Source organism: Dechloromonas sp. H13 (genome assembly GCF_009469615.1).
Lineage (GTDB): Bacteria > Pseudomonadota > Gammaproteobacteria > Burkholderiales > Rhodocyclaceae > Azonexus.
This window is the reverse complement of sequence record NZ_SSXX01000007.1, coordinates 110,385-164,940: the sequence shown is the minus strand read 5'-3', so window position 1 is coordinate 164,940 and position 54,556 is coordinate 110,385. Positions and strand designations below refer to the sequence as shown.

The window sequence follows — 54,556 nt, the reverse complement described above, 5'->3', positions numbered from 1 at the left end:
CCCTGCAGGTAAAGCAGTTCCCCCGCTTCCAGCCGAAAGCCGAGGCCTGCGAACAGGCGGCGCTCGCCGCGCACGCATTCCAGATTGTCAGCTTCGAGCATCAGGGGAAAAAACCGAAAGAAATCAGCGGCAAATTATGAACGCGCAAGTGTACCGGCAGATTGACGATCATCAAACAAATCGGCACAAGAAAAACGGGGGCCGCAGCCCCCGTCATGTTCGCCATGCCGGGCGCGGGTTACCAGTAACGCACCTTGCCGGTATCGACGTGCACGAAGCGGTCGCGCGGATAGAAGCCGACGCCGCCGCCGTTCAGCGATTTGGCGGCATCGCGCAGGTCGGACAGCGGGATGCCGGGAATGCGGACGTCGATCGCCTTGCCCTGCATGTGCAGGCTGTTGCGGGCGACGCCGCCGCCGCGGCTGTTGCGCAGGTGCGAATTGGTCGCCGCGCAGCGGTAGCCGGAAATGACCTGGAAGGGCTGGTCGCAGCCGAGTTCCTGGCGCGTCCTGAACAGCAGGTCGAACAGTTGCGGGTCGATGTGGCCGACCTCGCCCGAGTAGTGGTCGCGCAGGAAACGGTTGAGGGTGGTCAGCGCCTCGGGGATGTAGTGATGGCCGACAGCGAAGACGACCGAGACGCGTTCGCCGGTATGCGTGTGATCGAAATCGAGCTCGCGGGCGCCGGGCAGCGAGGCGAGGGCCGGCTTGGCGAGCGGCAGGACGGCGCCGGCGACGGCCAGGCGGGCCGCACGGCTGAGAAACAGGCGGCGCGAGTGCTTATGCGTATTGGGCATTGCTTGGTCTACCGAAAGCTAATTATTTGATTCTGCGCCTAACTTTTCCCGATGGGAAGTCTGGATGGCCAGCGTTTTCTGGCGCAGTGCGGCGTCGAGCTCTTTGTCATACCCGTATAGATCGGGGAAGAAATGAACCCGTCCGTCGATGACGGCGGCGGTAACGTAGGCAATCACCACCGGGAAAGGTTCCCGCAGGCGCAGGGTCGCCGAGCGGCCCCGGGTCATCGCCTGGACGATGCGTTCTTCGGTCCACTCGGGTTCGTCGGCGAGGACGAATTTCGCCAGGACGAGCGGTTCCTCGACGCGGATGCAGCCGTGGCTGAAGTCGCGCCGGTCCTTTTTGAACAGCTGCGGCGTCGGCGTGTGGTGCAGGTAGATGTTGTCCGGGTTGGGAAAGACGAACTTGATGTCGCCGAGGGCGTTGCGGGCGCTAGGCCGCTGCCGGATGCGCATCTGGCCGCGCTGGACGGCGTCGAGGTGGGCCTCGGAGAAGCCGCCGACAACGCGCCCGTCGCTGCCAACGAATTCGAAGCCCTGCTGGTCGAAATAGCCGGGTTCGCGGCGCAGCCGGGGCAGGGTTTCGCCGCGCGCGATCGAGGGCGGCACGTTCCAGTAGGGGCTGAACTCGACGTACTGCATTTCTGCCTCGAAGAGCGGCGTGCGCGTCTTTCGGGCATTGCCGACGATGACGTTCATCGCCGCCGCGAGCTCGACGCGGCCGTTACGCACTTCGTAGGCGCGCAGCCGGAATTCGGGCACGTTGACGACGATGGTGCGCGGTGCCTGCACCGGCGGCGCCGAGCGCAGCCGTTCGAGCGCCAGTTCGAGCTGGCGGGCGCGGGCTTCCGGGGCGACGCTGAGCTGCTCGAAGGTGCCCTTGCCGATGACGCCGTCCGGCGTCAGCCCGTGGCGCGCCTGGAACGACTTGATGCCGTCGACCAGCGCGCCCTCGTAACGCGCTGGCGGCACGCTGCCGGCGGGGAGGTCGTTGAGGACCGTCAGGCGCTCGCTGAGCAGCCGTAGGCCGGCGTAGGCTTGCCCGGGCGTCAGCTTGCCTTCCGGGCGCGGCAACGGTGGTAGCTCGGTCTGCCAGGCCGGGTGGCCGGCCAGTTCGCGGTAGCGGGCGAGCGCCGCGCGCAGTTCGGCCTCCTGAGGCAGGGCCGCGGCGCTGGCGGTTGCCGCTTCCGCCGGCACCTCCGCGGCGCTGTTCGCCAGACAGCCGCCGGCGATCGTCAGTCCGCTGACGAGGCAGATGGCCGGCAGGAGCCGCCCAAGCAGGCGGCGGATCGGGGTCGGGCGAGTAGGCGACGGAGTAGGCATGGTTTCACGGAAGATGGCTTCATCGTCATTATGTACTATCGTTAACCTGTTCGGACGGGCCAGGCGCCGTGTGGTGGAAGCGGCGCGCGGCGCGCCGCTTGCGATGGGAAGGGTGATGCACGAAATGTCACTGGCCGAGGGCATTCTCCAGCTGGTCGAGGAGACGGCCAGGCGCGAAAACGCGCAGCGTGTGAAGACGGTCGTCGTGGAGATCGGGGAACTATCGGCGGTCGAGCCGGCGGCCCTCGAGTTCTGCTTCGCCGCGGTTGCCGCCGAAGGCGCGGCGCGTGGCGCGCGACTGGTGATCGTCGATGTGCCGGGCAGTGGAACATGCCTCACCTGCGGCCTGATGCAGCCAATGGATGCGCTGTTCGGCGTCTGCACGGCGTGCGGCAGCCACCGCCTGCAGCCGACGGGCGGTAGCGAGATGCGGGTCAGGGAAATCGAAATCGAATAGGAGTCGGGCGATGTGCACGGTTTGCGGTTGCGGCGAGGGCGAAACGAGGATCGAGGGTGCGGCGCATGCGCACGAACATGGGCATGCGGGCGGCGCGGCGCACGGCCACAGCCATCCGTACCGGCCGCATCGCCATGAGCACCACCATGAACACGGGATCGGCGGAGATCTCGATTTCGGCGCCGGCCCGGCCCGCGCGCATGCGCCGGGCCTCAGCCAGTCGCGCATGGTGCAGATCGAGCAGGACATTCTGGCCAGGAACGACGGCTATGCCGCGGAAAACCGCCGCTTCTTCGACGAGCGCGGCATCCTCGCACTCAATCTCGTGTCCAGTCCCGGTTCCGGCAAGACGGCGCTGCTCGTGAAGACCATCGAGGCGCTCAAGGACAAGGTGGCGATCAGCGTCGTCGAGGGCGACCAGCAGACCTCCAACGACGCCGAGCGCATCCGCGCCACCGGCGTCGCCGCCCTGCAGATCAACACCGGCAAGGGCTGCCACCTCGACGGCCACATGGTCGGCCACGCGCTGGAACGCCTGCGGCCGGCCGACGCCTCGCTGTTCCTGATCGAGAACGTCGGCAACCTCGTCTGCCCGGCCGCCTTCGACCTTGGCGAACACCACAAGGTCGCCATCCTGTCGGTGACCGAGGGCGAGGACAAGCCGCTCAAGTACCCGGACATGTTTCGCGCCGCCGACGTGTTGTTACTCAACAAGTGCGACCTGCTGCCCTACCTCGTGTTCGATGTGGAGCAGGCCGAGGCCAACGCCCGTCGCGTCAATCCGGGGCTGACCATCTTCCGTGTTTCGGCGACCAGCGGCGAGGGTTTGCCGGCCTGGCTGGCGTGGATCGAGGCCGGGCTGGTGGCACAGGGGGCGAAGCGCACCGAATCGGTTGACGCGCTCAAGGCCCGCATCACCGAACTGGAGCGGCAACTGGCCGCGAAATAGGCCTGATTTCGTCATGCTGCCGCCATCGCCAAGGAAAAACCTGTTTGCCGGCGGCGCGGTTGTGACTGCCTTGCCGGGGTTGTTGCTGTTCAGCTGGCTGGCGGGGTTGCTCTTGTGTGGAATTGTCGCTGTGGTCGCGGATCGCCTGGCCGCTTGGTCGGCACCGAATTTTTCCCGCGCAGGCTGTTTCCCCTCAATGTTCGTGGGGGCTGGCATCGCCTGGCTGACGCTGCTGAATGGCATGGCGGCGATGGCTTTGCTCGGCGTGCTGGTGCTGCCGTTCATGAAAAGCGCCGACTGGCTCTGGGCGTACTGGCTGTTTGCTCCCTTCCTCAATCCGGTCGGCGCTTTCATGGGGGCTGCGTTTGCGACTTTGCCTTGTTTTGCGATCGGGAGCATTGTTGGTCTGGTTGCTCGCGTGAAGGAAGCGGGGCGTTGAGCGGCCGGCAGATCCGCATCCGCGGCCTCGTTCAGGGCGTCGGCTTCCGTCCCTACGTCTGGCGGCTGGCCAGCGAACTGGGGCTCGTCGGCTGGGTGCGCAACGACGGCGCCGGGGTGACGGTTGCGGTCGACGGCGAAAAAGTGCCCGAATTCATCGCCCGCCTGGCGCCGGAGGCGCCGCGGCTGGCGCGCATCGATGCCGTCGAGGCCGAGCCCGCCGACGTCGCCGGCCCCGGTTTCGCCATCCTCGACAGCGCGGCCGGCGACGTGCGCACCGCCATCGGCCCCGATGCCGCCATCTGCCCCGACTGCGTCGCCGACCTCTGCGACCCGGCCGGCCGCCGCTGGCGCTATGCCTTCACCACCTGCACGCACTGCGGTCCGCGCTACACCGTCAGCCGGCGCATTCCCTACGACCGGGCGCACACCAGCCTGGCCGCCTTTCCGCTCTGCCCGGCGTGCGCGGCCGAATACACGGCGCCTGCCGACCGCCGCTTTCATGCCGAAACCACCTGCTGCCCGGCCTGCGGCCCGCAATTGCGCCTGCTCGACGCGACCGGCGAGGTGCTGGCCAGTGATCCTTTGGCGGCAACCCTGTCCCTGCTGCGCGCCGGGAAGATCGTCGCGCTCAAGGGGCTGGGGGGCTTCCATCTCGCCTGCGACGCGCGCAATGCCGGGGCCGTGGCCGAACTGCGCCGGCGCAAGCAGCGCGAGGAAAAGCCGTTCGCCGTGATGGCGCTGAACGCCGCCTCGCTGCGCGACCATGCGCGCATCGGCACGGCCGAGGCGAGTCTGCTGGGCGGTATCGCCGCGCCCGTCGTCCTCTGTCCCAAGGGCGCGCGCGAGTTGCCCGGCATCGCCCCCGGCCTCGCCTGGCTCGGCGCCATGCTGCCGGCGACGCCGCTCCACCTGCTGCTCTGGCACGAAGCGGCCGGGCGCCCGGCCGGCACCGCCTGGCGCGCCGCGCCGAACGCGTTGCTGCTGGTGATGACCAGCGCCAACCCGCACGGCGAGCCGCTGGTCACTGGCAACGACGAGGCGCAAGCACGGCTGGCGGGCATCGCCGACGCTTTCCTGGTGCACGACCGCGACATCGTCGTCCGCTGCGACGATTCCGTGGTGCGTCCCGGCGCCGCCGGGCCGGCCTTCGTGCGCCGCGCGCGCGGCTACGTGCCGGTGCCGATCCCGCTGGCCGGCGACGGGCCGACCGTGCTGGCGCTCGGCGGCTACCTGAAGAACACGGTGTGCGTGCTCAAGGGCCGCCAGGCCTACCTGTCGCAGCATGTCGGCGGCCTCGACAACGCCGCGGCCATCGCCTTTCTCGAAGAGACGGTCGCCCACCTGCTGGCCATCCTCGACGTGCGGCCCGATCTGATCGCCCACGACCTGCATCCGGATTTCCCATCGACCCGACTTGCGCAGCGACTTGCCGGCGAGCTGCGGGTTCCGGCCTTCGCCATCGCGCATCATCATGCGCATGTTGCGGCGATCGGCGCTGAATATGCACTCAACGCGCCGTTGATCGGGCTGGCTCTCGACGGCGTCGGTCTCGGCCCGGACGGCGGCCTGTGGGGCGGCGAATTGCTGCGCGTGGCCGGGGCGCAGTGCCGGCGGCTGGGGCATGTCCAGCCGCTGCGGCTGCCCGGCGGCGACCGCGCGGCGCGTGAACCGTGGCGGATGGCGGTGGCGGCGCTGCACCACGTCGGGCTCGCCTACCGGATTGGCGCCTGGCTGAAGCAGAACTATCCGGAACGCGACGCCGGCCCGTTGCTGACCATGCTCGCCCGCGACCTGCGCTGTCCGCCGACCTCTAGCCTCGGCCGCTGGTTCGACGCGGCGGCCGGCATCCTCGGCCTGCGTGCCGAAGCGCGCTACGAGGGGCAGGCGGCGATGGAACTGGAAGGCCTGGCGGCGGCGCGCGGTCCGGTGCCGCCATTGGACGGCGGCTGGGCGCTGCGCGACGGGGTGCTCGATTTTTCGCCGTTGCTGCCGGCGCTGCTTGCGTGCGACGATGCGCCTGATGGCGCCGCGCTGTTCCATGCCACGCTGGCCGCCGGGCTGGCAGAATGGGCACTGGCTGCGGTCGACCGCGCAAAAGGGGCGAAAATCGCCGTCGGCGGTGGGTGTGCGATGAACGCCGTGCTGATGGCGGCACTGCGCCGCCATCTGGACAACGCCGGCGTGATGCTGCTCGAAGCGCGCCAGGCGCCGCCCAACGACGGCGGCCTGGCGCTCGGCCAGGGCTGGGTGGCGCGACAGATGTTCGAGGAGATGGAAGATGTGTCTGGCAATTCCCGCGCAGGTGGTTGAGTTGCGCGAAGGCGATAACGCGGTGGTCGATCTGGCCGGCGTGCGCAAGGAAATCTCGCTGGCCCTGGTCGACGGCGTGGCGATCGGCGACTACGTAATCGTTCATGTCGGCTACGCGCTGAACAAGCTCGACCCCGACGAGGCGGCGCGGACGCTCGCGCTGTTCGCCGAACTCGGCGGCTCGGCCGGCGATTCGCCGCTGCATTGATGAAATACATCGACGAATTCCGCGACGGCACGGTGGCGCGGAAACTGGCCGCCGCCATCAGCGGCGAGGCCGACCCGGGGCGCCGCTACCGTTTCATGGAATTCTGCGGCGGCCACACGCACGCCATTTCGCGCTACGGCATCGCCGACCTGCTGCCGGAAAACGTCCAGATGATCCACGGCCCCGGCTGCCCGGTGTGCGTCCTGCCGATCGGCCGTATCGATCAGGCGATCCGCCTGGCGCTGGACCATGGCGTGATTCTGTGCACCTACGGCGATTGCCTGCGCGTGCCGGCTTCGGACGGCCGGTCGCTGCTGAAAGCGAAGGCGCAGGGTGGCGACATCCGCATGATCTACTCGTGCGCCGACGCCGTGGCGCTGGCAGAGCGGCATCCGGAACGGCAGGTCGTCTTTTTCGCCATCGGCTTCGAGACGACGACGCCGCCGACGGCGGTCGCTATCAAGCAGGCCGCCGCCCGCGGGTTGAGCAACTTTTCGGTGCTCTGCTGCCATGTGCTGACGCCGCCGGCGATCGCCAGCATCATGGAAGGCATCGACGCGCAGTTGCAGCTCGATGGCTTCGTCGGCCCGGCTCATGTGTCGACCGTCATCGGTAGCCGTCCCTACGAGCCGTTCGCCGCGCATTACCGCAAGCCGGTGGTGATCGCCGGCTTCGAGCCGCTAGATGTGCTGCAGGCGATCCGCATGCTGGTCCGCCAGGTCAACGACGGTCGCGCCGAGGTCGAAAACGAGTTCGTGCGGGCGGTCGACCGCGACGGCAATCGCAAGGCGCAGGCGCTGGTGGCGGAAGTCTTCGAACTGCGCGAGGAATTCGAATGGCGCGGGCTGGGCGTCCTGCCGAATTCGGCGCTGCGGATTCGCGGCGAATTTGCCCGGTTCGACGCCGAACGGCGCTTTATCGTCGCTTATCGCGCGGTGGCCGACCACAAGGGCTGCGACTGCGGCGAAATCTTGCGCGGCATCAAGCGGCCGCCGGAATGCAAGCTGTTCGGCACCGTCTGCACGCCGGAGAATCCGGTCGGTTCGTGCATGGTGTCCTCCGAAGGCGCCTGCGCCGCCCATTACACCTACGGGCGCTACAGGGATGTCTGAGCTGCGCAAGAAGGGCTACGTGCGGCCGCTCGACATCAGGCATGGTCGCGTCGACATGGCGCATGGCGCCGGCGGCCGGGCGATGGCGCAGCTGATCGACGAACTATTCGCCCGCCATCTCGGCAACGAATGGCTGGCCCGCGGCGACGACGGCGCCGTGCTGCCGCCGCCCGGCGCCGGGCGGCTGGTGATGGCCACCGACAGCCATGTGGTGTCGCCGCTGTTCTTTCCCGGCGGCGACATCGGCTGCCTGGCGGTGCACGGCACGATCAACGACGTGGCGGTGATGGGCGCGCGACCGCTCTGGCTGTCGGCGGCATTCATCCTCGAGGAGGGCTTTCCGCTCGCCGATCTGGCGCGCATCGTCACCAGCATGGCGGCGGCGGCGCAGGCGGCCGGCGTGCCCATCGTCACCGGCGACACCAAGGTGGTCGAGTGCGGCAAGGGCGACGGCGTCTTCATCACGACCACCGGTGTCGGGGTGGTATCCGAGGGTTGCGAGTTGTCGGGATGTCGGGCGCGGCCCGGCGACGCCATTCTGGTTTCCGGCACCCTCGGCGATCACGGCATGGCGATCATGGCCGGGCGCGAAAGCCTCGGCTTCGCGGCGCCCATCGTGTCCGACACGGCCGCCCTGCACGGGCTGGTCGCCACCTTGCTGGACAGCGCGGTCGACCTGCGGGTATTGCGCGATCCGACGCGCGGCGGCATGGCGACGACGCTCAACGAGATCGCCGCGCAATCCGGTGTCGGCATGCTGTTGCAGGAAACGGCGCTGCCGGTCAGTCCGGCGGTCGCCGCCGCCTGCGAATTTCTCGGAATCGACCCGCTTTATGTCGCCAACGAGGGCAAACTGGTGGCGATCTGCGCGCAAGAGGATGCGCAAGCCCTGCTCGCCACGATGCGCCGCCACCCGCTGGGCGCGCAGGCCGCGATCATCGGCGCGGTGCACGAAGACCCGCACCATTTCGTGCAGATGACCACCGTCTTTGGCGGCCGGCGCGTTGTCGACTGGCTGTCCGGCGACCAGCTGCCGCGCATCTGCTGACCGGGTTTTCCGGCGCCGTCAGTTGCGCAGCGCGATCACCACCGTCTGCACCTCGTCGAGTTCGGCCAGCACGACGGCGCGCGCATCGGCCATGTCGTCCGCCTTGAGGACCCGGAAAAGCTCCCGCCTGCCGTTCAGGTAGCGCACGGCGGCCGTGAATTCCGGAGGCGCCACGGCGCCTTCCGGCGGCCTGCGCGAGGCGGCCTGCTTGCGTTGGTGTTGCATCGATTTCCCCCGATTGCCTGAATTCTTTGGCAGCATCCTAACCAAGAGTCGGCGCCGGCAAAATATGGCCAAGGTTATACATTTATGCGCATTGAGAGGTCGGGCGGTGGCATGCCCCGCCGGTTCTCGCTCGAGAAATTTCGTGCAAGCAAAAAAAACCCGATCGGTATGCAAGAATTCATTCCCGTCGTTTCCCCGAGGTCGCCATGGACCGTTTCACCATCTCTCTCGATGCCTCGCTGGCCGCCCAGTTCGACCAGCTGATCACCGCCCGCGGCTACAGCAATCGCTCGGAGGCCGTGCGCGACCTGATCCGCGGCGCCATTGAGGGCGACCGCCAGCGGGCGGCACCGACCGGCCACTGCGTCGCCAACCTTTCCTACGTCTACAATCACCACGAGCGGGAACTGGCCGAGCGCATCACCAGCCGCCAGCACGAACACCACGACCTGACGGTGGCCGCCATGCACGCCCATCTCGACCACGAGAACTGTCTGGAATCGGTGGTCCTGCGCGGGCCGACGGCGGCGGTGCGGCGTTTCGCCGAAGGCCTGATGGCGGAATCCGGGGTACGCCACGGCCAGCTCAACGTGATCGCCCTCGAGCCGGAACATCGGCACACCCACGGCGACAGCGATGCGCCGCACATTCACTATCGCCCGGCCCGCTGAACACGCATTTGCGCAAAGTTGCGTATGGACATGCCAACGGTCTTGCTGCATCCTTGCCGTAAGATCAACTTGAAATTGTTCATAAGCATTCCGTGGAATCGCTCCCGGCCGACTGGCTGTCGCTCCTGCTATTGACCCTGGTGCTCGGCATGAAGCATGGCTTCGACGCCGACCATCTGGCCACCATCGACGGCCTGACCCGCTACAATAGCCGTCGCAATCCGGGCCTCGCCCGTTATTGCGGCACCCTCTTCTCGCTCGGCCATGGCGCCGTGGTGATGGCGATCGCGCTCGGCGTTTCCGTCGTCGCCGGGCAATGGGAAGTGCCGGCGTGGTTCGGTACGCTGGGGGCGCTGGTGTCGATCGCCTTTCTCCTCGCCCTGGGCAGCCTCAACCTGGCCGCCGTGCTGCGGGCGGCGCCCGATCAGATGGTCCGGCCGGTCGGCCTCAAGGGCCGCCTGCTCGGTCGCCTGGGGCAAGTCTCGCACCCGGCGCTGGTCGCGCTGGTTGGCGCCCTCTTCGCCCTGTCGTTCGACACCTTGTCGCAGGCGGCCTTCTTCGCCCTCACCGCGACCCGCTTCGGCGGCTGGCAGCACGCGCTGGCGCTCGCCCTGCTGTTCATGCTCGGCATGCTGCTGACCGACGGCATCAACGGCCTGTGGATCGCCCGCCTGATCGCACGGGCCGACCAGGTGGCGCTGGTCGCCTCGCGCGTCATGGGGTTGGTGGTCGCCGGTATCAGCCTGCTGGTCGCCGCCTTCGGGCTGGCGAAGATGTTGTCGCCGGCGATCGACGCCTGGAGCGAAGGCAAGGAACTGGTTTTCGGATTTGTCCTGATCGGCATGATCGCGCTCAGTTTCGTCGCGGCGGTCCGTCTGGCCCGGCGCTCCGTGCCGGCTTGACTATTGGGAGGGGGCCAAACGGCCTTTTTTTGACAATGCATGTAAGAAAAATATTAATTATTTCCTATTTGTCCTTGCTCGCCGGACCGCTTGCGGCGGAGGAAATCGCCACGCTCTCGGCCGTCGAGGTGCGCGCCCGGGTGGAAAATCTGGAGGGCCTGGCGGTCTCCGGCAGCGAAGGCGTGGTTTCCGGCCAGCGGCTGGCCGCCGTGCCGCTCCAGCGGCCGGCCGAAGCGTTGGAGATGGTGCCCGGGCTGATCGTCACCCAGCATGCCGGCGACGGCAAGGCCAACCAGTATTTTCTGCGCGGCTTCAATCTCGACCACGGGACCGACTTCGCGACCTGGGTCGCCGGTGTTCCCGTCAACATGCCGACGCATGCGCACGGGCAGGGCTATACCGACCTCAATTTCCTTATTCCCGAACTGGTCGACCGCATCAGGTTCCGCAAGGGGCCGTATTTTGCCGACGAGGGCGATTTCTCGTCGGTCGGCGTCGCCCGCATCGACTACCTGCGCCGGATGGATGGCACGCTGGCGTTGCTGACCGCCGGCCAGAACGGCTACGCGCGCGCCCTGCTGGCCGGATCGCCCGAAGTTGGCGCCGGCAACCTGCTCTACGCGCTTGAAGTCTTCCACAACGACGGCCCCTGGGAGGTGCCGGAGGATTACCGCAAGCTGAACGGCGTCCTGCGCTATAGCCAGGGCACGCGCGAGGATGGCTTCGCGCTGACCGGCATGGCTTACCGCGGCAAATGGACGTCGACCGACCAGGTGGCCAGGCGCGCCATCGACAGCGGCCTGGTCGGCCGCTATGGCTCGCTGGACGACACGACCGGCGGCGACACCTTTCGCTACAGCCTGTCCGCCGAATGGGCGCGGCGCGGCGAGAACAGCCAGACGACTGCCAGCGCCTGGTGGCTGCGTTCCGGCCTCGACCTGTGGTCCAACTTCCAGTACTGCCTGAACGACTACGCGGCGACCGGCGCCTGCGACACCGGCGACCAGTTCAAGCAGGGTGAGCGGCGCCAGGCCGGCGGCTTCTCGGCGGCGCAGACCTTCTTCGACCGCTGGGGCGGCTTCGAGGTGGCCAACGCTTTCGGCGTCGATGGGCGCGTCGACCGCATCGATCCGGTCGGGCTCTACAACACCGTGCGCCGCGCGACGTGGAACACCGTGCGCGAAGACCGCGTCACCCAGCGCAGCCTGTCCTTGTGGGCGCAGAACGAAACGCGCTGGAGCGAATGGTTCCGCTCGCAGGTCGGCGTGCGCGGGGATGCCTACGATTTCACGGTCGACGCCAGTCTGGACGCCAATTCCGGCAAGGCTAGCGACCAGATGGTGACGCCCAAGCTGGCGTTGATTTTCGGTCCATGGCGGCGCACCGAGTTCTATCTCAACTACGGCCAGGGCTTCCATTCCAACGATGCGCGCGGCACCACCATCCGTGTCGACCCGACCGACGGGACGACCCCGGTCAGCCAGGTTTCGCCGCTGGTGCGGACGACCGGCTACGAGGCCGGCCTGCGCAGCGAGCCTCTGCCCGGCTGGCAGACCACGCTGGCCCTCTGGCAACTCGAGTCGGACTCGGAGTTGCTGTTCGTCGGCGACGCCGGAACCACCGAGCCGTCGCGCCCGTCGCGCCGCTACGGGGTCGAGTGGACCAATTTCTACGCTGCGAACAGCTGGCTGGCCTTCGATGCCGACCTTGCCTGGTCGCATGCCCGCTTCAGCGAGTCGGCGCCGGAGGGCGACTACATTCCCGGCGCCGTGGTGACGACGGCCAATATCGGCGTCACCGTCGATCAGCTCGGCCCCTGGTTCGGCGCCTTGCGCCTGCGCTATTTCGGTCCGCGGCCGCTGGTCGAGGACAACTCGGTGCGTTCGCAGGGGTCGGCGCTGACCAACCTGCGCGTCGGCTACCGTTTCGACCCGCGCACCCAGATTGCGCTGGAGGTCTTCAACCTGTTCGACCAGCAGGTCAACGACATCGAATACTGGTACGACTCGCAACTGGCAGGCGAGGCGTCGGCGGTTTTCGACCGCCACGTCCACCCGGCGGAGCCGCGGACGTTCCGGCTGACGCTTTCGCACCGCTTCTGATCGGTAATCCATAATTACGCTTTCAGCGAATCGACCTTTGGAGTAACCTACAGGGTTTTCCCAATCGCAGAAAATCAGAGGAGATTCCGTGGAAAAGGATCTGCGCGAAGCCGCACTCGAATACCATCGCTGGCCCACGCCGGGCAAGATTTCCGTTCGCCCGACCAAGGGCCTGACCAACCAGCGCGATCTGGCGCTGGCCTATTCGCCCGGCGTCGCCGCTGCCTGCGACCTGATCGTCGAGGATCCCGCCTCTGCCGCCGAAATGACCTCGCGCGCCAATCTGGTCGGCGTCGTCACCAACGGAACCGCGGTGCTCGGCTTGGGCAACATCGGTCCGCTCGCCGCCAAGCCGGTCATGGAGGGCAAGGGCTGCCTGTTCAAGAAATTCGCCGGTATCGACGTCTTCGACATCGAACTGGCCGAGAACGACCCCGACAAGCTGATCGACATGATCGCCGCCATGGAGCCGACGCTCGGCGGCATCAACCTTGAGGACATCAAGGCGCCGGAGTGCTTCTACATCGAGCAGAAGCTCAAGGAGCGGATGAGCATTCCGGTCTTCCACGATGACCAGCACGGTACCGCCATCATTTCCGCCGCCGCCATGCTCAACGGCCTGAAGATCGTCGGCAAGAAGGTCGACGAGATCAAGGTCGTCTGTTCCGGTGCCGGCGCCGCCGCGATTTCCTGCCTGAATCTGTGGTGCGACCTCGGCGTCAAGCGCGAGAACATCACCGTCTGCGATTCCAAGGGCGTCATCTACGTCGGTCGCCCCGGCGGTATGGACGAAACCAAGGCGCGCTACGCCCAGAACACCGAAGCGCGCACCCTGGGCGACGCCATGGTCGGCGCCGATGTCTTCCTCGGCCTGTCGACCGCCGGCGTGCTAAAGCAGGACATGGTCAAGACCATGGCCGCCAAGCCGATGATCTTCGCGCTCGCCAACCCGACGCCGGAAATCATGCCGGAGCTGGTCAAGGAAGTCTGCCCGGAGGCGATCATCGCCACCGGCCGTTCCGACTACGTGAACCAGGTCAACAACGTGCTGTGCTTCCCCTTCATCTTCCGCGGCGCGCTCGATGTCGGCGCCACGCGCATCACCGAGGAGATGAAGATGGCGTCGGTGCGCGCCATCGCCGAACTGGCCGAAGCCGAAGTGACCGATGAAGTGGCGATGGCCTACCCGGGCCACGTGCTGTCCTTCGGCCCGGAATACCTGATCCCGAAGCCCTTCGACCCGCGCCTGATCGTCAAGATCGCGCCGGCCGTCGCGCAGGCGGCGATCGATTCCGGCGTCGCCACGCGGCCGATCACCGACTGGGATGCCTACCGCGCCAAGCTGTCCGAATTCATCTACCACACCGGCATCGGCATGCGCGCCATTTTCCAGGCCGCCCGCCAGGCCAAGGGCAAGCGCATCATCTACGCGGAAGGCGAGGAAGAGCGCGTGTTGCGTGCAGTTCAGGTCGTGATCGAGGAAAAATTCGCCCGGCCGATCCTCATCGGCCGTCCGGAAATCATCGAACGCCGTCTTGAAAAAGCCAAGCTGCGGATCAAGCCCGGCGTCGATTTCGACATCGTCAATCCGGAGCACGACGAGCGTTACCGTGAATGCTGGCAGGCCTACCACAAGCTGATGGTGCGGCGCGGCGTCACGCCGGGCATCGCCAAGGACGCCCTGCGCCGCAAGCCGACCGTGATCGGCGCCATGCTGCTCAAGCTCGGCTACGCCGACGGCCTGATCTGCGGCATGACCGGCCAGTTCAGCCACCACCTGGGCGTGATCAACAACATCATCGGCAAGCGTACCGGCGTGAATACGCTGGCGGCGATGAACTACCTGATGCTGCCGGGCCGTTCGCTGTTCATATGCGATACGCACGTCAACGAGAACCCGGATGCCCAGGAAATCGCCGAAATGACGCTGATGGCGGCCGAGCAGGTCAAGCGCTTCGGCCTGCAGCCGAAGGTCGCCCTCCTGTCGCACTCGAATTTCGGCTCCAGCAATTCCGAATCGGCGCGCAAGATGGGCGTCGCTGCCGGCCTGATCGGCGCGATGTCCGCCGGCGAGCTTGAAGTGGACGGCGAGATGCATGGCGACTCGGCGCTCGACGAGGGCATCCGCCGCGAAGCCAACCCGGATTCACCGCTCAAGGGCGAGGCCAACCTGCTGATCATGCCCAACATCGACGCCGCCAACATCTCCTACAACCTGATCAAGATGACCGGCGGCGAAGGCGTCACCATCGGTCCCGTCCTGCTCGGCGTGGCCCGCCCGGTGCACGTGCTGACCGCGACCGCCACGGTGCGCCGCCTGGTCAACATGACGGCGCTGGCCGTCGTGGAGTCGATGGAGCGCTGATTTTCACGCGACAAAAAGGCGCGGGAGGGCAACCTCACCGCGCCTTTTTCATTTTCGGCCATTTTTCGTAGTCGACCGCAGCTGTTACTCGGCGAGTGCGGCGAGCAGCTTCCCGTGGATGCCGCCGAAGCCGCCATTGCTCATGACCAGGATGTGGTCGCCCGGCCGCGCCGCGATGACGACCTGATCGACCAGCCGGCCGAGATCCTCCTCGACCACGGCGCGCTCGCCCATCGGCGCCAGCGCCGCGCGCGCATCCCAGCCGAGATTCCCCGCGTAGCAGAAAGCGGCATCGACCTCGCGCAGGCTGTCCGGCAACTGGCTCTTCATCGTCCCGAGCTTCATCGTGTTCGAGCGTGGTTCGAGCACGGCGAGAATCCGGGCGCCGCCGACCTTGCGCCGCAGCCCGGCAACGGTGGTGGCGATCGCCGTCGGATGGTGGGCGAAGTCGTCGTAGACCGTGACGCCGCGCACCTCGCCGCGCACCTCCATGCGCCGCTTCACGTTCACGAAGCGCGACAGCGCATCCAGCCCCTGGACGAGCGGCACCCCGACGTGGCGGGCGGCGAGCAGTGCGGCACAGGCGTTGGCGCGGTTGTGTTCGCCGGAAAGCTGCCACACGGTACGGCCGATCCTGCCTTCCGGGCCGCGCAGGAGTAGTTCGCCGCGGGCATCGTCGCCGGTCACGCGGTAGCCGGCCGGATCGTTGAAACGCTCGACCGGCGTCCAGCAGCCGCGCTGCAGCACGCGCTCGAGGCTGGCTTCGGCGGCGTTCGCGACGATCAGCCCGGAAGCCGGCAGGGTGCGCACAAGGTGGTGAAACTGCGTCTCGATGGCTGCAAGATCGGCGAAAATGTCAGCGTGATCGAATTCGAGGTTGTTGAGGACGACGGTCCGCGGCTTGTAATGCACGAACTTGGACCGCTTGTCGCAAAAGGCGGTGTCGTACTCGTCGGCTTCGATGACGAAGAACGGGGTGTCGCCCAGGCGGGCCGAGACGCCGAAATTGAGCGGCACGCCGCCGATCAGGAAGCCGGGTGCCATGCCGGCTTCCTCGAGAATCCAGGCCAGCATCGACGCGGTCGTCGTTTTGCCGTGCGTGCCGGCGACACCGAGAACCCAGCGCCCCTGCAGTACGTTTTCCGCCAGCCATTGCGGGCCCGACACATAGGGCAGGCCCTGGTCGAGAATGGCTTCGAGCAGCGGGTTGCCGCGCGAAATGGCGTTGCCGACGACGAAGACGTCGGGCTTCAGGGCCAGCTGATCAACCTCGAAGCCTTCGATCAGCTCGACGCCGGCGTCGCGCAGTTGGTCGCTCATCGGCGGATAGACGTTGGCATCGCAGCCGGTTACCCGATGGCCGGCGGCGACCGCCAACTGGGCGACGCCGCCCATGAACGTCCCGCAGATGCCGAGAATATGAATGTGCATGTCACAGAGACCCGTTAGAATGGGGGCGATTCTACCCTGATCGAGCCACCATGCCCCATCATGAACGGCCCCGAAACGGCCCCTCCACCCGGGCCAGCATCGCCAGTGCCGCCGCCCGCCTGATGGCGGAGGATGGCATTACCGACTTTCACCATGCCAAGCGCAAGGCGGCCCGCCAGCTTGGCCTGCCCGAGCGCACCGCCTTCCCGGACAATGCGGAAATCGAGGCCGAGCTGCGCGCCTATCGCAGCCTCTACCAGGAAGAAGGGCACGCCGAGCTGATCCTGGCCATGCGCCGGACGGCACTCGAACTGCTCGAGTTGCTGGCCGGTTTTTCGCCCTATCTCGCCGGTTCGGTGCTCGACGGCACGGCGGGCGAGCATTCGCACATCGACATCCTGCTGTTCGCCGACAGTGCCAAGGAAGTCGAGATCTTCTTGCTCAACCGGGGCATCGCCTTCGAGCACGTCGAGCCACGCAACGAGCGTGCCGAAGCGGTGCTGGTGATGGAAACCGATACCGCCGACGCCAATCTGGTCATCTTTCCGCCGCAAATGGAGCGTGTGGTCCTCAAGCACCGCGACGGGCGCCCGCGCGAACGTATCCGCGCCGATGCGCTGCGTGCGTTGATTTCCGAGTAAGGCTGGACAAAATGCTGCGATTTACGGCAAACTTGCAGCCATGAAGAAGGAAAAAACCGCTTCCGGGCAGGTCGAAAAACCCCGTATCCTGGTCTTGCACGGGCCCAATCTGAACCTGCTTGGCACCCGCGAACCGGAGCATTACGGCAAGCTCACGCTGGCCGACATCAACCTGGCGCTGGCCGGCATGGCCGACAATGCCGGGGTCGACCTCGAGGCGTTCCAGAGCAACCACGAAGGGGCGTTGATCGAGCGCATCCATGCCGCGCGCGACCAAGGCGTGCGCGCCATCATCATCAACCCGGCGGCCTACACGCATACCAGTGTGGCGCTGCGTGATGCGCTGGCAGCGGTGAGCATTCCGTTCGTCGAGGTGCACCTGTCGAACGTCCATGCCCGCGAGCCGTTCCGGCACCATTCCTATTTTTCCGACCTGGCCGTCGGGGTGATCTGCGGCCTCGGTCACGAGGGCTACCTGCTGGCCCTTGAGTATCTGCTCAACAAGCTCAACATCGAATAATCCCGGCAATTCGCCGGCCTTTTGCGTCGATTCGGCGCAAGACAGAAGGGAGTCTCCATGGATCTGCGCAAACTCAAGAAGCTCATCGACCTCGTTCAGGAATCCGGCATTTCCGAACTGGAAGTCACCGAAGGCGAGGAAAAGGTTCGCATCGCCAAGCACTACGGCGCGGTCGCCGCGGCACCGGTGCAGTATGCGCTGCCGCCGGCGATGCCGGTGGCGGGGGGCGCCCAGGCCGCTCCTTCGGCGGTCAGCCTGGACGACGAGGACGATCTGCCGGAAGGGCACGTCGTCAAGGCGCCGATGGTCGGCACCTTCTACCGCTCGCCTTCGCCGGGCGCCGAGGCCTTCGTGCAGATCGGCCAGGCCGTCAAGGAAGGCGACACCCTGTGCATCATCGAGGCGATGAAGCTGCTGAACGAAATCGAGGCCGACGCTTCCGGCGTGGTCAAGGCCATCCTGCTCGACAACGGCGAGCCGGTCGAATTCGGCGAACCGCTGTTCGTGATCGGCTGATCGCGCCATGTTCGGCAAAATCCTCATCGCCAACCGTGGCGAAATCGCCCTGCGCGTGCAGCGCGCCTGCCGCGAGTTGGGCATCAAGACCGTCGTCGTGCATTCCGAGGCCGACCGCGAAGCCAAGTACGTCAAGCTGGCCGACGAGTCGGTCTGCATCGGCCCGGCCTCCTCAGCGCTGAGCTACCTGAACGTGCCGGCCATCATTTCGGCGGCCGAAGTGACCGATTCCGAGGCGATCCATCCGGGCTACGGCTTCCTGTCGGAAAATGCCGACTTCGCCGAGCGTGTCGAAACCTCCGGCTTCGCGTTCATCGGCCCGAAGGCCGAGACCATCCGTTTGATGGGCGACAAGGTGTCGGCCAAGAACGCCATGAAGGCGGCGCAGGTGCCCTGCGTTCCGGGTTCCGACGGCGAACTGCCGGAAGACCCGAAGGAAATCGTCAAGATCGCCCGCGCCGTCGGTTACCCGGTGATCATCAAGGCGGCGGGCGGCGGCGGCGGGCGCGGCATGCGCGTCGTCCATACCGAAGCGGCGCTGGTTAACGCGGTGCAGATGACGCGCCAGGAGGCCGGCAGCTTCTTCGGCAATCCTGCGGTCTACATGGAAAAATACCTGGAAAATCCGCGTCACGTGGAAATCCAGGTGCTGGCCGACCAGCATGGCGGTGCGATCTACCTCGGCGAGCGCGACTGCTCGATGCAGCGCCGCCACCAGAAGGTTATCGAGGAGGCGCCGGCGCCGCACATCCCGGCCCGCCTGATCGGCCGCATCGGCGAACGCTGCGCCGACGCCTGCCGCAAGATCGGCTACCGTGGCGCCGGCACCTTCGAGTTCCTTTACGAAAACGGCGAGTTCTACTTCATCGAGATGAACACGCGCGTCCAGGTCGAGCACCCGGTCACCGAGGCAATTACCGGTGTCGATATCGTCCAGGAACAGATCCGTGTCGCCTACGGCCACAAGCTGCGCTATCGGCAAAAGGACGTCACGTTCCGCGGCCATGCCATCGAATGCCGCATCAACGCCGAAGATCCCTTCACGTTCGTTCCCTCTCCCGGCAAGATCGGCTTCTATCACCCGCCGGGCGGCCCCGGCATCCGCGTCGATTCGCACATCTACCAGGGCTATACCGTGCCGCCACATTACGACTCGATGGTGGCCAAGGTCATCGCCTACGGCGACACTCGCGAGCAGGCCATTCGCCGCATGCGCATCGCGCTGTCGGAAATGAGCATCGAGGGCATCAAGACCAACATCCCGCTGCATCAGGAACTGATGCAGGACGCGCGCTTCATCGAGGGCGGTACCAGCATTCACTATCTGGAACAGAAACTCGCCGAAAAGGGCGAAGTCAAGAAGTAGGCGATGGGCTGGCAGAGCGTCAGTTTTCTCACCGATGCGTCGCACGCCGAGCCGATGTGCGATGTCCTCCTCGAAGCCGGCGCGCTGTCCGCCAGCATCGAGGATGCCGACGCCGGGACGGCCGCCGAGAAGCCGCAGTTCGGCGAGCCGGGCTCGGTCAATGCGCCGGGCTGGGCACATTCGCGAATCGTTGCCCTGTTCGAGCCGGATGCCGACGTCGCGGCGCTGCTGGCGCAGGCGAGCGCCGCCATCGGTCTGCCCGGCGTGCCGGCGTGGACCGTCGAAGAGGTGGCGGAACAAAACTGGGTGCAGCTGACCCAGTCGCAGTTCGATCCGATCCGCGTTTCCGAACACTTGTGGATCGTCCCGTCGTGGCACGAATTGCCGGACCCGGCTGCCATCAACCTGATCCTCGATCCAGGCATGGCCTTCGGCACCGGGTCGCATCCGACCACCCGCCTGTGTCTGGAATGGCTTGAGCGCAACGTCCATGACGGCTGCAGCCTGCTCGACTACGGTTGCGGTTCCGGCATCCTGGCCATTGCCGCCGCCCGTCTCGGCGCCGGCAGTGTCGCCGGGGTCGATATCGACCCGCAGGCGGTCGCGGCGGCGCGGGCCAACGCCGAACGCAACGGAGTGAATGCGCTGTTCGCCGATTCGGCGCAGCCGGTCGCCGGCGAGTACGACCTCGTCGTCGCCAACATCCTGGCCAACCCGCTGCGCGTGCTGGCGCCGGCCATCTGCGCCCACGTCCGTTCCGGCGGCCGGCTGGCGCTCTCCGGCATCCTGCGCGAGCAGGCCGACGAAATCATCGCGATCTACGCGCAGTGGCTGCCGCTGCAGGTAGCCGGCGTGCGCGAGGACTGGGTATGCCTGGCCGGCGTCAAATCCTGATGCGCACCCGCTGCCCGGCCTGCAGCACGGTTTTCCGTGTGACGTCCGAGCAATTGCGGGCGAAGGCCGGCAAGGTGCGCTGCGGTTACTGCAAGTCGGTCTTCAACGCCTTCGACGGGCTGGTCGACGACACGCCGGCAGCGCCGCTGCCGGCGCCCGAGGAAATTCGGGAAGCGACCGGATCGCCGGCGGCGGGAACGGGCGATGTTGTCAGTGCGGGTGTAGCAGCGGTAACCGAGGCACCGTCGATACCAGCGTCGAACGCGGTGGTCGAGGATCATCCCGCCGAACCCGAACCCGAACCCGAACCCGAACCCGAACCCGAACCCGAACCCGAACCCGAACCCGAACCCGAACCCGAGCCCGAACCCGAACCCGAGCCCGAGCCCGAGCCCGAGCCCGAGCCCGAGCCCGAGCCCGAGCCCGAGCCCGAGCCCGAGCCCGAGCCAGAGCCCGAGCCAGAGCCAGAGCCAGAGCCAGAGCCAGAGCTAGGCCCGGAACCGGAACCGCAAGACGAGCCCGCAAGCGCCTTCTCAGCCAGTGGTGAAGCCGAGGCCGGCGAAATCGAAGTGCTGCATATCGCCGAGTCTGAGGGCGAGGCCGCTGCCCGCGACGCCATCGCCCCGGAGGCAATGGAAATCGCCCTTTCCGGGCCGTCGACCGCAGCAGGCGCCGAGCAGCCCGAACCCTTCATCGCCGATGAGGCGCCCGAAGTCTACGCCGAGCCGACGGACGCAGCGCGCGAAGCCGGTCTCGTGGCGGTGCGCGACCTGACCGAAACGCCCGGCTACAACCGCTGGGCGGCCGGCGCCCTGGCCGGAGGAACCGGCGCCGGCTTCGACGGCGAGCCGGTGCGGCGGGTCACCTGGCCTTTCGTCGTCGCCGCGCTGCTGCTGGCTGGCGTCCTGGCGGCACAACTCGCGTATCACTTCCGCACCGAGCTGGTCAGGCACGTGCCGGCGGCCGCCGACGTCTTCGCATCACTGGAGATCGACCTGCCGCTCCCGGCGCAGAGCGAACTGGTCAGCATCGAGGCGTCCGACCTGCAGGCGGACAATGCCCGCGGCCTGTTCGTCCTCCAGGCCACCCTGCGCAACCGTGCCGCCTACGACCAGGCCTGGCCGGCGCTGGAACTGACGCTGATCGACGCCCAGGATACGGTGGTCGCACGCCGTGTTCTGCAGGCTGCCGATTACCTGCCGGCGGACAGCGACCTCGCCGCCTTCCCGGCCAATGCCGAAACTCCCGTCCGCCTGTGGATCGATGCCAAGGGCCTGGGGGCTGCCGGCTACCGGCTCTACATCTTCTACCCCTGATTGCCTGTCCTATGTCCACCCTGATCTGCGGTTCGCTCGCCTTCGACAACATCATGGTCTTCCCCGACCGCTTCAAGAACCACATCCTGCCCGAGCAGATCCACATCCTGAACGTCGCCTTCCTGGTGCCTGAAATGCGCCGCGAATATGGCGGCTGCGCCGGCAACATCGCCTACAACCTGATGCTGCTCGGCGGCGAACCGCTGATCATGGCGACCGTCGGCGACGACGCGGCGCCCTACCTCGAGCGCCTCGACCGCCTCGGCCTGCCGCGCACGCACGTGCGCCACGTGCCGGGCAGCTTCACCGCCCAGGCCTTCATCACCACCGACCTCGACGACAACCAGATAACGGCCTTCCATCCCGGCGCCATGAGCTTCTCGCACCTGAACAAGGTCGAACACGCCAGGACGGCCAGGCTCGGCATCGTCGCCCCGGACGGGCACGAAGGCATGATGCAGCACGCCCGCGATTTCGCGGCGGCCGGCGTGCCGTTCATCTTCGACCCGGGCCAGGGGCTGCCGATGTTCAACGGTGACGAACTGCTCGATTTCATGGCGCTGGCTGATTTCGCCTGCTTCAACGACTACGAGGCGAAGCTGCTGAGCGACCGCACCGGCCGCAGCCTGGAGCAACTCGCCGGCGCCGTGCAGGCGCTGATCGTCACGCGCGGCGGCGAGGGCTCGACGATCTTCGCCGGCGGCCAGCGTATCGACATCCCCTGCGTGGCGGCCGAGCAGCTGGTCGACCCCACCGGCTGCGGCGACGCCTACCGCGCCGGCCTGCTCTACGGCATCGCCAATGGCCTAGACTGGTCGACGACCGGCCGGCTGGCGGCGGTGATGGGGGCAATCAAGATCGCCCATCGCGGCGGCCAGAGCCATGCGCCGAGCCGCGAGGAAATCGCCGGCATCTATCGGCGGGCCTTCGGCGAGATGCCCTGGTAGGCCGAACTTCTGAAACGCTGCAGTCATCTTCGGGCAACGCGGGCGTAACAACGGTCATCCACACTGTTCTCCATGGATACGCAAGGAGAACAGCATGGAACATATCCGCAATGAAGCGGGCCGCAGCCGCCCGCAGCGCCATAGTCTGTCCGTCGGCTTCGCCCACGGGCAAAGCGAGATTCTCGACGCCCAGCGCCTGCGTTACCGGGTCTTCGCCGGCGAAATGGGCGCCAACCTGCCGAGCCGGACGCCCGGTGTCGACCACGACATCTACGACCCGTACTGCAGGCACCTCGTCGTGCGCGACACGCAAAGCGGCGAGGTGGTCGGCACCTACCGCATCCTGCCGCCGGAACATGCCCGCCAGATCGGCTATTACTCGGAAAACGAGTTCGACCTGACCCGCCTGCAGCACCTGCGTCCGCGGCTGGTCGAGATCGGCCGCTCCTGCGTGCACCCGGATTACCGCACCGGGGCGACGATTACCCTGCTGTGGTCCGGGCTGGCCCAGTACATGAGCGAGCAGGGCTACGACTACCTGATGGGCTGCGCCTCGATCAGCATGGCCGACGGCGGGCACGCCGCGGCCAGCTTGTATAATCGTCTGGCGGGACACCTCGGGCCGCAGGAGTACCGCGTTTTCCCGCGCTGTCCCTTGCCGCTGGCCGCCCTGCAGCAGGACCGGCCGACGGTGACGCCGCCGCTGATCAAGGGGTACCTGCGGGCGGGCGCCTGGATTTGCGGCGAGCCGGCCTGGGATCCCGATTTCAATACCGCCGACCTGCCCATCCTCATGCCGATGGCCCGGGTTGCCAGCCGTTATGCCAAGCATTACCTGGGACAAGCAGACTGAACGAAACGCCTCTCATCCTCCGTCTTTTTCGTATCTGCCGACTGGGCCTGCTGCTGGCCGGCGGGGCCGTCGTCACCTTCGTCGCCTTTCCCCTGCTCGGCGATGCGGCGCGGCTGCGGCTCAAGGCCGGCTGGTCGCGGATCGTGCTCGGGACGCTGGGGATCAAGCTGGAGGCCGACCTGACCCATGTCGCGCCGGGCGTCCTGCTGGTTGCCAACCATGTTTCCTGGATCGACATTCTGGTCATCAACGCGGCGCTGCCGGCAGCCTTCGTCGCCAAGGAGGAGGTCCGCCGCTGGCCGCTGATCGGCTGGCTGGCGGCGCAGAACGATACCGTCTTCCTGCGTCGTGGCAGCCGCGGCCACGCGCGGATCATCAACGCCCTGATCGCCGAAACCCTGGGACGGGGCAAGCATGTCGCCGTCTTTCCGGAAGGTACGACGACCGACGGCTGCAGCCTGCTGCATTTTCACGCGGCCCTGCTGCAGCCGGCGCTGGCCGCCGGCCGGCCGGTGCTGCCGGCGGCGATTTCCTACTGGGAGCCGGACGGCCGGCGCAGCCTGGCGCCGCGCTACGACGGGGACATCTCGCTCGGGCAATGCACGCGCGCCATCCTGGGTCGCCGGCGCCTGATCGCCAGGCTGGTGACGACCCCGCTGCGCGGCCTGAACGGCGAGGAGCGGCGCCAGGTCGCGGCCGAGGCGCGCGAAGCTATCGCTTTGGCCGCCGAGCTTCCAATGGCGAGCAATCCACCTGAAACACCCGCCGGTCTTCCAGACGCAATGCCGTCAGGTGGCCACCCCACAGGCAGCCGGAATCCAGCGCCAGCAGATTCGGCGTGATCTGCAGGCCGAGCGCCGACCAATGGCCGGTGACGAGGATCGATCCGGCGCTCTTCCGGTTGGGCACCGCGAACCAGGGCAGGTGGCCGGGCGGGGCATTGGCCAGTTCGCCCTTGGTCTTCAGTTCCATGACGCCGTCAGGGGTGCAGAAGCGCATCCGGGTCATGGCATTGACGATGACGCGCAGGCGCGGCCAGCCCTTGAGCTTGTCCGACCAGGCCGCCGGTTCACTGCCCCACAGGTTCATGACGAATTCGCTGTACCCGGGGCCTTGCAGCTCGGCTTCGACCTCGCGCGCCAGCTTGCGGGCGCGGCTGGCTGTCCATTGCGGCAACAGGCCGGCGTGCACCAGGCAGTAGTCGCCTTCGGTGTGGCAGAGCGGCTGCCGGCGCAGCCAGTCCAGCAGTTCGCCGCAATCCCCGGCGTCGAGGATGGGCTGAAGGGTGTCGTCCTTGCCGCGGAACTTGGCGCCGCCCTCGGCCACCATCAGCAGGTACAGGTCGTGGTTGCCGAGAACCGTCAGGGCAGCCGGGCCGAGCGACTTGATCAGGCGCAGCGTTTCCAGCGACTGCGGCCCGCGATTGACCAGGTCGCCGACCAGCCACAGGCTGTCGTGCACCGGATCGAAGGCGCACTGGTCGAGCAGCCGGCGCAGCGAGTCGTAGCAGCCCTGGATGTCGCCGATCGCATAGGTGGCCATGGCACAAGGTCTCGTCAGGCCGGTGACGGGGGGTGCTGCGTGGGATGCAGTATGCGGCGCGCGGTCATTGCTGCGGTCGACACCGGAAAAGTGCCGAAAATCACTCGACCGTCACCGATTTCGCGAGGTTGCGCGGCTTGTCGACGTCGGTGCCCTTGACCAGCGCCGCGTGATACGACAGCAGTTGCAGGGGAATCACGTGCAGGATCGGCGACAGTTCGCCGTAATGCTCGGGCAGGCGCAGGATGTGCACGCCGGCCGAGGCGCCGATTTCCGAGTCGGCGTCGGCGAACACGTACAACTCGCCGCCGCGCGCCTGGACTTCCTTGAGGTTGGACTTCAGCTTGTCGAGCAACTGGTCATTGGGGGCGACCGAGATCACCGGCATGTTGGCATCGACCAGCGCCAGCGGACCGTGCTTGAGTTCGCCGGCCGGATAGGCTTCGGCGTGGATGTAGGAGATTTCCTTGAGCTTCAGCGCCCCTTCCAGGGCGATCGGGTAGTGCCGGCCGCGCCCGAGGAACAGCGCATGGTGCTTGTCGGCGAAGCGCTGGGCCCAGGCCTCGATCTCCCTTTCGAGCCCGAGCACCTTGTTGACCGCCACCGGCAGGTGGCGCAGCTGTTCGATGTAGGCGGTTTCTTCCTGGGCGCCGAGCTGGTGCCGCACCTTGGCCATCACCAGCGTCAGCAGGAACAGCGCGGCGAGCTGGGTGGTGAAGGCCTTGGTCGAGGCGACGCCGATTTCCGGGCCGGCACGGGTGATGAAGCGCAGCGCGCATTCGCGGACGATGGCGGATTCCGGTACGTTGCAGATGGCCAGGGTTTTCATCTGGCCGAGGCTCTTGGCGTGGCGCAAGGCGGCCAGCGTGTCGGCGGTTTCGCCGGATTGCGAGATGGCGACGATCAGCTGGCGCGGGTTGGCGACCGAGGTGCGGTAGCGGTATTCACTGGCGATTTCGACCGTGCACGGCACGCCGGCGATGGCTTCGAGCCAGTAGCGGGCGGTATAGCCGGAATGGCTGCTGGTGCCGCAGGCGAGGATGAGGACGGAATCGACGTCGGCGAGCAGGCTGGCGGCTTCGGCACCGAAGATGCCGGGCTGGATGCTCTTGCTGCCGCCGACGATTTCCAGCGTGTTGGCCAGCGCCTCGGGCTGTTCGAAGATTTCCTTCTGCATGTAGTGCTGGAAGTTGCCGAGTTCGACGGCGGCAGCGGAAAGCTGCGAGACATGGACCGGGCGCTCGACCGGGGTGCCGTCGAGTCGGGTAATGCGGACGCCGGTTGCGGTCAACTCGGCGATGTCGCCGTTTTCCAGATAGACCATGTTGCGGGTGACCTGGAGCAGGGCCGAGGCGTCGGAGGCGGCGTAGTTGCCGCTGTCGGAAACGCCGAGCAGCAGCGGCGAGCCTTCGCGGGCGACGACGACCTTGCCCGGCTGCCGGTGATCGACGACAGCGATGGCGTAGGCGCCGACCAGGCGCTGGCAGGCAAGTCGGACGGCGGCGAACAGGTCGGGCTCGCTCTTCAGGGTGGCTTCGACGAGGTGGGCGATGCTCTCGGTGTCGGTGTCGGAGGTGAACACGTAGCCCTGGGCGGTCAGTTCGCTGCGCAGGCTTTCATAGTTCTCGATGATGCCGTTGTGGACGACGGCGATCGAGCCGGAGACGTGCGGATGGGCGTTGCGCTCCGAAGGCACGCCGTGGGTGGCCCAGCGGGTGTGGGCGATGCCGGTGACGGCCTGGGTGCTGGCCGCGGCGGCTTCGAGTTCGGCGACGCGGCCGACGGAACGCACGCGTTCGACGCACCCGTCGCCGACGACGGCCAACCCGGCCGAGTCGTAGCCGCGGTATTCGAGACGCTTGAGGCCCTCGACGAGGACGGGAACAATGTTATTGCCGGCGCTTGCCGCAACGATGCCGCACATGAGGAGAGCTCCTTAAATCTTGTAATAATCGCGATACCAGGCGATGAAGCGGCTGACGCCTTCCTGGACGGGCGTGGCCGGCGCGAAACCGACCCAGTCGTCGAGCAGCGCGGTGTCGGCGTAGGTCGCCGGCACATCGCCATCCTGCAACGGTAGCAGGCGTTTTTCCGCCTTCATGCCGAGCGCGCTTTCGATGGCGCCGATGAAATCGAGCAGTTGCACCGGGTTGTTGTTGCCGATGTTGAAGACGCGGTAAGGCACGTTGCTGGTCGCCGGATCGGCGGAAATCGGGTCGTATTCGGTGTTGACCGCGGCATTGCGGTCCATGACGCGGATCACCCCTTCGACGATGTCGTCGATGTAGGTGAAGTCGCGCCGCATGTTGCCATGGTTGAACACGTCGATCGGCCGGCCTTCAAGGATGGCCTTGGTGAACAGGAAGAGCGCCATGTCCGGGCGGCCCCACGGGCCGTAGACGGTGAAGAAGCGCAGGCCGGTCGTCGGCAGGCCGTAGAGGTGGCTGTAGGTGTGCGCCATCAGCTCGTTAGCCTTCTTGGTCGCCGCGTAGAGGCTGACCGGGTGGTCGACGCTGTCATGCTCGGAGAACGGCATCCTGGTGTTGCCGCCATAGACGCTGGAACTGGAGGCGTAGACCAGATGCGCCACCTTGTTGTGGCGGCAGCCTTCGAGGATGTTGATGAAGCCGACGAGGTTGCTGTCGACGTAGGCGTGCGGGTTCTGCAGCGAGTAGCGGACGCCGGCCTGGGCGGCGAGGTGGATCACCTTGTCGAATTTCTCGGTGGCGAACAGCCGTTCCATGCCGGCCCGGTCGGCGACGTCCAGCTTGACGAAGCGGAAGTTCGGATGGCCGGTCAGGCGCGCCAGGCGGCTCTCCTTGAGGCTGACCTCGTAATAGTCGTTGAGATTGTCGAGGCCGACCACGGTATCGCCGCGCGCCAGCAGGCGCAGCGTGGTGGTCATGCCGATGAAGCCGGCAGCGCCGGTGACGAGAATTTTCACGGGTCAGGTCTCTTGCAGGAAAGTCCGGATTTTACCGCAGCGCAGCATCGGAATTCTGGCGCTCCAGCATTTTGGAATATTTCATGAAGCTGTTGAAACAGCCGATGGCGATGTGGATCAGTCCCGGCAGGCCGTCGCGGAAGCCCTGCCGGATGAAGTAGAACTTGACGAAACGGACCACCGGGCTGAAGGCGATGCGCGCGAAGCTCGCCCGCTTGCCGGCGGCCAGTGCCATCTCGGCGGCCAGCGTCGTATAGCGGTTCTGCTTGGTCAGGTAGGCGGCCAGTGATTCGGCCGAGTCGTGCAGCAGGTCGCCGCGCAATTCGCCGACGCTGCCTTCCGTCTCGACCTTTTCATGCACCGCGTCGTCCGACCAGCGGGCCTGGCGGCGGTCGAACAGGCGCAGGCTCCAGTCCGGATAGCCCTCGCCGTGCCGCAGGTAGCGGCCGAGAAAGCGGTTGCGGCGGGGAAAGCGGAACGCTGCGGTCGACGGGTTTTTCAGGGCATTTTCGATGGTGGCCTGCAGTTCCGGCGTCACCCGCTCGTCGGCGTCGAGGCAGAGCACCCAGTCATTGCGCGCCGCATTGACCGCGAATTGCTTCTGGCGCCCGAAACCGAGCCATTCCTGCTGCAGCACCCGCGCCCCGCAGCGCACGGCCAGCGCCGGCGTGCCATCCGAGCTGCCGGAATCGACAACGACGATTTCGTCGGCGAAGCGCGCGCTCTGCAGGCAGGCCTCCAGCTGCGCGGCCGCGTTGAGCGTGATGACGACGACGGAGAGCGGCTGGCGCGTGGCGGGCATCTATAATTGCGGCTTCGAAAAGTCGTCATTTTATCTGCCGATGCGCATCCTGCTCGTGAAAACTTCCTCGCTCGGTGACGTAATTCACAACCTGCCGGTGGTCGGCGACATCCGCCGGCATTTTCCCGAGGCGACGATCGACTGGTGCGTCGAGGAGGGTTTCGCCGCCATTCCGCGCCTGCATCCGGCGGTCGACGAGGTTATCCCGGTCGCCGTCCGGCGCTGGCGCAAGGCGCTGTTCGCGGCACGGACCTGGCGGGAATTCGCCACCTTCCGGACGCAGATGCAGCGCAACGCCTACGATGCAATCATCGACACCCAGGGCTTGCTGAAGAGCGCCCTGATCGCCCGTCGCGCGCGCGGGCCGGTTTCCGGCTACGCCGCCGATTCGGCGCGCGAACCGCTGGCGGCCCGTCTTTACCATCGCCGCTTCAGCGTGCCGAGCGGCGAACACGCGGTGCGCCGCAATCGCCAGCTGGCCGCCGCCGCCCTCGGCTACGCCGTCACCGGCGATGCGGATTACGGCATTGCGGCGCCCGCCGCGTCGTTCGCCTGGCTCCCGGCGCGTCCGTACGTGGTTTTCCTGACGGCGACCAGCCGCGACGACAAGCTGTGGCCGGAGGCGCACTGGATCACGCTCGGCCGGCAGCTGCAGGCGCTCGGTTATGGCGTGGTGCTGCCCGCCGGCAATGCCGTGGAGCGCGAGCGCGCCGCCCGGCTGGCGGCCGCGATCGGCGATTCCGTCGCCGCCCCGCCCCTGGCGATCGGCGAGCTTGCCGCGCTGCTGGCCGGCGCGCGGGCGGTGGTCGGCGTCGATACCGGTCTGAGCCACCTCGCGGTGGCGCTGGCGACGCCGACCGTGGCCCTCTATGTCGCCACCGACCCCGGCCTGACCGGCGTTCTCGGCAGCGGCTTCCACCGCAACCTGGGCGGCAGGGGGCAGATGCCGGCGCCCGCCGCGGTGCTCGCCGAACTGCAACCGGTCCTCGCCTGATGGCCCGCCTGCTCTACAGTCTCGTCCTCTATCTGGCGACGCCGCTGATCCTGCTGCGCCTGCTCTGGCGGGCGCGCAGGCAGCCGGAGTATCTGCGCCACCTCGGCGAGCGCTGGGGGTTCTATCGGACGCCGGCGCCGGCGCCGGTCATCTGGGTGCACGCCGTGTCGGTCGGCGAGACGCGCGCTGCCCAGCCGCTGATCGACGCCCTGCAGGCGGCGTGGCCGGCGCACCGCATCGTGCTCACCGCCATGACGCCGACCGGCCGCGCCGCCGGCGCCGAGGTCTATGGCGAGCGCGTCGTTCAGGCCTATTTGCCTTATGACTACCCGGCTGCGGTCGACCGCTTTTTTCGGCACTTTTCCCCGCAGTTCGGCGTGCTGATGGAAACCGAAATCTGGCCCAACCTGCTGGCCGGCGCCAGGGCCCGGAGGGTGCCGGTGCTCCTCGCCAACGCCCGCCTGTCGGCGCGCTCGGCGCGCGGCTACGGCCGCCTAGCGGCGCTGGCGCGGCCGGCCTTCGCCGCCCTGCGCGCCGTCGCCGCGCAGACGCCCGGCGACGGCGAGCGGATCGCCGCGCTGGGAGCGGGCCGCGTCGAGGTTTGCGGCAACCTCAAGTTCGACGTCACGCCCGATCCGGAGAAGATCGCCCTCGGCCGGACCTGGCGGGAAGCGCTCGGCGGGCGCCCGGTCTGGCTGGCCGCCAGCACGCGCGAGGGCGAGGAGGAGTTGGTGATTGCCGCCTGGCGCCGGGTCGCCGTGCCGGGGGCGCTGCTGGTGCTGGTGCCGCGCCATCCGCAGCGCTTCGGCGAGGTGGCGGCGCTGCTGGCGCGCGAGGGCATCGCTTTCGTCCGGCGCAGCGCCGGCCTGCCGGGACCGGAAACGCAGGTCTGGCTGGGCGACAGCATGGGTGAAATGGCGGCCTATTACAGTGTCGCCGACCTCGCCTTCATCGGCGGCAGCCTGTTGCCGCTCGGCGGACAGAACCTGATCGAGGCCGCGGCCTGCGGTTGCCCGACGCTGGTCGGGCCGCACACCTTCAATTTCCTGCAGGCGACGGCCGATGCCATCGCCGCCGGCGCGGCGCGACGGGTGGCCGATGTGGCGGAACTGGCGGCGGCCGTCGAGGGCACGCTGGGAGATGCTGCGGAGCTGAGGAAAATGCGGGTCGCCGCCCTGGACTTCGCCGATGCCCATCGCGGCGCCACCGCGCGGACGGTGGCGCTGATCCGCGCGGCGCTTACTGCGTAGCGGCGGGGTCGAGCAGGGCGTTGGCTTCCAGCACGTCGTCCTCGCTCAGGGTGCCGACCGCCGCCTTCAGCCTGAACTGCGACATCAGGGTGTCGAGGACGGCCTTCGCCAGGTCGCGGCGGGTCACGTAAACCTGGTTGTCGGCGTTGAGCACGTCGATGTTGATGCGCACGCCGACTTCGAAGCCCAGGCGGTTGGATTCGAGCGACGACTGCGACGAGATCAGCGCGGCCCTGAGGGCGCGTACCTGCGCTAGCCCGTTGGTGGCGCCGAGGTAATGCTGGCGGGCGGATAGCGCCGAGTTGCGGCGGATCTGCTCGAGCGTCGATTCGGCGGCGGCACGATTGGCGCTCGCCTCGCTCTGGCGGGAGACGACCAGGCCGCCCTGGAAAATCGGCAGGTTGAGCTGGACGCCGACATTCTGGAAGTCAGTTTCGAGCATGCCGGCGGCTGTTGACGCGAAGGCCGTCGACGATCCCTTGTTGGCGACCAGGTCGATCGTCGGGTAGTGCCCGGCGCGCTGGCGGTCGACTTCGCGGCTGGCGATTTCCACCGCCGCGGTCTGGATCTGGACGTTGATGTTGTCCTTCTCGGCGGCGGCAACCCATTGCTTCATGTCGGCCGGTTGCGGCTGCGGGATTTCCGCATTCCGGCGCAGCGGCGCGAGCGCGCCTGGCTCCCGGCCGATGATCGCCTGCAGGGTGCGCTGCCTGACTTCGAGGTCGCTCTCGGCGGCAATTTCCTGCGCCGTCGCCAGGTCGAAACGGGCCTGTGCTTCCTGGGCATCGACGATGGTCGACGTGCCGACCTCGAAATTGCGCTTGGCGGATTCGAGCTGCTGCTCGATGGACAGCTTGTTGGCGCGCACCGCCTTGAGGTTTTCGTTGGCGTAGAGCACGTCGAAATAACCCTGGGCGACACGCAGGATCAAATCCTGCCCGGCCTGGACGAAGCTGGCCTCGGCCTGGGCGACCTGAAACTTCGACTGGTCGTAGGCGATCCAGTTCTGCCAGCGGAACAGGGGCTGGCTCAAGGTCACGGTATAGCCGTTGCTGTTGAAACGCGGATTGTAGGTGGTGCCGCCGTTGCGCAGATAGAGGTCGTTATCGTTCCACGTGGTATTGGCGCCTACCGACAGCGTCGGCAGGAGGCCGGCGCGCGCCTGCGGGGTCTTCTCGCGCCCGGCGTCGAGCGTCGCGCGAGCGGCCGCATAGGCGGCATCGTTTTCCCGCGCCTCGCGGTAGATCTGCATCAGGTCCGCCGCCCATAGCGGGGAGGCGAACAGGGAGGTGGCCAGCAACGGAACGAATCTTTTCATGGGATGCTCAATAGCGCGGCAGGTTGGGGTCGACTTCGCAGGCCCAGGCGTCGATGCCGCCCTGGAGGTTGAAGAGGGTTGCATAGCCCTGGCGCTCGAGGAACATCGCGACCTGCATGCTGCGCCCGCCATGATGACAGATGGCAATGATCTCGTCATTCTTGCTGAGCTCGGACAGGCGCATCGGCACGGTGTGCATCGGCATGTGGAGCGAGCCTGGCAGGCTGCACAGCGTGAATTCCCATGGCTCGCGGACATCCAGCAGGACGGGCTTGCGGCGGCTGTCGTCGGACAGCCAGTCGGCCAGTTGTCGCGGGCGGATCTGCTGCATCAGAACGAGAATCCGGGTTTCGACTCGCCGCCGTCGAGGGGCGGAACGACGGTTTCGAACAGGTTGATCGTGTTGTAGACGCCCTCGGTGCTGCAGGTGATCAACTGGGCTTCCATGACCGGCGCTTCGCCGACGATGACGGCCAGGCGGCCGCCGACGCGCAGCTGCTTGAGGAGGGCGGCCGGCAGGACGGGGAGCGAGCCGGAAACGACGATGGCGTCGTAGGGTCCGCGCTGCGACCAACCGTTGGCGCCATTGCCGACTTCGACCGTGACGTTGGCGATGCCGGCGCGTTCCAGGTTCTGGCGGGCGAACTCGGCCAGTTCGGGACGCGACTCGACGGTGACCACATGCTCGGCGCGGGCGGCCAGCAGGGCGGCCATGTAGCCGCTGCCGGTGCCGATCTCCAGCACCTTGTCGCTCTTCCTGATGCCGAGTTCCTGCAACAACCGGGCCTCAACGCGCGGGGCCAGCATGACCTGGCCGCTGCCGATGGGGATTTCCATGTCGGCGAATGCCAGGTTGCGGTAGGCGGCAGGCACGAAGTCCTCGCGCTTGACGACGAAAAGCAGGTCGAGAACCTGCGGATCCAGAACCTCCCAGGGACGGATCTGCTGCTCGATCATGTTGAAGCGTGCTTGCTCGATGTTCATTTGGGTCTCCGCAGGCTTAATATTAGCATGAGCTAATATATTCGTTCCGACAAATCAAAATTATACCCGAGGATGCTGCAGGCCTTGGCGCAGGATATCCATGTGGATTGCCAGGTATTGCCGCGGGTCGGCCTGCTTGCTCTGGCAGGAGCCCATCGAGAAACGCCAGATCAGCAGCATCAGCAGCGGCGCGATGATGACTTCTATGGTCGTCTCGATATCCATGCGCCGAAACTCGCCGCTGGCCATGCCGCGCTCCAGCGCCGCGCCGACCAGCGCCCGGCCGCGGCGGATCACGTTTTCGTAGTAGAACTGCGCAATTTCCGGGAAGTTGCGTGCTTCGGCGATCATCAGCTTGGGAATTCCGGCGAAATCGGTTTCGCCGATCCGCGCCCACCAGTTTTCGAGCAGGCGCTCCAGGAGGTCGAAGGCGCTGCCTGCGTGGCGGGCGGCAATCGCTTCCGCCTCGGCGACCACCGGGATGATGCCCTCCTGGATCACTGCCTTGAACAGCGCTTCCTTGCTGTCGAAATAGAGATAGAGCGTGCCTTTCGAGACGCCGGCGCGCAGCGCCACCTCTTCCAGTCGGGTGGCGGCGAAGCCCTTTTCGACGAACAGTCCGAGCGCCGCGGCTGTCAGTTCCGACGGGCGTGCTTCCTTGCGGCGTTTTCTGGGCGGTGCTTCGCAGATCATGGGCGGCATGCTTAATGACTTTTCAGTCAGTAAATTACCACCGCGACGGAACGAGGGTCAACGTCCGTCGCCGGTCGCCCCGTCCGCGGCGCCGGCTGGCCGCCGGAATTCGGCCGTTCCGCCAGGTCGACCGCGCCGCCTTGCGTTTTTCCTGTCCTTCCAGTAACTTGCAGCCACTTGTTAGGGGTGTCCGCCGGCCGGCGGGCTGAGAAATACCCTTCGAACCTGACCGGGTCATGCCGTCGTAGGGAAACGAACTTTGTCGCTCCTTGCACGTCTCACCCCGATGCACCCATGCTTGGAGCCACAATGAACGCCAAAGATACCTTCCTCGCCGCCAACGCCCACGTCGACGAGGCGGCAGTCCAGCCGCTGCCCAATTCCCGCAAGATCTACGTTCAAGGTTCGCGGCCGGACCTCCGGGTGCCGATGCGCGAGGTCGCCCAGGCCGACACGCCGACCGCTTTCGGCGGCGAGCAGAATCCGCCGATCTACGTTTATGACTGTTCCGGTCCCTATTCCGATCCGGCGGCGCGCATCGACATCCGTTCCGGCCTGCCGGCGTTGCGTGCCCAATGGATCGCCGAGCGCGGCGATACCGAGCAACTGGCTGACCTGAGTTCCGAATTCGGCCGCAAGCGCGCCGCCGACCCGGCGCTCGACGAGTTGCGCTTCCCCGGCCTGCACCGCAAGCCGCTGCGCGCCAAGGCCGGCCGGAACGTCTCGCAGATGCACTACGCCCGCCAGGGCATCATCACGCCGGAGATGGAGTTCGTGGCGATCCGCGAGAATAACAATCGCCGCGCCTACCTCGAATCGCTGCGGTCGACCGGTCCGCAAGGCGAAAAACTGGCCAAGCTGCTCGGCCGCCAGCACCCGGGCCAGCATTTCGGCGCCAGCCTGCCGGAGGAAATCACGCCGGAGTTCGTGCGCGACGAGATCGCCCGCGGCCGCGCCATCATCCCCAACAACATCAACCACCCGGAAAGCGAACCGATGATCATCGGTCGCAATTTCCTGGTCAAGATCAACGCCAACATCGGCAATTCGGCGCTCGGTTCCAGCATCCAGGAGGAGGTCGAGAAGATGACGTGGTCGATCCGCTGGGGCGGTGACACGGTGATGGATTTGTCCACCGGCAAGAACATCCACGAGACGCGCGAGTGGATCATCCGCAACTCGCCGGTGCCGATCGGCACGGTGCCGATCTACCAGGCGCTGGAAAAGGTCAATGGCAAGGCTGAAGACCTGACCTGGGAAATCTTCCGCGACACGCTGATCGAACAGGCCGAGCAGGGCGTCGACTACTTCACCATCCACGCCGGCGTGCTGCTCCGCTACGTGCCGCTGACCGCCAACCGGATGACCGGTATCGTCAGCCGCGGCGGCTCGATCATGGCCAAGTGGTGCCTGGCGCACCACAAGGAAAGCTTCCTCTACACCCACTTCGAGGAAATCTGCGAAATCATGAAGGCCTACGACGTCGCCTTCAGCCTCGGCGATGGCCTGCGTCCCGGCTCGATCTACGACGCCAACGACGAAGCCCAACTCGGCGAACTCAAGACCCTCGGCGAACTGACCCAGATCGCCTGGAAGCACGACGTGCAGGTGATGATCGAAGGCCCCGGCCATGTGCCCATGCACATGATCAAGGAGAACATGGATCTCCAACTCGAGTATTGCGACGAGGCCCCGTTCTACACCCTTGGCCCGCTGACCACCGACATCGCGCCGGGCTACGACCACATCACCAGCGGCATCGGCGCCGCGATGATCGGCTGGTACGGCACCGCCATGCTCTGCTACGTGACGCCCAAGGAACACCTCGGCCTGCCCGACAAGGACGACGTCAAGGAAGGCATCATCACCTACAAGCTCGCCGCGCACGCCGCCGACCTCGCCAAGGGCCACCCCGGCGCGCAGATTCGCGACAACGCGCTGTCCAAGGCGCGCTTTGAATTCCGCTGGGACGACCAGTTCAACCTCGGCCTCGACCCGGACAAGGCGCGCGAATTCCACGACGAAACCCTGCCCAAGGAATCGGCCAAGGTCGCCCACTTCTGCTCGATGTGTGGCCCGCACTTCTGCTCGATGAAGATCACGCAGGATGTGCGCGACTTTGCCGCGGCGCAGGGGCTGAACGAAGCCGAGGCGCTGGAGAAGGGGATGGAGGTCAAGTCCGTCGAGTTCGTGAAAGCCGGTGCCGAGGTTTACAGCAAGGTCTGAGTCCGGCCGGTTTGCGGGGCGGCAACGGAAAGGCGGCTGATTCAGCCGCCTTTTTGCTTGCCGGCGCCGGTTGCGGTCGACTGTCAAAAACGGCCGATTTTCGCGCCTCTCCCACGGTAACCGCCGGTTACCCGATTTACGTTCATTTACACGTGGTTAACTGCGCTTTACCGGGCCCGGGCAGATCATTCGTCCTGTCGCTCGCCCCCTTTCGGGGCGGCCAATCCGATCGAAAGGAAAAGGACATGAAGCTCAATTCTCACGGCAACATCAAGCGCCTGCTCGTCGCAGCCGGCGTCGCACTGGCGCTTCCGCTGACCGCGGCCGCCGTTCCCGGCGAGCGCGGAGGGCACCACGGGTGCGGCGGCGGATTTGCCGCGCATGGCGGGCCGGGCATGGGCGGCGAGATGATGCCGCCGCATCTGCGCGCCCTCAACCTGACCGAGGTACAGCGCGACAAGGTCTTCGAGATCATGCACGCCCAGGCCCCGGCCATGCGCGACAAGGCCAAGGCCTGGCGCAAGGCGGAAGACGAGCTGCGCGCATTGACCGCGGCGTCCGATTACAGCGATGCCAAGGCGCGCGCGCTGGCCGATAGCGCGGCGAAGGCGATGGCCGACATGACGCTGGCGCGGGCGAAGACCGAGCGCCAGGTGTTCGAGGTGCTGACACCCGAGCAGCGCAAGCAGCTGGCCGAGATGAAACCCGGCGAGCCGCGCGGTCGCGGCGACGGCCCGCGCGGTCCGCGCGGCATGGGTGGCGATGGCGGCATGCCGCCGCCGGGGCGCTGATCCGCCATACCTTCCAGACTATCTCCCCCTTGCCGGGACCGTTCGCGCGGCCCGGCTTTTTTCCTTGGCGTCGGCTCGGCTATGATCGGCGCGTCGCAACGAACTGGTAAACGATGACCAGCACTGCCCCCAACCTTCCTCATATCCTGCTCGTGGACGACGATGTCGAGCTCGCCGGCCTGTTGCGCGATTACCTGGTACGCGACGGTTTCACGGTGGAGGCCGTGCCGGATGGCGAAGCGGGTGTCGACGCCGCACTCTCCGGGCGTTTCGCCATCGTCGTCCTCGACGTGATGATGCCGGGCATCGGCGGCATCGAGGCCCTGCGCCGGATTCGCGCGGCGAGCACGGTGCCGGTGCTGATGCTGACGGCGCGTGGCGATGACTTCGACCGCATCGTCGGCCTCGAACTGGGGGCCGACGACTACGTGCCCAAGCCCTGCCTGCCGCGCGAGCTGGCGGCGCGCCTGCGCGCCATCCTGCGTCGCAGCCAGCAGGGTGGCGAACAGGCCGCGCAGGCGCCGCTGGTGGTCGGCCCGCTGACGGTGATGCCGGCGCAGCGGCGGGTCGAATGGGACGGTGCGTCGGTCGAGTTGACGAGCACCGAGTTCAACCTGCTGGAGGTGCTGGCGCGCAATGCCGGGCGCCCGGTGAGCAAGGCGGAATTGTCGGCGCAGGCGCTCGGCCGGCCGCTGGTGCGCTTCGACCGCAGCGTCGATGTCCATCTGTCGAGCATCCGCCACAAGCTGGGGCAGCTGCCCGGCGGCCGCTCGTGCATCCAGACCGTGTATCGGCAAGGCTACCAGTTGATCCGGGCGTGACATGGGGCGCCTGTTCTGGAAATTCTTCCTGTTCATCTGGCTGGCGCAAATGGCGGGGATCGTCGGCGTCGGCACCTATTTCTGGTTCGAGCGGCAGCAGGCCGAGCCGGCTGGCGCGGCGCGTCCCTTTGCCGGCCGGCCGGGCGACGACGCTCGTCCGCCGCCACCGCACCTGCGCCCGCCGCATCGGCCACGCCTGCCGGTGGCGCCGCTGCTCAGCGGGCTGCTTGTCAGCCTGGTCAGCGCCCTGGCGCTGGCGTGGTATTTCGCCAAGCCGATCCGCCATTTGCGGCGCGCCTTCGACGCGGCGGCGGGGGGCGACCTCGCGGTGCGCATCGGCGCCGGCATGGGCGGCCGGCGCGACGAACTCGCCGACCTCGGGCGCGATTTCGATCACATGACGGAACGTCTCGGGCTGCTGGTGGACGGCCAGAAACGCCTGTTGCACGACGTGTCCCACGAGATGCGCTCGCCGCTGGCGCGCCTGCAGGCGGCCATCGGTCTGGCGCGACAGCAGCCCGAGCAGCTCGAGAAAACGCTGGAACGCATCGAGCGCGAGGGCGAACGACTGGACCGGTTGGTCGACGAATTGCTCACCCTGTCCCGGCTCGAAGCCGGCGTGGCCGGCAAGGTCGAGGCGGTCGACATGCAGGAGCTGCTGGAAGGGATCGTCGAGGACGCCCGGTTCGAGGGGGTGGCCCGCCAGGTGGGCGTGGAGCTCGCGGCGAGCGCCCTGCCCGAGGTGCGCGCCAATCCCGAACTGCTGCATCGCGCCATCGAGAACGTCGTGCGCAATGCGCTGCGCCACTCGCCGACGGGTGGCGTGGTCCGCATCGAGGCCGGCGTGGCGGGGAACCGACTGCGCCTTTGCATCAGCGACCAGGGGCCGGGAGTGCCGGAGGCGGCCCTGGACATGATCTTCCGTCCATTCTTCCGCGGTGTCGGCCAGGGTTCGGGCGACGGCTACGGGCTCGGGCTGGCGATTGCCGAACGGGTGATCGTTGCGGTCGACGGTCGAATTCTGGCCAAAAACCGGGAATCTGGGGGACTGGCGGTCGAGATCGAACTGGCCGTGTGAGGCGCCGTCCAGTCGGCGCCGAAGCGGGAAGTCGGGGGCGACCGGCACTGGGGATGCGTTGCTGGGTCATTTGGACTACAATGAAAGCCCAAATGACCTAACAAGGAGATTGCTCATGGCGAAGGCAAGCATGCGCGGCGAGCCGGCAGACAAGCCTGCCTCCCTCGCCGGTTCCGCCGGCCCGCAGGCGCTCCGGGCTGAGCAGGCACGGGCGAATTATGCTGTTACGGCTGCTCCGCCGGTCGCGTCGATCGTCGCCCGGGGCGCGGCCGGGGCCTGGGTGCTCTATCGCGACCGTTTCCTGAGCAGCCCGGCGCAGGCCCAGATCAGCGAGATCCGCAAGGGGGCGCCGGCCAGCAACCTGATCGGTGCCGCCGAGGCCCTGCGCGTGCCGCGCGAGCGCGTTTATGAGCTGGTTGGCCTTTCGTCGTCGACCGCCAAGCGCAAGCTGACCCGGGACGAAACGCTCGATCCGCTGATGACCGAACGCCTGACCCGCATCGGTGCCATCGAAAAGCTGGCCGAGGATACCTTTGGCGATTCCGGGCTGGCCAGCGCTTGGCTGCAGGCCGACAATCTCGGCCTCGGCAACGTGACACCGCTGTCGATGCTGGATACCGAAATCGGTTGCCGCGAGGTGTCGCGGGTCCTGAACGCCATCGCCTACGGCGGCGCGGCTTGATGCGCGCCTGGCGCATCGCCAAGGCGCGCTACGCCCTTGACCGCAGCGGCGCCGGCGGCCTGGCGGACGGCGGACGCTGGCATGCACGGGGATTGCCGGTGATCTACGCCGGCCTCAGCGTGGAAATCTGCGCCCTGGAAAAGCTGGCGCATACGGGGACCTTCCTGCCCGCCGACCTGCAACTTGTCTCGCTTACCCTGCCCGACGAGGCCGCGCTCTACGAGACGGCGGACGCCGACGGCCTGCCCGGCTGGGACGCGATGCCGCCGGGCGCGGCGTCGATCGCCTTCGGCAGCGATTTCCTGCGCTCCGGGCGGGCGCTCGGGGTGATCGTCCCGTCGGCGATCGTCGCCGAGGCGCGCAACCTGGTCGTCAATCCGCTGCATCCGCGTTTTGCCGATGTCCGTTTCGCGGTCGAGCGGCCCTTCGTGTTCGATCGCCGGCTGCGGCCCGGCGGCGAGCACTGATCTGCCGCCCATGGAATGTCGTCCCGGCTGTGGCGCCTGCTGCATCGCGCCGTCGATCAGCTCGCTGCACAAGGCGGCCGGCCAGCCCTGCCGGCATCTCGACGCGTCGTTGCGCTGCACGATCTTCGGCCGTCCCGAGCGCCCGGCCTGCTGTTCGGGTCTCCAGCCATCGGCCGAAATGTGCGGGGCGTTGCGCGAACACGCGCTGTCCTGGCTCGCCGAACTCGAAGCGCTGACGCATCCGGGAGAGTAAAATGCGGCCTCCCAACCAAGGCCGCATTTCATGGACCCCATTCTTCTGCTCAAAGCCCTGATCCTCGGCATCGTCGAAGGGTTGACCGAATTCCTGCCGATCTCGTCGACCGGGCATCTGATTCTCGCCGGCGATTTGCTGGATTTCAACGACGATCGTGGCAAGTTGTTCGAAATTGTCATCCAGTCGGGCGCCATTCTCGCCGTCGTCTGGGAGTATCGCGAGCGCCTGCTGGGCGTCGCGCGCGGCGCCCTGAGCGACCGGGCGGCGCAGAAATTCATCCTCAACCTGTTCATCGCCTTTCTGCCGCTGGCGATCCTCGGGCTGGCCTTCGGCAAGGCGATCAAGGCCAACCTGTTCAACCCGATCGCCGTGGCGACGACCTTCATCCTCGGCGCCTTCGTCATCCTGTGGGCGGAGCGGCGCGACCACAGGATTCGCATCCAGAGCGTGGACGAGATGAGCATGGTCGACGCGCTGAAGATGGGCATCGCCCAGGCCTTCGCGCTGATTCCCGGCACCTCGCGCTCGGGCGCGACGATCATCGGCGGCCTGCTTTTCGGCCTCTCGCGCAAGGCGGCGACCGAGTTCTCGTTCTTCCTCGCCATTCCGACGCTCGGCGTGGCGACGGTCTACCAGCTCTACAAGGAGCGCGCCCTGCTCAACGCCGACGATATCGGCATGTGGGTGGTCGGCTTCGTGTCCGCCTTCGTGTCCGCCTTCCTGTGCGTGCGCTGGCTGCTGCGCTTCATTTCCAGCCACGATTTCACGCCCTTCGCCTGGTATCGCATCGCCTTCGGCATCGTCGTGCTGGCGACCGCCCACTTCGGCTGGGTGCAATGGACTGCCCACTGATCATCTACCTGCACGGCTTCTGTTCGTCGCCGGCGTCGTGGAAATCCCGGTTGCTCGCCGAATACATGGCCGGGCGCGGGCTGGCCGGGCATTTCGTCTGTCCGCAGCTGTCGCCGGTACCGGACGTGGCGGTGGCCGACGTCGGGTGCCTGATCGAAGCGGCCGGCGGCCCGGTCACGCTGGTCGGCAGCTCGCTCGGCGGGCATTACGCCAACCATCTGGCCGAAAAACATGGCCTGAATGCGGTCCTGATCAACCCTGCTGCGGTCGACCGCCTGGATGCGGCTAAATTCGTCGGCGACCATGCCAATTTCCACACCGGGGAAACCTTCTTCTTCAGCCAGGCGCACGCTGCGCAACTGCAGGCCCAGGTCGCCCGGCCAACGCCGGCGCGCTACTGGCTGCTGCTCGAGGAGGGCGATGAAGTTCTCGACTGGCGGCAGGCGGCGGATTTCTACGCGGGCTGCCGGCAAACGGTGCTGACAGGCGGCGACCACAGCTTCACGCGCTTTCCCGACTTCATGCCGCAAATCCTTGAATTCGCTGGGCTATAATCCGCCGATGAATGTATTGTTCGAAGAAGATGGCGGCTTCAAGGCCGGCAGCATCATGGCCGACAACGACAGCTCGTTGCAGGTCGAAATGCCCTCCGGCAAGCGCAGCAAGATCAAGGCGGCCACCGTGTTGTTGCGTTTCGAGAAGCCCTCGGCGCCGGCCCTGCTGGATCAGGCAACGCCGCTGGCCGAAGAGATCGAGGCGGATTTCCTGTGGGAGTGCGTGAGCGATGGCGAATTTTCGTTTCTTGATTTTGCCCGTGATTACTACGGACACGACCCCGCGCCGGTCGACGCGACGGCGGTGCTGCTGGCCCTGCACGCGGCGCCCGTCTATTTCCATCGCAAAGGCAAGGGGCGCTTCCGCAAGGCGCCTCCAGACATTCTCGCAGCTGCTCTGGCCAGTCTTGAAAAGAAGCGTCAGCAAGCCATCCAGGTCGAAGGCTGGATCGCCGCGCTGAAGGAATTTCGCCTGCCGCCGGAAATCGCGGCGCTGACCGACGCGCTGCTCTACGCACCGGACCGCAACCGGCCGGAAACCAAGGCTTTCGAGACCGCCTGCAGCGAAACCGGGCTGAGCGCCGCGCAACTGCTGTTCAAGTGCGGCGCCGTCAAGTCAGCCTACCACCTGCACTACCGCCGCTTCCTGCACGAGCAGTTTCCCAAGGGCACCGCCTTCCCGGCGCTGGCGGCGCCGCAGCTGCCGGACGACCTGCCGCGCGCCGACGTGCGTGCCTTCTCGATCGACGATGCCCATACCACCGAAATCGACGATGCGCTGTCGGTCGTCAAGCTGCCCGGCATCGGTTCACGCATCGGCATCCACATCGCGGCGCCCGGGCTGGCCATCGAGCACGGCTCGCCGCTCGACGGTGTGGCGCGCGCCCGCCTGTCGACCGTCTACATGCCCGGCAACAAGATCACCATGCTGCCCGACGCCGTGGTACAGAACTACACGCTGGCCGGCGGCGTCGATTGCCCGGCGGTGTCGCTCTACCTGACGGTCAGCGAGTCGCTGGAAATTCTTGACCACGAATCGCGGCTGGAGATGGTGCACATCGCCGCCAACCTGCGCCACCATGAAATCGAACCCTGGTTCAACGCGGAAACCATCAACGGCCCGCTGCCCGACCAGCCCTTCCGGGACGAACTGGTGCACCTCTGGCATTTCGCCAACGCCTGCGAAGGGCGGCGCGGCAAGCCCTCGGCGATGCAGGGCATCAACGACTACAACTTCGCCATCGCCGGCGACCTCGCCGACCCGGATGGGTGCACGGTCGACATTTCCGAGCGCAAGCGCGGCAGCCCGCTCGACAAGCTGGTGGCCGAACTGATGATCGTCGCCAACTCGACCTGGGGCGGCCTGCTCGCCGAGCGGAACGTCGCCTGCCTGTACCGCGCCCAGACGCAGGGCAAGGTGCGCATGACCACCTCGCCGCTGCCGCACGAAGGCCTCGGCGTGCCGCAATACGCCTGGATGACATCGCCGCTGCGCCGCTATTGCGACCTGGTCAACCAGTGGCAGCTGATCGCCTGCCTGCAGGGCGAGACGCCGGCCTTCGCCCAGAAGTCGGCGGAACTCTTCGCCGCCATGCGCGATTTCGAGCAAACCTACGCCGCCTACGCCGACTTCCAGCGCCTGATGGAGCGCTACTGGTGCCTGCGCTGGCTGCAACAGCACGGCGTGACGGAGATCGACGCGACCGTGCGCCGCGAGCAGCTGGTCAAGCTCGACCACCTGCCCCTGCTCCTGCGCGTGCCGTCGGTGCCCGCCGACCTCGGGCCGGGCCGGCGCCTGCGGCTGGCGGTCGAAACGATCGACCTGCTTGGCCCGGAAGTCAGTTGCCGCTATCTTTCTGTCCTGGATGAGGTCCTGCCCGAAGAGGCGGTCGAGGAGGAAGAAGAGCAGTGAGCGTCGCAGCGCTTTCCTGGCAACCGTTGGCTGCGGACAACCGCCGCCTGTGGCTGGCGATCGCCATTTCGCTGGCCGTGCACGGACTGTTGATGACGCTGCATTTCAGTTTTCCGGATGCCTCCAAGGCCATGCGCGACAAGGCGCTGGACATCATCCTGGTCAACGCCAAGTCGGCGAAGAAGCCGACCCACGCGCAGGCGCTGGCGCAGGCCAATCTCGACGGCGGCGGCAACACTGATGAGAACCGGCGCCTCAAGACGCCCCTGCCGCCGACGCCGCAGCAGACCGCGGGCACCGAGATCGAGCGCATGCAGCGCCGCATGCGCGAATTGGAAGTCGCCCAGCAGAAGATGCTGACCGAGGCCAAGTCGGCGCGCGCCGTCGCCGCCGCCCGCAATGCCGCCGAGCAGCCGGTGCCGTCGCCCACGCTCAGCGGTGCCGACCTCGCCGAGTCGGCGCGCGCGATGGCGCGCCTGGAAGGCGAAATCAACAAGAGCATGGACGAGTACAACAAGCGGCCGCGCAAGAAGAACATCGGCGCGCGCGCCGAGGAATACCGCTTCGCCCAGTACATCGAGGACTGGCGCCAGAAGGTCGAGCGCATCGGGACGCTGAACTACCCGGACGCGGCGCGCGGCAAGCTCTATGGTTCGCTGGTGCTGACCGTATCGCTCAACCACGACGGCAGCCTCAACCGTGTCGACATCAACCGCTCGTCGGGCTACAAGGTGCTCGATGACGCCGCCCGCCGCATCGTCCAGATGGCGTCGCCCTACTCGCCGTTTCCCCCGGACATCCGGCGCGATACCGACATTCTCGAAATCACCCGCACCTGGTATTTCACACAGGGCGATCAGCTCTCGGCAAAATGACCGACCGTTATTGCGTGCTGGGCAACCCGGTTGCCCATTCCCGGTCGCCGGCCATTCATGCGCAATTCGCCGCGCAATGCCGGCAGGACCTCGTCTATGAAGCCCTGCTGGCGCCGCTCGACGGCTTCGCCGAAACGGTGCGCGGCTTCATCGCCGCCGGCGGCAAGGGCGCGAACGTGACGGTGCCGTTCAAGGAAGAGGCGTTCCGTCTGAGCACCCGCCTGAGCGCCCGCGCCGAACGGGCGGGCGCGGTCAATACACTGGCCTTCGCGGGGCGCGAAATCTACGGCGACAATACCGACGGCGCCGGTCTGGTGCGCGACATCGAGGCCAACCTCGCCTTTCCGCTGGCCGGCAAGCGCATCCTCCTGCTTGGCGCCGGTGGCGCCGCGCGCGGCGTGATCGCGCCGCTGCTGGCCGACGCTCCGGCCAGCCTGTTCGTTGCCAACCGCACCGCCGACAAGGCGGCGGCCCTGGCCCGGCAGTTTTCCGACATCGCTGCGGTCGACGCAGGAAATTTCGCCGAAATCGCCGGCAATTGCTTCGATATCGTGATTAACGCCACGTCGGCCAGTCTTTCCGGCGCGGCCTTGCCGCTACCGGCCGGCATTTTCGCGCCGGGCAGCCTCGCCTACGACATGATGTACGGCAAGGGCGAGACGCCGTTTTTGGCGCTGGCCCGCGAACAGGGTGCCGCCCGGCGGGCCGACGGCCTCGGCATGCTGGTCGAGCAGGCGGCCGAAGCCTTCCTCGTCTGGCGCGGGGTGCGCCCGGACAGCGCGCCGGTTCTCGCCGCCCTGCGCGCACAACTGGCGGCATGAGGCACCTGGGCCGCTGGCTCAAGTGGGGATTGCTCGGCCTGATCGGCCTTTTCGTCGTCTGGCAGTTGTGGCTGCTCGGCTGGGTACTGCTGTGGAAGTGGGTCGATCCCGGAACCACGCGCTTCATGGAAATCCGCCTCGCCGAACTGCGGGTCAGGAATCCCGAGGCCCAGCTCAAAAAGCAGTGGGTTCCCTACGAGCGCATCTCGCCGCACCTCAAGCGCGCCATCATCGCCTCAGAGGATGCCAAGTTCGTCGATCATGAAGGCTTCGACTGGGAAGGCATCCAGAAAGCGATGGAAAAAAACCAGAAGAAGGGGCGCTTCGTCGCTGGCGGATCGACCATCAGCCAGCAACTGGCGAAAAACCTGTTTCTGACGCCGACCAAGTCGTATTTCCGCAAGGCCGAGGAGGCCATCATCACGTTGATGCTGGAAAACCTGTGGAGCAAGCGGCGGATTTTCGAGGTTTACCTGAATGTGATCGAATGGGGCAACGGCGTTTTCGGCGCCGAGGCGGCGGCGCGCCATTATTTTGGTGTCGGTGCCGGCCAGTTGGGGCCGGAACAGGCGGCCAAACTGGCGGGCATGGTGCCGAATCCGCGTTATTACGACCGTAATCGCGGGGCGCCGGGGCTGGCGCGCAAGACGGCGATCATTCTGGCCCGTATGCCGGCCGCCGAAGTGCCCTGATTTTGTAAGAACCCCGACATTCGCCCGGTGCTAGAATGGCGCTCCTCTTGCGGCGCTGCACCATGAGCGAAGAAAACCAGATTGCCGACACCGAAGACCTGCAGGAGCGCCTCGCCGAGGTGCAGGTCCTGCTCGCGCGGCACAAGCTGGTCGAGGATCTGGTTCACCGCCAGGAGGGGCCGCGCCACGACTTGGTCGAGGACATCGTCCACAAGCAGCACCTGAACGAACTGCAGACCAAGCTCGCGCCGATGCACCCGGCAGACATCGCCTACATCCTCGAGGCGCTGCCACCCGACGAGCGCCTGATTGCCTGGAACCTGGTCAAGTCCGAGCGCGAAGGCGAAATCCTGCTCGAAGTCTCGGATGCGGTACGCGAAACGCTCATCGACTCGATGGAGCGTACCGAACTGGTGGCGGCGGCCGAAACCCTCGATGCCGACGAACTCGCCGACCTCGTTCCCGACCTGCCACACGATGTCGTCGCCGACGTCTTCCAGTCGCTGTCGGTCGAGGAGCGCGAGCAGCTGCGGGCGGCGATGTCCTATCCTGAGGACTCGGTCGGCTCGATCATGGATTTCGAGATGGTCACCGTCCGCGAGGACGTGACGCTCGAAGTCGTGCTGCGCTACCTGCGCCGCTTCGACGAACTGCCCGACCATACCGACCAGCTGTTCGTGGTCGACCGCGAGGAACACCTCAAGGGCGTCCTGCCGCTCAACATCCTGCTGGTCAACGAGGTCGAGGACGAGGTCGGCGCCCTGATGCAGACCGAGTTCGTCGAACTCGAACCCGACGATCTGGCCGAAGAGGCCGCCAAGGCCTTCGAGCGCTATGACCTCGTCTCGGCGCCAGTCGTTGACCGGGATGGCAAGCTGGTCGGCCGCGTCACCGTCAATGCGGTGGTGGATTTCATTCGCGAGGAAGCCGAGAGCGAACAGCTGGCGCAGGCCGGTCTGCGCGAGGAGGAGGACATCTTCGCCTCGGTCTGGGATTCGGTGAAGAACCGCTGGGCCTGGCTGGCGATCAACCTGGTGACTGCCTTCGTCGCCTCGCGGGTGATCGGCGCCTTCGAGGACTCGATCGAAAAACTCGTGGCGCTCGCCGCGCTGATGCCCATCGTCGCCGGTATCGGCGGCAACTCGGGCAACCAGACGATCACCATGATCGTGCGCGCCATCGCCATGGGCCAGGTCCAGCCCGACGCGGCGCGCCGGCTGCTGCGCAAGGAACTCGGCGTCGCGACCATCAATGGCCTGATCTGGGGCGGCCTGCTCGGCATCGCCGCCTGGTGGCTCTACGGCAGCTTCAAGCTCGGCGTCGTGATGACCTCGGCGATGACGCTCAACCTGTTGCTGGCGGCCTCGGCCGGTGTCGGCATCCCGCTGCTGCGACAGAAGTTTGGCGCCGACCCGGCGGTCGGCGGCTCGGTGATGATCACCGCCCTGACCGATTCCGGCGGCTTCTTCATCTTTCTCGGGCTGGCGACGCTGTTCCTGATGTAGCGCAGGCTTTGAAAATCGGCCTTTTTTCGCCGTCGACCGCAGCAGTCAGTGAGTGTCCGGCGTCAGCAGCTTGAGGCCGACGATGCCGGCGACGATCAGCCCGATGCTGACCAGGCGCGCGACCTCGCGCGATTCGCCGAACAGGAGGATGCCGAGGATCGCCGTGCCGACGGCGCCGATGCCGGTCCACACGGCGTAGGCGGTGCCCAGCGGCAGCACCTTCAGCGACCAGCCGAGCAGCACGACACTGGTGACCATGGCGACCAGCGTCGCCGCCGATGGCCCGAGGCGGCTGAAACCCTCGGTGTATTTGAGCCCGACCGCCCAGCCGATCTCGCACAGCCCGGCCACGAGGAGGACGATCCAGGCGGCGCCGCTGCTCATTTCAGGCTGGCGAAGTACGCTTCGGCGGCAGCCACGGTCGACGCGATGTCGGCGTCGCCGTGCGCGGCGGAAACGAAGCCGGCCTCGAAGGCCGACGGCGCGAAATAGTGGCCGGCGTCGAGCATGGCGTGGAAGAAGCGGTTGAAGGCGTCTTTGTCGCAGGCCAGCACGGCGTCGTAGGTGGCGGGGCAGCTTTCGGCGAAATAGAGGCCGAACATGCCGCCGAAGTTCTGCGCCGCGAAGGCGACACCATGTTTCTTCGCCGCGGCGACCAGGCCATCGCACAGCGACTTGGTCTTCGCGGTCAACGCTTCGTAGAAACCCTCTTCCTGGATCAGCTTCAACGTCGCCAGGCCGGCGGCGACCGCCACCGGATTGCCGGACAGCGTGCCGGCCTGGTAGACCGGGCCGAGCGGGGCGATCTTTTCCATGATTTCGCGCTTGCCGCCGAAGGCGCCGAGCGGCATGCCGCCGCCGACGACCTTGCCGAAGGTGGACAGGTCCGGCGTGATGCCGAACAGGCCCTGGGCGCTCCTGAGGTCGACGCGGAAGCCGGTCATCACCTCGTCGAAAATCAGCACGGCGCCGTGTTTCGTGCACAACGCGCGCATCGCTTGGAGGAATTCCGGCGTCGGCGCGATCAGGTTCATGTTGCCGACGACCGGCTCGACGATCACGGCGGCGATCCGGTCGCCATGTTGGGCGAAGGCGTCGGCCAGCTGCTGCGCATCGTTGTAGGCGAGCACCATGGTGTGCTGCGCCAGATCGGCCGGCACGCCGCCGGACGACGGGTTGCCGAACGTCAGTGCGCCCGAGCCGGCCTTGACCAGCAGGCTGTCCGAATGGCCGTGGTAGCAACCCTCGAACTTGACCAGCACGTCGCGCCCGGTGTGGCCGCGCGCCAGGCGGATGGCGCTCATCGTCGCCTCGGTGCCGGAAGAAACCAGGCGGACCATGTCCATCGACGGCACCAGTTCGCACAGGAGGTCGGCAATCTCGACCTCCTTCTCGGTCGGGGCACCGAAGGACAGGCCGTTTTCGGCGGCGGCGCGGACCGCCGCGATGACTTCCGGGTGGGCGTGGCCAAGGATCATCGGCCCCCACGAGCCGACGTAGTCGACGTACCAGTTGCCGTCGGCGTCCTGCACCTTGGGGCCGACGCCCTTGCGGATGAAGCAGGGGGTGCCGCCGACCGAGCGGAAGGCGCGGACCGGCGAATTGACACCGCCGGGGATGTGGCGCTGGGCGCGTTCGAACAGTTGCTGGTTGCGGGAAGTCATGTGCTGTGCTCCTCGAAGAGTCGTTGATAGGCGGCCGCCCGGGCCGCGATGTCCGGGGCGTCGAACAGGTCGCTGATGACGGCGAGCAGGTCGGCGCCGGCGGCGATCAGCGGGGGCGCGTTGGCGAGCGTGATGCCGCCGATGGCGCAGGTCGTTGCGGTCAGCGCCGTCTTGGCCTGGAAAAACAGGTCGACCGCAGCCAGCGGGGCATGCGGCTTGGTCGGCGACGGATGCACGGCGCCGAAGGCGAGATAGTCGGCGCCGGCCGCTGCTGCGCGTTCGGCTGCGGCGAAGTCGGCGTAGCATGAGGCGCCGAGAATCCTGTCGGGGCCGAGCATGGCGCGGGCGGCGGCAAGGCAGCTGTCGTCGCGCCCGAGGTGCACGCCGTCGGCATCGACCAGGGCGGCCAGCGCGAGGTCGTCGTTGATCAGGAGCCGGGCACCGTAGCGGCGGGTCAGGGCACGCAGGGCGCGGGCGCGGGCGACGCGCTCGGGCATGGCGCTGACCTTGTCGCGGAACTGGACGAGATGGCAGCCGCCGGCCAGGGCGGCTTCGACGGCAGCGAGCAGGCGCCCGCCGTCGGCGCGCTCGGGCGTGATGGCGTAGAGGCCGCGCAGTCTATGGGCCATCGGCTTTCGCGTCGGTCGCCGCCGGCTCGTCGCCCTCGCCGCGCGCCCAGAAGAAGCGGTCGGGAATGAACTGCCCCATGCCGGGCCGGAAGCCGTTGGCCAGCGTCTGCCAGGTGTAGTCCTGGGCGTCGCGCACGGCATCCTCGATGCTCGCCCCGCCGGCGATGCAGCCGGCGATGGCCGAGGCCAGCGTGCAGCCGGAGCCGTGGTAGCTGCCGGGCAGCCTTTCCCAGCGGTCGCGGCGGATGACGCCCTCCGGGCCGTACAGCGTGTTGAAGACCTGCGGCGTGTTTTCGTGCGTGCCGGTGATCAGCACGTACTGCGCGCCCATGTCGATCAGACGGCGGGCGCAGACGTCGACCGACGGCTCGCCGTCGTCCTCGTCGCTTTCGGCCAGCCGTCGGGCCTCGGGGGCGTTGGGCGTGAGCAGCGTGGTCTGCGGCAGCAGCATTTCACGCATCGCCGAGATGATCTCCTCGCCGGACAGTTCGTCGCCACGGCCGGAGGCGAGGACCGGGTCGAAGATCAGCGGTACGTCGGGGTAGTCGGAGAGGATCTCGGCCACCGCCACGACGTTTTCGACGCTGCCCAGCACGCCGATCTTGAAGGCGGCCACCTGCATGTCCTCCAGCAGCACCCGGGCCTGGCTTTCCAGCAGGTCGGCGGCGACCGGGTGCACGCTGTCGACCCCGACGGTGTCCTGCACGGTGACTGCCGTCAACGCGGTCAGCGGATGACAGCCGAGGCTGGCCAGCGTCAGGAGGTCCGCCTGGATGCCGGCACCGGCGGTCGGATCACTGGCGGCGAAGACGAGAACGAGCGGCGGCGTGGGGGTTCTGGCGTTCATGGATTGCCGCTCAGGTGACGAACAAGGCGGCGATTGGGTAAGATGGGGCGGATTTTATCCGAATCCGGTTGCCGGCAATGTCCCGAAATGAGCGAAGAAAACGACTACAAGACCTGGATGTGCCTGATCTGCGGTTTCATGTACGACGAGGCGGCCGGTCTGCCCGACGAGGGCCTCGCGCCGGGAACCCGCTGGGACGATGTGCCGATGAACTGGGTCTGTCCCGAATGCGGGGCGCGCAAGAGCGATTTCGAGATGGTGGAAATTTGACTACAGCGTAGTATGATACGCCGCTAGAATAGCCTCCTGACGAGGGGTAAGGGGACTTAATTGGCTGACTTAAGCAGGCTGCGTGACGTCAAGGTGATGGTCATTGACGACAGCAATACGATCCGGCGGAGCGCGGAGATATTTCTCGTGCAGGCCGGATGTCAGGTCGTGCTCGCCGAGGACGGCTTCGATGCACTGGCGAAAATCGCCGATCATCAGCCGAAGATCATCTTCTGCGACATCATGATGCCGCGCCTCGACGGCTATCAGACCTGTTCCCTGATCAAGAAGAACCCGCGCTTCAAGTCGACGCCGGTGATCATGCTGTCCTCGAAGGATGGTCTGTTCGACCGCGCCCGTGGCCGCATGGTTGGTTCCGACCAGTATCTGACCAAGCCATTCACCAAGGACAGTCTGTTGCAGACGGTCGCCATGTTCGCAGCACCGGCTGCTTCCGAAATTTCATAAAGGCTGGAGTACCAATGCCCGTAAAAAATATTCTCGTAGTCGACGATTCCCCCACGGAGCGTTTTTTTGCCACCGACCTGCTGACCAAGGCCGGCTACCAGGTCAGCACCGCCGAAAACGGTGAAGAAGGGATCGCCAAGGCCAAGGCGACCAAGCCCGACCTGATCCTGATGGATGTCGTGATGCCCGGGCTCAATGGCTACCAGGCGACCCGCACCCTCACGCGCGACGAGGAGACCAAGAATATTCCGGTCATCGTCTGCACCACGAAAGGCCAGGAAACCGACAAGATCTGGGGTTTGCGCCAGGGGGCCGCGGACTACATCGTCAAGCCGGTCAATCCGGAAGAACTGTTGAAGAAAATCGCGGCGTTGCCCTGACCCGAATGGCCAAGAAAACCAGTCTTCGGGATTTTCAGGCGTATCTTGCCGGCCGCCTGACGACCGCCGCGCAGGGGCGCGGCGCTTCTTCATGGCTGGGCATGCGGGTGGGCGAGGAAAACTGGCTGATCGATCTTTCGGACAGCGGCGAAATCGTCCAGGCGTTGAAGCTGACGCCGGTTCCCCTGACCCGGCCCTGGTTCGCCGGCATCGCCAACATTCGCGGCAGCCTGCATGCCGTGGCGGATTTCTCCGTTTTTTGCGGAGGGGCGCCGACACCGCGGAACAACAACACCCGTTTGCTGCTGGTTGGTAGCAAGCACGGCTCCAATGCGGCGCTGCTGGTCACCCGCATGCTGGGCCTGAAGAATCCGGAAGATTTCAGCGCGGAGCCGGCAGACCCGGCAGCGCCGGCCTGGGGGGCGGTGCGCTACGCGGACGGTCAGGGCGACATCTGGCGCAAACTCTCGGTGCGCGACCTGCTCGCCGATAACGATTTCATGAATATTGGCGTCTGATCATTGCAGACCCGCAGCGGAGGATAAACATGGCGTTCAGCTTGAAGAACCTTGGGATTGGCGGCAAGGAAAGTACGGATTCACCCATGACTGTCGCGGAGGGCTCTACGTCGGAAGCTCCCGCGAAATCCGGGTCGTCCTTCTTGCCGGCGTTCTTCGTCCAGCAGCCGGTTATCCAGCAGATGAAGACCCTGGGCACCATCTTCGTGGTGCTCCTGATCGCCATCGCAACGCTGGTCTACTTCAACAACCGCGAGTCGGCATACGGCACGACCTACGTCGCGGCCTCGGGCGAAATGCGCATGCTCTCCCAGCGCCTGGCCAAGGCCTCGACGCTGGCGCTGCAGGGTAACCCGGCGGCCTTCAAGCAGCTCAAGGATTCGCGCGAGACGTTCAGCCAGCTGCTCGAGCGCCTGACTTCCGGCGGCGATATCGGCGGCATCAACGTTCCCCCGTCCCCGGATGCGGTGCGCCCGCAGCTCGAGACGCTGACCAAGCTCTGGGTCGACACCGACCGGGACGCCATGGCCGTGATCGAGCAGGAAGCCAACCTCGTGGCGCTGGGCAAGAGCGTTGCCACCATCGACAACGAAAACCCGATCATGCTCGAGCTGGCCGAACAGGTTGCCGCCCTCAAGCTGCAATCGGGCGGTGGGGCGCGCGAGATTGCCGCGGCCAACCAGCTGGTGATGCTGACCCAGCGTATTGCCAAGAACGCGTCGGCCCTGCTGGTCGGTGACGAGATCAACCCGGAAGTGGCCTTCCTGCTCGGCAAGGACACCAACGCCTTCCGCGATACCCTGCTGGCTCTGGGCAAGGGCAGCAACGATGCGGATACGCGTGAAAAGCTGGGTGAACTCGACAAGGCGTTCAAGTCCTACCAGGCGGCGGTCGGCAGCATTCTCGGCAACATGCAGCCGCTGGTGCTCTCCAAGCAGGCCGGTGCCCGCATCTTCCGCGGCAGCGAGGACTTGCTGAAGGCCACCGACGATCTGGCTGGCGGCTTCCAGCAACAGCTTTCGGAAGGCGGCCGCTTCGTGCTGGTGCTGCTCAGTCTGGTTGTGCTGGCGGTCGCCGTGCTGGCCCTGCTGGCCAAGATCTATCTCGACGATACGCGGCGCCGTGCGGAAGACGCCGAACTCCAGCGTCAGGCTTCGGAACAGACCAACCGCGAAAACCAGGACGCGATTCTGCAGCTGATGAACGAACTGGGCGACCTCGCCGACGGTGACCTGACCGCCAGCGCGACGGTGAGCGAAAACATCACCGGCGCCATCGCCGACTCGATCAACTACACGATCGAAGAGCTTCGTCTGCTGGTCGGCCGCATCAACGATGCGGCGAACCGCGTGACGGCGGCAACCGAAATCGCCCGCCAGACCTCGGCCGAACTGCTCTCCGCCGCCGAACGGCAATCGCGGGAAATTCAGGACGCCGGCCAGTCGGCGCTCGAAATGGCACGCTCGATGACCGAAGTGTCGGGCAACGCGACGCAGTCCGCCCAGGTGGCGCGCCAGTCGCTGGCGGCAGCCGAAAAGGGTACGCAGGCGGTGGAAGACTCGATCAAGGGCATGGACGAAATTCGCAACCAGATCCAGGAAACCTCGAAGCGGATCAAGCGCCTCGGCGAAAGCTCGCAGGAGATCGGCGAAATCGTTGAACTGATTTCCGACATTACCGAGCAGACCAACGTGCTGGCGCTGAACGCCGCCATCCAGGCGGCATCGGCCGGCGACGCCGGACGCGGCTTCACGGTGGTTGCCGAGGAAGTGCAGCGCCTCGCTGAACGTTCCGCCGAGGCGACCAAGCAGATTGCAGCGATCGTCAAGACGATTCAGACCGATACGCAGGACGCGGTATCCGCCATGGAACAATCGACGCAGGGTGTGGTGGAGGGGGCCAAGCGGTCCGACGCGGCGGGCCAGGCGCTGGCCGAGATCGGTCAGGTGTCGCGCAACCTTTCCGACCTCATCGAAAACATCTCGACCTCGACGCAGACCCAGGCCGATTCCGCGACTGCGGTGGCCAAGCTGATGCAGGACATCCTCAGTGTGACGGAGCAGACGACGGCCGGTACCCAGCGTACGGCAGCGGCGGTTGATGAACTGAATGCCCTGGCGTCCGAACTGAAGGGTTCGGTTGCCGGCTTCAAGGTGGACTGAGCGGAATTCGCGAGAGACTATGAATGCGGCAACCGAATTCGATCTGGGTCCGCTGACCTGGGTCAAGGGGGAGATCGACCTGGCGCTCGAGCGTGCCTCGGAAGCGCTCGGCCAGCATGAGTTGAGTGGTGACACCACCCAGCTCCGGTTCTGCCGCACCCACGTT

Annotated in this window: 58 protein-coding genes, 1 pseudogene and 1 riboswitch (2 of these 60 only partly in view); of the genes and pseudogenes, 42 read left to right on the top strand and 17 right to left on the bottom strand. The window is 66.7% G+C overall.

Going from position 1 to position 54,556, the window contains the following annotated elements; genetic code table 11:
- From ccmA to GH660_RS15065, 3 genes are all read right to left on the bottom strand, one after another.
- On the bottom strand, window positions 1-101 hold the 5' portion of the coding sequence (ccmA, locus tag GH660_RS15075; protein WP_153147509.1) for a cytochrome c biogenesis heme-transporting ATPase CcmA. The gene continues 514 nt to the left of window position 1, outside the view; the window shows 101 of its 615 coding nt (coding positions 1-101); the start codon lies at window positions 99-101; its stop codon lies beyond the left edge, outside the window.
- Between the two features lie 137 nt (window positions 102-238).
- Complete coding sequence (locus GH660_RS15070) at window positions 239-796, bottom strand: YcbK family protein (protein ID WP_153147508.1); 558 nt, start codon at window positions 794-796, stop codon at window positions 239-241.
- A gap of 18 nt (window positions 797-814) precedes the next feature.
- Entirely contained in the window at window positions 815-2,119 is a 1,305-nt protein-coding gene (locus tag GH660_RS15065) for a murein L,D-transpeptidase (RefSeq protein ID WP_228276512.1), read from the bottom strand.
- Window positions 2,120-2,234: 115 nt separating this feature from the next.
- On the opposite strand from GH660_RS15065, the gene hypA reads away from it, so the two are divergent.
- The 7 genes from hypA to hypE are packed head-to-tail and all read left to right on the top strand — an operon-like array spanning window position 2,235 to window position 8,644.
- Complete coding sequence (gene hypA / locus GH660_RS15060; protein ID WP_153147506.1) at window positions 2,235-2,576, top strand: hydrogenase maturation nickel metallochaperone HypA; 342 nt, start codon at window positions 2,235-2,237, stop codon at window positions 2,574-2,576.
- Between the two features lie 10 nt (window positions 2,577-2,586).
- Window positions 2,587-3,525: a hydrogenase nickel incorporation protein HypB gene (gene hypB, locus GH660_RS15055; protein WP_153147505.1), complete on the top strand. Its 939-nt coding sequence runs from the start codon at window positions 2,587-2,589 to the stop codon at window positions 3,523-3,525.
- Window positions 3,526-3,538: 13 nt separating this feature from the next.
- Entirely contained in the window at window positions 3,539-3,964 is a 426-nt protein-coding gene (locus GH660_RS15050) for a hypothetical protein (protein WP_153147504.1), read from the top strand.
- On the top strand, window positions 3,961-6,276 hold the full coding sequence (gene hypF, locus GH660_RS15045; protein ID WP_153147503.1) for a carbamoyltransferase HypF: 2,316 nt from the start codon (window positions 3,961-3,963) through the stop codon (window positions 6,274-6,276). Before GH660_RS15050 ends, hypF begins: the two co-directional genes overlap by 4 nt.
- Window positions 6,245-6,484, top strand: a complete 240-nt coding sequence (locus tag GH660_RS15040) for a HypC/HybG/HupF family hydrogenase formation chaperone (protein WP_153147502.1) — start codon at window positions 6,245-6,247, stop codon at window positions 6,482-6,484. Before hypF ends, GH660_RS15040 begins: the two co-directional genes overlap by 32 nt.
- Window positions 6,484-7,596: a hydrogenase formation protein HypD gene (gene hypD, locus GH660_RS15035; RefSeq protein WP_153147501.1), complete on the top strand. Its 1,113-nt coding sequence runs from the start codon at window positions 6,484-6,486 to the stop codon at window positions 7,594-7,596. Before GH660_RS15040 ends, hypD begins: the two co-directional genes overlap by 1 nt.
- Complete coding sequence (gene hypE / locus GH660_RS15030; RefSeq protein WP_153147500.1) at window positions 7,589-8,644, top strand: hydrogenase expression/formation protein HypE; 1,056 nt, start codon at window positions 7,589-7,591, stop codon at window positions 8,642-8,644. Before hypD ends, hypE begins: the two co-directional genes overlap by 8 nt.
- A gap of 18 nt (window positions 8,645-8,662) precedes the next feature.
- Here hypE and GH660_RS15025 read toward each other — a convergent pair whose 3' ends face one another.
- Window positions 8,663-8,869 (bottom strand): hypothetical protein, encoded by a 207-nt coding sequence (locus GH660_RS15025; protein WP_153147499.1) that lies wholly within the window; start codon window positions 8,867-8,869, stop codon window positions 8,663-8,665.
- A gap of 206 nt (window positions 8,870-9,075) precedes the next feature.
- Between GH660_RS15025 and nikR the strand changes: the two genes are divergently transcribed.
- From nikR to GH660_RS15005, 4 genes are all read left to right on the top strand, one after another.
- On the top strand, window positions 9,076-9,540 hold the full coding sequence (nikR, locus tag GH660_RS15020; protein ID WP_153147498.1) for a nickel-responsive transcriptional regulator NikR: 465 nt from the start codon (window positions 9,076-9,078) through the stop codon (window positions 9,538-9,540).
- A gap of 92 nt (window positions 9,541-9,632) precedes the next feature.
- Window positions 9,633-10,442, top strand: coding sequence for a nickel transporter (locus GH660_RS15015; protein ID WP_153147497.1), 810 nt, complete (start codon window positions 9,633-9,635; stop codon window positions 10,440-10,442).
- A gap of 74 nt (window positions 10,443-10,516) precedes the next feature.
- Window positions 10,517-12,544: a TonB-dependent receptor gene (locus tag GH660_RS15010; protein WP_228276511.1), complete on the top strand. Its 2,028-nt coding sequence runs from the start codon at window positions 10,517-10,519 to the stop codon at window positions 12,542-12,544.
- A gap of 88 nt (window positions 12,545-12,632) precedes the next feature.
- Entirely contained in the window at window positions 12,633-14,909 is a 2,277-nt protein-coding gene (locus GH660_RS15005) for an NADP-dependent malic enzyme (protein ID WP_153147495.1), read from the top strand.
- Between the two features lie 84 nt (window positions 14,910-14,993).
- Here GH660_RS15005 and mpl read toward each other — a convergent pair whose 3' ends face one another.
- Window positions 14,994-16,340 (bottom strand): UDP-N-acetylmuramate:L-alanyl-gamma-D-glutamyl-meso-diaminopimelate ligase, encoded by a 1,347-nt coding sequence (gene mpl, locus GH660_RS15000; protein ID WP_153147494.1) that lies wholly within the window; start codon window positions 16,338-16,340, stop codon window positions 14,994-14,996.
- Window positions 16,341-16,390: 50 nt separating this feature from the next.
- On the opposite strand from mpl, the gene GH660_RS14995 reads away from it, so the two are divergent.
- The 9 genes and pseudogenes from GH660_RS14995 to GH660_RS18045 form a co-directional block, all read left to right on the top strand.
- The gene (locus GH660_RS14995; RefSeq protein WP_153147493.1) at window positions 16,391-16,981 is read left to right on the top strand and encodes a hypothetical protein; all 591 of its coding nucleotides are present in this window, start codon (window positions 16,391-16,393) and stop codon (window positions 16,979-16,981) included.
- A gap of 40 nt (window positions 16,982-17,021) precedes the next feature.
- Complete coding sequence (aroQ, locus tag GH660_RS14990) at window positions 17,022-17,501, top strand: type II 3-dehydroquinate dehydratase (protein WP_153147492.1); 480 nt, start codon at window positions 17,022-17,024, stop codon at window positions 17,499-17,501.
- Between the two features lie 57 nt (window positions 17,502-17,558).
- Entirely contained in the window at window positions 17,559-18,017 is a 459-nt protein-coding gene (accB, locus tag GH660_RS14985; protein ID WP_153147491.1) for an acetyl-CoA carboxylase biotin carboxyl carrier protein, read from the top strand.
- A gap of 7 nt (window positions 18,018-18,024) precedes the next feature.
- A complete protein-coding gene (gene accC / locus GH660_RS14980) occupies window positions 18,025-19,383 on the top strand; it encodes an acetyl-CoA carboxylase biotin carboxylase subunit (protein WP_153147490.1) in 1,359 nt (452 codons plus the stop codon).
- Between the two features lie 3 nt (window positions 19,384-19,386).
- Complete coding sequence (gene prmA, locus GH660_RS14975) at window positions 19,387-20,277, top strand: 50S ribosomal protein L11 methyltransferase (RefSeq protein ID WP_153147489.1); 891 nt, start codon at window positions 19,387-19,389, stop codon at window positions 20,275-20,277.
- Window positions 20,277-21,593, top strand: coding sequence for a DUF3426 domain-containing protein (locus GH660_RS14970; RefSeq protein WP_194266328.1), 1,317 nt, complete (start codon window positions 20,277-20,279; stop codon window positions 21,591-21,593). Before prmA ends, GH660_RS14970 begins: the two co-directional genes overlap by 1 nt.
- A gap of 11 nt (window positions 21,594-21,604) precedes the next feature.
- Window positions 21,605-22,540, top strand: a complete 936-nt coding sequence (locus tag GH660_RS14965; RefSeq protein WP_153147487.1) for a carbohydrate kinase family protein — start codon at window positions 21,605-21,607, stop codon at window positions 22,538-22,540.
- A gap of 94 nt (window positions 22,541-22,634) precedes the next feature.
- Complete coding sequence (locus tag GH660_RS14960; RefSeq protein WP_153147486.1) at window positions 22,635-23,393, top strand: GNAT family N-acetyltransferase; 759 nt, start codon at window positions 22,635-22,637, stop codon at window positions 23,391-23,393.
- A 143-nt stretch (window positions 23,394-23,536) separates the two neighbouring features.
- Window positions 23,537-23,914 (top strand): annotated as a pseudogene (locus tag GH660_RS18045) (lysophospholipid acyltransferase family protein); the annotation flags it as partial.
- 190 nt (window positions 23,915-24,104) lie between these two features.
- On the opposite strand, the gene GH660_RS14950 reads toward GH660_RS18045, so the two are convergent.
- The 4 genes from GH660_RS14950 to GH660_RS14935 all read right to left on the bottom strand — a co-directional run bounded on the left by GH660_RS14950 (window position 24,105) and on the right by GH660_RS14935 (window position 28,681).
- Entirely contained in the window at window positions 24,105-24,935 is an 831-nt protein-coding gene (locus GH660_RS14950) for a symmetrical bis(5'-nucleosyl)-tetraphosphatase (RefSeq protein ID WP_153147485.1), read from the bottom strand.
- A 100-nt stretch (window positions 24,936-25,035) separates the two neighbouring features.
- Complete coding sequence (glmS, locus tag GH660_RS14945; protein ID WP_153147484.1) at window positions 25,036-26,859, bottom strand: glutamine--fructose-6-phosphate transaminase (isomerizing); 1,824 nt, start codon at window positions 26,857-26,859, stop codon at window positions 25,036-25,038.
- Window positions 26,860-26,871: 12 nt separating this feature from the next.
- On the bottom strand, window positions 26,872-27,879 hold the full coding sequence (locus GH660_RS14940) for an NAD-dependent epimerase (RefSeq protein ID WP_153147483.1): 1,008 nt from the start codon (window positions 27,877-27,879) through the stop codon (window positions 26,872-26,874).
- 31 nt (window positions 27,880-27,910) lie between these two features.
- Window positions 27,911-28,681, bottom strand: coding sequence for a glycosyltransferase family 2 protein (locus tag GH660_RS14935; RefSeq protein ID WP_153147482.1), 771 nt, complete (start codon window positions 28,679-28,681; stop codon window positions 27,911-27,913).
- Here GH660_RS14935 and waaC point away from each other — a divergent pair.
- Both waaC and waaA read left to right on the top strand, forming a co-directional pair.
- Complete coding sequence (gene waaC / locus GH660_RS14930; RefSeq protein WP_228276518.1) at window positions 28,644-29,675, top strand: lipopolysaccharide heptosyltransferase I; 1,032 nt, start codon at window positions 28,644-28,646, stop codon at window positions 29,673-29,675. The genes GH660_RS14935 and waaC overlap by 38 nt on opposite strands.
- Window positions 29,672-30,925, top strand: a complete 1,254-nt coding sequence (gene waaA / locus GH660_RS14925) for a lipid IV(A) 3-deoxy-D-manno-octulosonic acid transferase (protein ID WP_153147540.1) — start codon at window positions 29,672-29,674, stop codon at window positions 30,923-30,925. Before waaC ends, waaA begins: the two co-directional genes overlap by 4 nt.
- Here the strand turns inward: waaA and GH660_RS14920 are convergent.
- The 4 genes from GH660_RS14920 to GH660_RS14905 are packed head-to-tail and all read right to left on the bottom strand — an operon-like array spanning window position 30,915 to window position 33,920.
- Window positions 30,915-32,243, bottom strand: a complete 1,329-nt coding sequence (locus tag GH660_RS14920; protein WP_153147481.1) for a TolC family outer membrane protein — start codon at window positions 32,241-32,243, stop codon at window positions 30,915-30,917. The two genes, waaA and GH660_RS14920, sit on opposite strands and share 11 nt — an antisense overlap.
- A gap of 7 nt (window positions 32,244-32,250) precedes the next feature.
- Entirely contained in the window at window positions 32,251-32,574 is a 324-nt protein-coding gene (locus tag GH660_RS14915) for a rhodanese-like domain-containing protein (RefSeq protein WP_153147480.1), read from the bottom strand.
- On the bottom strand, window positions 32,574-33,227 hold the full coding sequence (locus GH660_RS14910) for a protein-L-isoaspartate O-methyltransferase (RefSeq protein ID WP_153147479.1): 654 nt from the start codon (window positions 33,225-33,227) through the stop codon (window positions 32,574-32,576). The genes GH660_RS14915 and GH660_RS14910 overlap by 1 nt, the downstream gene beginning before the upstream one ends.
- A gap of 60 nt (window positions 33,228-33,287) precedes the next feature.
- Entirely contained in the window at window positions 33,288-33,920 is a 633-nt protein-coding gene (locus GH660_RS14905) for a TetR/AcrR family transcriptional regulator (RefSeq protein ID WP_153147478.1), read from the bottom strand.
- 172 nt (window positions 33,921-34,092) lie between these two features.
- Window positions 34,093-34,188, top strand: a riboswitch (TPP riboswitch).
- 41 nt (window positions 34,189-34,229) lie between these two features.
- On the opposite strand from GH660_RS14905, the gene thiC reads away from it, so the two are divergent.
- The 14 genes from thiC to mgtE all read left to right on the top strand — a co-directional run bounded on the left by thiC (window position 34,230) and on the right by mgtE (window position 47,452).
- Window positions 34,230-36,146: a phosphomethylpyrimidine synthase ThiC gene (gene thiC, locus GH660_RS14900; RefSeq protein WP_153147477.1), complete on the top strand. Its 1,917-nt coding sequence runs from the start codon at window positions 34,230-34,232 to the stop codon at window positions 36,144-36,146.
- A gap of 245 nt (window positions 36,147-36,391) precedes the next feature.
- Entirely contained in the window at window positions 36,392-36,937 is a 546-nt protein-coding gene (locus GH660_RS14895; protein ID WP_153147476.1) for a Spy/CpxP family protein refolding chaperone, read from the top strand.
- Between the two features lie 113 nt (window positions 36,938-37,050).
- Window positions 37,051-37,758, top strand: a complete 708-nt coding sequence (locus GH660_RS14890) for a response regulator transcription factor (RefSeq protein WP_153147475.1) — start codon at window positions 37,051-37,053, stop codon at window positions 37,756-37,758.
- Window position 37,759: 1 nt separating this feature from the next.
- Window positions 37,760-38,836: an ATP-binding protein gene (locus GH660_RS14885; RefSeq protein ID WP_153147474.1), complete on the top strand. Its 1,077-nt coding sequence runs from the start codon at window positions 37,760-37,762 to the stop codon at window positions 38,834-38,836.
- A 115-nt stretch (window positions 38,837-38,951) separates the two neighbouring features.
- A complete protein-coding gene (locus GH660_RS14880) occupies window positions 38,952-39,518 on the top strand; it encodes an antitoxin Xre/MbcA/ParS toxin-binding domain-containing protein (protein ID WP_153147473.1) in 567 nt (188 codons plus the stop codon).
- Window positions 39,518-39,985, top strand: coding sequence for an RES family NAD+ phosphorylase (locus tag GH660_RS14875; RefSeq protein WP_153147472.1), 468 nt, complete (start codon window positions 39,518-39,520; stop codon window positions 39,983-39,985). The genes GH660_RS14880 and GH660_RS14875 overlap by 1 nt, the downstream gene beginning before the upstream one ends.
- 10 nt (window positions 39,986-39,995) lie before the next feature.
- Entirely contained in the window at window positions 39,996-40,238 is a 243-nt protein-coding gene (locus GH660_RS14870; RefSeq protein WP_153147471.1) for a YkgJ family cysteine cluster protein, read from the top strand.
- Between the two features lie 30 nt (window positions 40,239-40,268).
- Window positions 40,269-41,093, top strand: a complete 825-nt coding sequence (locus tag GH660_RS14865) for an undecaprenyl-diphosphate phosphatase (protein ID WP_153147470.1) — start codon at window positions 40,269-40,271, stop codon at window positions 41,091-41,093.
- The gene (locus GH660_RS14860) at window positions 41,078-41,647 is read left to right on the top strand and encodes a YqiA/YcfP family alpha/beta fold hydrolase (protein WP_194266327.1); all 570 of its coding nucleotides are present in this window, start codon (window positions 41,078-41,080) and stop codon (window positions 41,645-41,647) included. The genes GH660_RS14865 and GH660_RS14860 overlap by 16 nt, the downstream gene beginning before the upstream one ends.
- Before the next feature lie 7 nt (window positions 41,648-41,654).
- Window positions 41,655-43,559, top strand: a complete 1,905-nt coding sequence (locus GH660_RS14855; RefSeq protein ID WP_153147469.1) for a ribonuclease catalytic domain-containing protein — start codon at window positions 41,655-41,657, stop codon at window positions 43,557-43,559.
- Window positions 43,556-44,434, top strand: a complete 879-nt coding sequence (locus GH660_RS14850; RefSeq protein ID WP_228276510.1) for an energy transducer TonB — start codon at window positions 43,556-43,558, stop codon at window positions 44,432-44,434. Before GH660_RS14855 ends, GH660_RS14850 begins: the two co-directional genes overlap by 4 nt.
- Entirely contained in the window at window positions 44,431-45,255 is an 825-nt protein-coding gene (aroE, locus tag GH660_RS14845) for a shikimate dehydrogenase (protein WP_153147468.1), read from the top strand. The genes GH660_RS14850 and aroE overlap by 4 nt, the downstream gene beginning before the upstream one ends.
- On the top strand, window positions 45,252-45,947 hold the full coding sequence (gene mtgA / locus GH660_RS14840; RefSeq protein WP_153147467.1) for a monofunctional biosynthetic peptidoglycan transglycosylase: 696 nt from the start codon (window positions 45,252-45,254) through the stop codon (window positions 45,945-45,947). Before aroE ends, mtgA begins: the two co-directional genes overlap by 4 nt.
- Window positions 45,948-46,009: 62 nt before the next feature.
- Window positions 46,010-47,452, top strand: a complete 1,443-nt coding sequence (gene mgtE / locus GH660_RS14835) for a magnesium transporter (protein ID WP_153147466.1) — start codon at window positions 46,010-46,012, stop codon at window positions 47,450-47,452.
- Between the two features lie 45 nt (window positions 47,453-47,497).
- On the opposite strand, the gene sugE is transcribed toward mgtE, so the two are convergent.
- From sugE to GH660_RS14815, 4 genes are read right to left on the bottom strand one after another with little or no spacing between them, the layout of a single operon-like run.
- A complete protein-coding gene (sugE, locus tag GH660_RS14830) occupies window positions 47,498-47,836 on the bottom strand; it encodes a quaternary ammonium compound efflux SMR transporter SugE (protein WP_153147465.1) in 339 nt (112 codons plus the stop codon).
- Window positions 47,833-49,116: a glutamate-1-semialdehyde 2,1-aminomutase gene (gene hemL / locus GH660_RS14825; protein WP_153147464.1), complete on the bottom strand. Its 1,284-nt coding sequence runs from the start codon at window positions 49,114-49,116 to the stop codon at window positions 47,833-47,835. Before hemL ends, sugE begins: the two co-directional genes overlap by 4 nt.
- Complete coding sequence (gene thiE, locus GH660_RS14820) at window positions 49,113-49,745, bottom strand: thiamine phosphate synthase (protein ID WP_153147463.1); 633 nt, start codon at window positions 49,743-49,745, stop codon at window positions 49,113-49,115. Before thiE ends, hemL begins: the two co-directional genes overlap by 4 nt.
- Window positions 49,735-50,592, bottom strand: coding sequence for a hydroxymethylpyrimidine/phosphomethylpyrimidine kinase (locus GH660_RS14815; protein ID WP_153147462.1), 858 nt, complete (start codon window positions 50,590-50,592; stop codon window positions 49,735-49,737). The genes thiE and GH660_RS14815 overlap by 11 nt, the downstream gene beginning before the upstream one ends.
- Window positions 50,593-50,709: 117 nt before the next feature.
- Between GH660_RS14815 and GH660_RS14810 the strand changes: the two genes are divergently transcribed.
- From GH660_RS14810 to GH660_RS14785, 6 genes are all read left to right on the top strand, one after another.
- A complete protein-coding gene (locus GH660_RS14810; RefSeq protein ID WP_255478846.1) occupies window positions 50,710-50,862 on the top strand; it encodes a rubredoxin in 153 nt (50 codons plus the stop codon).
- Window positions 50,863-50,958: 96 nt separating this feature from the next.
- On the top strand, window positions 50,959-51,330 hold the full coding sequence (locus tag GH660_RS14805; RefSeq protein WP_153147537.1) for a PleD family two-component system response regulator: 372 nt from the start codon (window positions 50,959-50,961) through the stop codon (window positions 51,328-51,330).
- 14 nt (window positions 51,331-51,344) lie between these two features.
- A complete protein-coding gene (locus tag GH660_RS14800; protein ID WP_153147460.1) occupies window positions 51,345-51,710 on the top strand; it encodes a response regulator transcription factor in 366 nt (121 codons plus the stop codon).
- Between the two features lie 5 nt (window positions 51,711-51,715).
- Window positions 51,716-52,228, top strand: coding sequence for a chemotaxis protein CheW (locus tag GH660_RS14795; protein WP_153147459.1), 513 nt, complete (start codon window positions 51,716-51,718; stop codon window positions 52,226-52,228).
- 86 nt (window positions 52,229-52,314) lie between these two features.
- The gene (locus GH660_RS14790; RefSeq protein WP_228276509.1) at window positions 52,315-54,390 is read left to right on the top strand and encodes a methyl-accepting chemotaxis protein; all 2,076 of its coding nucleotides are present in this window, start codon (window positions 52,315-52,317) and stop codon (window positions 54,388-54,390) included.
- 19 nt (window positions 54,391-54,409) lie between these two features.
- Window positions 54,410-54,556, top strand: partial view of an Hpt domain-containing protein gene (locus tag GH660_RS14785; protein ID WP_153147457.1) — the start only. The gene runs 5,406 nt beyond the window's last position; the window shows 147 of its 5,553 coding nt (coding positions 1-147); it begins with the start codon at window positions 54,410-54,412; its stop codon lies off the right edge, out of view.

What these genes read in the sequence shown, in the direction of transcription:
- mtgA (WP_153147467.1), top strand. Translation starts at nt 45,252, where the DNA reads ATGAGGCACCTGGGCCGCTGGCTCAAGTGGGGATTGCTCGGCCTGATC.
- mgtE (WP_153147466.1), top strand. Translation starts at nt 46,010, where the DNA reads ATGAGCGAAGAAAACCAGATTGCCGACACCGAAGACCTGCAGGAGCGC.
- hypB (WP_153147505.1), top strand. Translation starts at nt 2,587, where the DNA reads ATGTGCACGGTTTGCGGTTGCGGCGAGGGCGAAACGAGGATCGAGGGT.
- GH660_RS15065 (WP_228276512.1), bottom strand. Translation starts at nt 2,119, where the DNA reads ATGCCTACTCCGTCGCCTACTCGCCCGACCCCGATCCGCCGCCTGCTT.
- GH660_RS14810 (WP_255478846.1), top strand. Translation starts at nt 50,710, where the DNA reads ATGTGCCTGATCTGCGGTTTCATGTACGACGAGGCGGCCGGTCTGCCC.
- GH660_RS14880 (WP_153147473.1), top strand. Translation starts at nt 38,952, where the DNA reads ATGGCGAAGGCAAGCATGCGCGGCGAGCCGGCAGACAAGCCTGCCTCC.
- GH660_RS14970 (WP_194266328.1), top strand. Translation starts at nt 20,277, where the DNA reads ATGCGCACCCGCTGCCCGGCCTGCAGCACGGTTTTCCGTGTGACGTCC.
- hypD (WP_153147501.1), top strand. Translation starts at nt 6,484, where the DNA reads ATGAAATACATCGACGAATTCCGCGACGGCACGGTGGCGCGGAAACTG.
- GH660_RS15040 (WP_153147502.1), top strand. Translation starts at nt 6,245, where the DNA reads ATGTGTCTGGCAATTCCCGCGCAGGTGGTTGAGTTGCGCGAAGGCGAT.
- prmA (WP_153147489.1), top strand. Translation starts at nt 19,387, where the DNA reads ATGGGCTGGCAGAGCGTCAGTTTTCTCACCGATGCGTCGCACGCCGAG.
- GH660_RS14855 (WP_153147469.1), top strand. Translation starts at nt 41,655, where the DNA reads ATGAATGTATTGTTCGAAGAAGATGGCGGCTTCAAGGCCGGCAGCATC.
- GH660_RS15070 (WP_153147508.1), bottom strand. Translation starts at nt 796, where the DNA reads ATGCCCAATACGCATAAGCACTCGCGCCGCCTGTTTCTCAGCCGTGCG.
- GH660_RS15025 (WP_153147499.1), bottom strand. Translation starts at nt 8,869, where the DNA reads ATGCAACACCAACGCAAGCAGGCCGCCTCGCGCAGGCCGCCGGAAGGC.
- GH660_RS14795 (WP_153147459.1), top strand. Translation starts at nt 51,716, where the DNA reads ATGGCCAAGAAAACCAGTCTTCGGGATTTTCAGGCGTATCTTGCCGGC.
- mpl (WP_153147494.1), bottom strand. Translation starts at nt 16,340, where the DNA reads ATGCACATTCATATTCTCGGCATCTGCGGGACGTTCATGGGCGGCGTC.
- hemL (WP_153147464.1), bottom strand. Translation starts at nt 49,116, where the DNA reads ATGACTTCCCGCAACCAGCAACTGTTCGAACGCGCCCAGCGCCACATC.
- accB (WP_153147491.1), top strand. Translation starts at nt 17,559, where the DNA reads ATGGATCTGCGCAAACTCAAGAAGCTCATCGACCTCGTTCAGGAATCC.
- aroQ (WP_153147492.1), top strand. Translation starts at nt 17,022, where the DNA reads ATGAAGAAGGAAAAAACCGCTTCCGGGCAGGTCGAAAAACCCCGTATC.
- accC (WP_153147490.1), top strand. Translation starts at nt 18,025, where the DNA reads ATGTTCGGCAAAATCCTCATCGCCAACCGTGGCGAAATCGCCCTGCGC.
- GH660_RS14960 (WP_153147486.1), top strand. Translation starts at nt 22,635, where the DNA reads ATGGAACATATCCGCAATGAAGCGGGCCGCAGCCGCCCGCAGCGCCAT.
- GH660_RS14890 (WP_153147475.1), top strand. Translation starts at nt 37,051, where the DNA reads ATGACCAGCACTGCCCCCAACCTTCCTCATATCCTGCTCGTGGACGAC.
- nikR (WP_153147498.1), top strand. Translation starts at nt 9,076, where the DNA reads ATGGACCGTTTCACCATCTCTCTCGATGCCTCGCTGGCCGCCCAGTTC.
- GH660_RS14950 (WP_153147485.1), bottom strand. Translation starts at nt 24,935, where the DNA reads ATGGCCACCTATGCGATCGGCGACATCCAGGGCTGCTACGACTCGCTG.
- glmS (WP_153147484.1), bottom strand. Translation starts at nt 26,859, where the DNA reads ATGTGCGGCATCGTTGCGGCAAGCGCCGGCAATAACATTGTTCCCGTC.
- GH660_RS14865 (WP_153147470.1), top strand. Translation starts at nt 40,269, where the DNA reads ATGGACCCCATTCTTCTGCTCAAAGCCCTGATCCTCGGCATCGTCGAA.
- GH660_RS14915 (WP_153147480.1), bottom strand. Translation starts at nt 32,574, where the DNA reads ATGCAGCAGATCCGCCCGCGACAACTGGCCGACTGGCTGTCCGACGAC.
- GH660_RS14885 (WP_153147474.1), top strand. Translation starts at nt 37,760, where the DNA reads ATGGGGCGCCTGTTCTGGAAATTCTTCCTGTTCATCTGGCTGGCGCAA.
- GH660_RS14995 (WP_153147493.1), top strand. Translation starts at nt 16,391, where the DNA reads ATGCCCCATCATGAACGGCCCCGAAACGGCCCCTCCACCCGGGCCAGC.
- GH660_RS14815 (WP_153147462.1), bottom strand. Translation starts at nt 50,592, where the DNA reads ATGAACGCCAGAACCCCCACGCCGCCGCTCGTTCTCGTCTTCGCCGCC.
- GH660_RS15050 (WP_153147504.1), top strand. Translation starts at nt 3,539, where the DNA reads ATGCTGCCGCCATCGCCAAGGAAAAACCTGTTTGCCGGCGGCGCGGTT.
- aroE (WP_153147468.1), top strand. Translation starts at nt 44,431, where the DNA reads ATGACCGACCGTTATTGCGTGCTGGGCAACCCGGTTGCCCATTCCCGG.
- waaC (WP_228276518.1), top strand. Translation starts at nt 28,644, where the DNA reads ATGACGACGACGGAGAGCGGCTGGCGCGTGGCGGGCATCTATAATTGC.
- GH660_RS14875 (WP_153147472.1), top strand. Translation starts at nt 39,518, where the DNA reads ATGCGCGCCTGGCGCATCGCCAAGGCGCGCTACGCCCTTGACCGCAGC.
- hypA (WP_153147506.1), top strand. Translation starts at nt 2,235, where the DNA reads ATGCACGAAATGTCACTGGCCGAGGGCATTCTCCAGCTGGTCGAGGAG.
- GH660_RS14935 (WP_153147482.1), bottom strand. Translation starts at nt 28,681, where the DNA reads ATGCCCGCCACGCGCCAGCCGCTCTCCGTCGTCGTCATCACGCTCAAC.
- GH660_RS14870 (WP_153147471.1), top strand. Translation starts at nt 39,996, where the DNA reads ATGGAATGTCGTCCCGGCTGTGGCGCCTGCTGCATCGCGCCGTCGATC.
- GH660_RS14790 (WP_228276509.1), top strand. Translation starts at nt 52,315, where the DNA reads ATGACTGTCGCGGAGGGCTCTACGTCGGAAGCTCCCGCGAAATCCGGG.
- GH660_RS14805 (WP_153147537.1), top strand. Translation starts at nt 50,959, where the DNA reads ATGGTCATTGACGACAGCAATACGATCCGGCGGAGCGCGGAGATATTT.
- GH660_RS14910 (WP_153147479.1), bottom strand. Translation starts at nt 33,227, where the DNA reads ATGAACATCGAGCAAGCACGCTTCAACATGATCGAGCAGCAGATCCGT.
- thiC (WP_153147477.1), top strand. Translation starts at nt 34,230, where the DNA reads ATGAACGCCAAAGATACCTTCCTCGCCGCCAACGCCCACGTCGACGAG.
- GH660_RS14965 (WP_153147487.1), top strand. Translation starts at nt 21,605, where the DNA reads ATGTCCACCCTGATCTGCGGTTCGCTCGCCTTCGACAACATCATGGTC.
- hypE (WP_153147500.1), top strand. Translation starts at nt 7,589, where the DNA reads ATGTCTGAGCTGCGCAAGAAGGGCTACGTGCGGCCGCTCGACATCAGG.
- sugE (WP_153147465.1), bottom strand. Translation starts at nt 47,836, where the DNA reads ATGAGCAGCGGCGCCGCCTGGATCGTCCTCCTCGTGGCCGGGCTGTGC.
- GH660_RS14905 (WP_153147478.1), bottom strand. Translation starts at nt 33,920, where the DNA reads ATGATCTGCGAAGCACCGCCCAGAAAACGCCGCAAGGAAGCACGCCCG.
- thiE (WP_153147463.1), bottom strand. Translation starts at nt 49,745, where the DNA reads ATGGCCCATAGACTGCGCGGCCTCTACGCCATCACGCCCGAGCGCGCC.
- GH660_RS14860 (WP_194266327.1), top strand. Translation starts at nt 41,078, where the DNA reads ATGGACTGCCCACTGATCATCTACCTGCACGGCTTCTGTTCGTCGCCG.
- GH660_RS14920 (WP_153147481.1), bottom strand. Translation starts at nt 32,243, where the DNA reads ATGAAAAGATTCGTTCCGTTGCTGGCCACCTCCCTGTTCGCCTCCCCG.
- GH660_RS14895 (WP_153147476.1), top strand. Translation starts at nt 36,392, where the DNA reads ATGAAGCTCAATTCTCACGGCAACATCAAGCGCCTGCTCGTCGCAGCC.
- GH660_RS14800 (WP_153147460.1), top strand. Translation starts at nt 51,345, where the DNA reads ATGCCCGTAAAAAATATTCTCGTAGTCGACGATTCCCCCACGGAGCGT.